At 40.0% G+C, this 57,671-nt stretch carries 58 protein-coding genes (2 of these 58 cut by a window edge); 10 read left to right on the top strand and 48 right to left on the bottom strand.

Going from position 1 to position 57,671, the window contains the following annotated elements; all coding sequences use genetic code 11:
- A protein-coding gene (gshA, locus tag ATS72_RS00595; RefSeq protein WP_058428567.1) for a glutamate--cysteine ligase crosses the window boundary here: on the bottom strand, window positions 1-382 show its 5' end (the start). It extends 1,196 nt beyond the left edge of the window; 382 of the gene's 1,578 nt are visible here — the first part of the coding sequence; the start codon lies at window positions 380-382; its stop codon lies beyond the left edge, outside the window.
- 441 nt (window positions 383-823) lie between these two features.
- On the opposite strand from gshA, the gene ATS72_RS00590 reads away from it, so the two are divergent.
- Window positions 824-2,371, top strand: coding sequence for a methyl-accepting chemotaxis protein (locus tag ATS72_RS00590; RefSeq protein WP_058429156.1), 1,548 nt, complete (start codon window positions 824-826; stop codon window positions 2,369-2,371).
- 62 nt (window positions 2,372-2,433) lie between these two features.
- Here ATS72_RS00590 and clpB read toward each other — a convergent pair whose 3' ends face one another.
- The 3 genes from clpB to rluD all read right to left on the bottom strand — a co-directional run bounded on the left by clpB (window position 2,434) and on the right by rluD (window position 6,816).
- Window positions 2,434-5,010 (bottom strand): ATP-dependent chaperone ClpB, encoded by a 2,577-nt coding sequence (clpB, locus tag ATS72_RS00585; RefSeq protein ID WP_006792794.1) that lies wholly within the window; start codon window positions 5,008-5,010, stop codon window positions 2,434-2,436.
- Window positions 5,011-5,107: 97 nt separating this feature from the next.
- Window positions 5,108-5,839: a peptidoglycan editing factor PgeF gene (gene pgeF, locus ATS72_RS00580; protein ID WP_058428566.1), complete on the bottom strand. Its 732-nt coding sequence runs from the start codon at window positions 5,837-5,839 to the stop codon at window positions 5,108-5,110.
- The gene (rluD, locus tag ATS72_RS00575) at window positions 5,839-6,816 is read right to left on the bottom strand and encodes a 23S rRNA pseudouridine(1911/1915/1917) synthase RluD (RefSeq protein ID WP_006792792.1); all 978 of its coding nucleotides are present in this window, start codon (window positions 6,814-6,816) and stop codon (window positions 5,839-5,841) included. Before rluD ends, pgeF begins: the two co-directional genes overlap by 1 nt.
- Before the next feature lie 141 nt (window positions 6,817-6,957).
- Here rluD and ATS72_RS00570 point away from each other — a divergent pair, with 141 nt between their 5' ends.
- Complete coding sequence (locus ATS72_RS00570) at window positions 6,958-7,722, top strand: outer membrane protein assembly factor BamD (protein ID WP_006792791.1); 765 nt, start codon at window positions 6,958-6,960, stop codon at window positions 7,720-7,722.
- A gap of 56 nt (window positions 7,723-7,778) precedes the next feature.
- Here the strand turns inward: ATS72_RS00570 and glnB are convergent, their stop codons facing one another.
- Window positions 7,779-8,117, bottom strand: coding sequence for a nitrogen regulatory protein P-II (gene glnB / locus ATS72_RS00565; protein ID WP_006792790.1), 339 nt, complete (start codon window positions 8,115-8,117; stop codon window positions 7,779-7,781).
- A 159-nt stretch (window positions 8,118-8,276) separates the two neighbouring features.
- Here glnB and ATS72_RS00560 point away from each other — a divergent pair, with 159 nt between their 5' ends.
- Both ATS72_RS00560 and ATS72_RS00555 read left to right on the top strand, forming a co-directional pair.
- Window positions 8,277-8,828 carry a GspH/FimT family pseudopilin gene (locus ATS72_RS00560; RefSeq protein ID WP_008132542.1) on the top strand — a complete coding sequence of 184 codons (552 nt, stop codon included), beginning with the start codon at window positions 8,277-8,279 and terminating at the stop codon, window positions 8,826-8,828.
- A 78-nt stretch (window positions 8,829-8,906) separates the two neighbouring features.
- Window positions 8,907-9,434, top strand: coding sequence for a GspH/FimT family pseudopilin (locus ATS72_RS00555; protein WP_008132543.1), 528 nt, complete (start codon window positions 8,907-8,909; stop codon window positions 9,432-9,434).
- A gap of 2 nt (window positions 9,435-9,436) precedes the next feature.
- On the opposite strand, the gene ATS72_RS00550 is transcribed toward ATS72_RS00555, so the two are convergent.
- From ATS72_RS00550 to murJ, 13 genes are all read right to left on the bottom strand, one after another.
- Window positions 9,437-9,853: a type IV pilin protein gene (locus ATS72_RS00550; protein ID WP_058428565.1), complete on the bottom strand. Its 417-nt coding sequence runs from the start codon at window positions 9,851-9,853 to the stop codon at window positions 9,437-9,439.
- Window positions 9,854-9,862: 9 nt separating this feature from the next.
- Window positions 9,863-13,048, bottom strand: coding sequence for a pilus assembly protein (locus ATS72_RS00545; protein ID WP_058428564.1), 3,186 nt, complete (start codon window positions 13,046-13,048; stop codon window positions 9,863-9,865).
- 1 nt (window position 13,049) lies between these two features.
- Window positions 13,050-13,553 carry a hypothetical protein gene (locus ATS72_RS00540; RefSeq protein WP_006792785.1) on the bottom strand — a complete coding sequence of 168 codons (504 nt, stop codon included), beginning with the start codon at window positions 13,551-13,553 and terminating at the stop codon, window positions 13,050-13,052.
- On the bottom strand, window positions 13,541-14,548 hold the full coding sequence (locus ATS72_RS00535; protein ID WP_082650909.1) for a PilW family protein: 1,008 nt from the start codon (window positions 14,546-14,548) through the stop codon (window positions 13,541-13,543). Before ATS72_RS00535 ends, ATS72_RS00540 begins: the two co-directional genes overlap by 13 nt.
- 2 nt (window positions 14,549-14,550) lie before the next feature.
- The gene (gene pilV / locus ATS72_RS00530; RefSeq protein WP_008132554.1) at window positions 14,551-15,111 is read right to left on the bottom strand and encodes a type IV pilus modification protein PilV; all 561 of its coding nucleotides are present in this window, start codon (window positions 15,109-15,111) and stop codon (window positions 14,551-14,553) included.
- 106 nt (window positions 15,112-15,217) lie between these two features.
- Window positions 15,218-15,925, bottom strand: coding sequence for a LytR/AlgR family response regulator transcription factor (locus ATS72_RS00525; RefSeq protein WP_010555933.1), 708 nt, complete (start codon window positions 15,923-15,925; stop codon window positions 15,218-15,220).
- Window positions 15,922-16,956, bottom strand: coding sequence for a sensor histidine kinase (locus ATS72_RS00520; RefSeq protein WP_058428563.1), 1,035 nt, complete (start codon window positions 16,954-16,956; stop codon window positions 15,922-15,924). The genes ATS72_RS00525 and ATS72_RS00520 overlap by 4 nt, the downstream gene beginning before the upstream one ends.
- A gap of 40 nt (window positions 16,957-16,996) precedes the next feature.
- Window positions 16,997-17,926 (bottom strand): 4-hydroxy-3-methylbut-2-enyl diphosphate reductase, encoded by a 930-nt coding sequence (gene ispH / locus ATS72_RS00515; protein ID WP_008132560.1) that lies wholly within the window; start codon window positions 17,924-17,926, stop codon window positions 16,997-16,999.
- On the bottom strand, window positions 17,926-18,366 hold the full coding sequence (gene fkpB, locus ATS72_RS00510; protein WP_008132561.1) for an FKBP-type peptidyl-prolyl cis-trans isomerase: 441 nt from the start codon (window positions 18,364-18,366) through the stop codon (window positions 17,926-17,928). The genes ispH and fkpB overlap by 1 nt, the downstream gene beginning before the upstream one ends.
- Window positions 18,363-18,863: a signal peptidase II gene (lspA, locus tag ATS72_RS00505; protein ID WP_010555931.1), complete on the bottom strand. Its 501-nt coding sequence runs from the start codon at window positions 18,861-18,863 to the stop codon at window positions 18,363-18,365. Before lspA ends, fkpB begins: the two co-directional genes overlap by 4 nt.
- A 12-nt stretch (window positions 18,864-18,875) precedes the next feature.
- Window positions 18,876-21,704, bottom strand: a complete 2,829-nt coding sequence (gene ileS, locus ATS72_RS00500; protein WP_058428562.1) for an isoleucine--tRNA ligase — start codon at window positions 21,702-21,704, stop codon at window positions 18,876-18,878.
- A gap of 5 nt (window positions 21,705-21,709) precedes the next feature.
- Entirely contained in the window at window positions 21,710-22,660 is a 951-nt protein-coding gene (ribF, locus tag ATS72_RS00495) for a bifunctional riboflavin kinase/FAD synthetase (protein WP_058428561.1), read from the bottom strand.
- Between the two features lie 83 nt (window positions 22,661-22,743).
- The gene (gene murJ, locus ATS72_RS00490; protein ID WP_058429154.1) at window positions 22,744-24,282 is read right to left on the bottom strand and encodes a murein biosynthesis integral membrane protein MurJ; all 1,539 of its coding nucleotides are present in this window, start codon (window positions 24,280-24,282) and stop codon (window positions 22,744-22,746) included.
- Window positions 24,283-24,576: 294 nt separating this feature from the next.
- Between murJ and rpsT the strand changes: the two genes are divergently transcribed.
- Entirely contained in the window at window positions 24,577-24,837 is a 261-nt protein-coding gene (gene rpsT / locus ATS72_RS00485) for a 30S ribosomal protein S20 (RefSeq protein ID WP_006792774.1), read from the top strand.
- A gap of 65 nt (window positions 24,838-24,902) precedes the next feature.
- On the opposite strand, the gene ATS72_RS00480 is transcribed toward rpsT, so the two are convergent.
- Window positions 24,903-25,286: a response regulator gene (locus ATS72_RS00480; RefSeq protein ID WP_006792773.1), complete on the bottom strand. Its 384-nt coding sequence runs from the start codon at window positions 25,284-25,286 to the stop codon at window positions 24,903-24,905.
- 113 nt (window positions 25,287-25,399) lie between these two features.
- Here ATS72_RS00480 and ATS72_RS00475 point away from each other — a divergent pair, with 113 nt between their 5' ends.
- The 3 genes from ATS72_RS00475 to smrA all read left to right on the top strand — a co-directional run bounded on the left by ATS72_RS00475 (window position 25,400) and on the right by smrA (window position 26,903).
- On the top strand, window positions 25,400-25,843 hold the full coding sequence (locus tag ATS72_RS00475; protein ID WP_006792772.1) for a hypothetical protein: 444 nt from the start codon (window positions 25,400-25,402) through the stop codon (window positions 25,841-25,843).
- A gap of 107 nt (window positions 25,844-25,950) precedes the next feature.
- Complete coding sequence (locus ATS72_RS00470) at window positions 25,951-26,196, top strand: hypothetical protein (protein ID WP_006792771.1); 246 nt, start codon at window positions 25,951-25,953, stop codon at window positions 26,194-26,196.
- 128 nt (window positions 26,197-26,324) lie between these two features.
- Window positions 26,325-26,903, top strand: coding sequence for a DNA endonuclease SmrA (gene smrA, locus ATS72_RS00465; RefSeq protein WP_058428560.1), 579 nt, complete (start codon window positions 26,325-26,327; stop codon window positions 26,901-26,903).
- A 203-nt stretch (window positions 26,904-27,106) separates the two neighbouring features.
- Here smrA and ATS72_RS00460 read toward each other — a convergent pair whose 3' ends face one another.
- Entirely contained in the window at window positions 27,107-28,027 is a 921-nt protein-coding gene (locus ATS72_RS00460; protein WP_058428559.1) for a 2-hydroxyacid dehydrogenase, read from the bottom strand.
- Between the two features lie 155 nt (window positions 28,028-28,182).
- Between ATS72_RS00460 and ATS72_RS00455 the strand changes: the two genes are divergently transcribed.
- Window positions 28,183-29,889 carry a lysophospholipid acyltransferase family protein gene (locus ATS72_RS00455; protein ID WP_058428558.1) on the top strand — a complete coding sequence of 569 codons (1,707 nt, stop codon included), beginning with the start codon at window positions 28,183-28,185 and terminating at the stop codon, window positions 29,887-29,889.
- Between the two features lie 51 nt (window positions 29,890-29,940).
- On the opposite strand, the gene dapE is transcribed toward ATS72_RS00455, so the two are convergent.
- Window positions 29,941-31,125 (bottom strand): succinyl-diaminopimelate desuccinylase, encoded by a 1,185-nt coding sequence (gene dapE, locus ATS72_RS00450; RefSeq protein ID WP_058428557.1) that lies wholly within the window; start codon window positions 31,123-31,125, stop codon window positions 29,941-29,943.
- Window positions 31,126-31,387: 262 nt separating this feature from the next.
- Here dapE and ATS72_RS00445 point away from each other — a divergent pair, with 262 nt between their 5' ends.
- The gene (locus tag ATS72_RS00445) at window positions 31,388-32,041 is read left to right on the top strand and encodes an OmpW/AlkL family protein (protein ID WP_006792765.1); all 654 of its coding nucleotides are present in this window, start codon (window positions 31,388-31,390) and stop codon (window positions 32,039-32,041) included.
- A gap of 35 nt (window positions 32,042-32,076) precedes the next feature.
- Here the strand turns inward: ATS72_RS00445 and ATS72_RS00440 are convergent, their stop codons facing one another.
- The 27 genes from ATS72_RS00440 to fliG form a co-directional block, all read right to left on the bottom strand.
- Window positions 32,077-32,478, bottom strand: coding sequence for a DUF2802 domain-containing protein (locus ATS72_RS00440; RefSeq protein ID WP_058428556.1), 402 nt, complete (start codon window positions 32,476-32,478; stop codon window positions 32,077-32,079).
- Window positions 32,479-32,495: 17 nt separating this feature from the next.
- A complete protein-coding gene (locus ATS72_RS00435; RefSeq protein ID WP_006792763.1) occupies window positions 32,496-32,993 on the bottom strand; it encodes a chemotaxis protein CheW in 498 nt (165 codons plus the stop codon).
- A 24-nt stretch (window positions 32,994-33,017) separates the two neighbouring features.
- On the bottom strand, window positions 33,018-33,818 hold the full coding sequence (locus ATS72_RS00430) for a chemotaxis protein CheW (protein WP_058428555.1): 801 nt from the start codon (window positions 33,816-33,818) through the stop codon (window positions 33,018-33,020).
- A gap of 3 nt (window positions 33,819-33,821) precedes the next feature.
- Window positions 33,822-34,592 carry a ParA family protein gene (locus tag ATS72_RS00425; protein ID WP_008132586.1) on the bottom strand — a complete coding sequence of 257 codons (771 nt, stop codon included), beginning with the start codon at window positions 34,590-34,592 and terminating at the stop codon, window positions 33,822-33,824.
- 12 nt (window positions 34,593-34,604) lie between these two features.
- Window positions 34,605-35,564, bottom strand: a complete 960-nt coding sequence (locus ATS72_RS00420) for a flagellar motor protein MotB (protein ID WP_058428554.1) — start codon at window positions 35,562-35,564, stop codon at window positions 34,605-34,607.
- 2 nt (window positions 35,565-35,566) lie between these two features.
- A complete protein-coding gene (locus tag ATS72_RS00415) occupies window positions 35,567-36,331 on the bottom strand; it encodes a flagellar motor protein (protein ID WP_006792759.1) in 765 nt (254 codons plus the stop codon).
- Window positions 36,324-37,478 carry a protein-glutamate methylesterase/protein-glutamine glutaminase gene (locus tag ATS72_RS00410; RefSeq protein WP_058428553.1) on the bottom strand — a complete coding sequence of 385 codons (1,155 nt, stop codon included), beginning with the start codon at window positions 37,476-37,478 and terminating at the stop codon, window positions 36,324-36,326. The genes ATS72_RS00415 and ATS72_RS00410 overlap by 8 nt, the downstream gene beginning before the upstream one ends.
- 59 nt (window positions 37,479-37,537) lie before the next feature.
- Entirely contained in the window at window positions 37,538-39,805 is a 2,268-nt protein-coding gene (locus tag ATS72_RS00405; protein WP_058428552.1) for a chemotaxis protein CheA, read from the bottom strand.
- A 15-nt stretch (window positions 39,806-39,820) separates the two neighbouring features.
- Window positions 39,821-40,588 carry a protein phosphatase CheZ gene (locus ATS72_RS00400; RefSeq protein ID WP_006792756.1) on the bottom strand — a complete coding sequence of 256 codons (768 nt, stop codon included), beginning with the start codon at window positions 40,586-40,588 and terminating at the stop codon, window positions 39,821-39,823.
- A gap of 18 nt (window positions 40,589-40,606) precedes the next feature.
- A complete protein-coding gene (cheY, locus tag ATS72_RS00395; RefSeq protein ID WP_008132609.1) occupies window positions 40,607-40,990 on the bottom strand; it encodes a chemotaxis response regulator CheY in 384 nt (127 codons plus the stop codon).
- A gap of 39 nt (window positions 40,991-41,029) precedes the next feature.
- Complete coding sequence (locus tag ATS72_RS00390) at window positions 41,030-41,740, bottom strand: RNA polymerase sigma factor FliA (RefSeq protein ID WP_008132612.1); 711 nt, start codon at window positions 41,738-41,740, stop codon at window positions 41,030-41,032.
- A 26-nt stretch (window positions 41,741-41,766) separates the two neighbouring features.
- Entirely contained in the window at window positions 41,767-42,627 is an 861-nt protein-coding gene (locus ATS72_RS00385) for a MinD/ParA family ATP-binding protein (protein WP_006792753.1), read from the bottom strand.
- Entirely contained in the window at window positions 42,620-44,095 is a 1,476-nt protein-coding gene (flhF, locus tag ATS72_RS00380) for a flagellar biosynthesis protein FlhF (RefSeq protein ID WP_058428551.1), read from the bottom strand. The genes ATS72_RS00385 and flhF overlap by 8 nt, the downstream gene beginning before the upstream one ends.
- 20 nt (window positions 44,096-44,115) lie before the next feature.
- Window positions 44,116-46,224, bottom strand: coding sequence for a flagellar biosynthesis protein FlhA (flhA, locus tag ATS72_RS00375; RefSeq protein ID WP_006792751.1), 2,109 nt, complete (start codon window positions 46,222-46,224; stop codon window positions 44,116-44,118).
- 73 nt (window positions 46,225-46,297) lie between these two features.
- Entirely contained in the window at window positions 46,298-47,428 is a 1,131-nt protein-coding gene (gene flhB, locus ATS72_RS00370; protein ID WP_010555918.1) for a flagellar biosynthesis protein FlhB, read from the bottom strand.
- Window positions 47,429-47,437: 9 nt separating this feature from the next.
- On the bottom strand, window positions 47,438-48,217 hold the full coding sequence (fliR, locus tag ATS72_RS00365; protein ID WP_006792749.1) for a flagellar biosynthetic protein FliR: 780 nt from the start codon (window positions 48,215-48,217) through the stop codon (window positions 47,438-47,440).
- A 3-nt stretch (window positions 48,218-48,220) separates the two neighbouring features.
- Complete coding sequence (locus ATS72_RS00360; protein ID WP_006792748.1) at window positions 48,221-48,490, bottom strand: flagellar biosynthetic protein FliQ; 270 nt, start codon at window positions 48,488-48,490, stop codon at window positions 48,221-48,223.
- Window positions 48,491-48,530: 40 nt separating this feature from the next.
- Window positions 48,531-49,271: a flagellar type III secretion system pore protein FliP gene (fliP, locus tag ATS72_RS00355; protein WP_010555917.1), complete on the bottom strand. Its 741-nt coding sequence runs from the start codon at window positions 49,269-49,271 to the stop codon at window positions 48,531-48,533.
- A 4-nt stretch (window positions 49,272-49,275) separates the two neighbouring features.
- Entirely contained in the window at window positions 49,276-49,659 is a 384-nt protein-coding gene (gene fliO / locus ATS72_RS00350; protein WP_006792746.1) for a flagellar biosynthetic protein FliO, read from the bottom strand.
- Window positions 49,656-50,054 carry a flagellar motor switch protein FliN gene (gene fliN / locus ATS72_RS00345; RefSeq protein WP_006792745.1) on the bottom strand — a complete coding sequence of 133 codons (399 nt, stop codon included), beginning with the start codon at window positions 50,052-50,054 and terminating at the stop codon, window positions 49,656-49,658. The genes fliO and fliN overlap by 4 nt, the downstream gene beginning before the upstream one ends.
- Before the next feature lie 20 nt (window positions 50,055-50,074).
- The gene (fliM, locus tag ATS72_RS00340; RefSeq protein ID WP_010555915.1) at window positions 50,075-51,166 is read right to left on the bottom strand and encodes a flagellar motor switch protein FliM; all 1,092 of its coding nucleotides are present in this window, start codon (window positions 51,164-51,166) and stop codon (window positions 50,075-50,077) included.
- A gap of 9 nt (window positions 51,167-51,175) precedes the next feature.
- Window positions 51,176-51,703, bottom strand: a complete 528-nt coding sequence (gene fliL, locus ATS72_RS00335) for a flagellar basal body-associated protein FliL (RefSeq protein ID WP_058428550.1) — start codon at window positions 51,701-51,703, stop codon at window positions 51,176-51,178.
- Window positions 51,704-51,760: 57 nt separating this feature from the next.
- Window positions 51,761-54,133, bottom strand: a complete 2,373-nt coding sequence (locus tag ATS72_RS00330) for a flagellar hook-length control protein FliK (protein WP_058429153.1) — start codon at window positions 54,131-54,133, stop codon at window positions 51,761-51,763.
- 95 nt (window positions 54,134-54,228) lie between these two features.
- Window positions 54,229-54,675, bottom strand: coding sequence for a flagellar export protein FliJ (fliJ, locus tag ATS72_RS00325; RefSeq protein WP_006792740.1), 447 nt, complete (start codon window positions 54,673-54,675; stop codon window positions 54,229-54,231).
- Complete coding sequence (gene fliI / locus ATS72_RS00320; RefSeq protein ID WP_006792739.1) at window positions 54,675-56,009, bottom strand: flagellar protein export ATPase FliI; 1,335 nt, start codon at window positions 56,007-56,009, stop codon at window positions 54,675-54,677. The genes fliJ and fliI overlap by 1 nt, the downstream gene beginning before the upstream one ends.
- 18 nt (window positions 56,010-56,027) lie before the next feature.
- A complete protein-coding gene (gene fliH, locus ATS72_RS00315; protein WP_058428549.1) occupies window positions 56,028-56,834 on the bottom strand; it encodes a flagellar assembly protein FliH in 807 nt (268 codons plus the stop codon).
- A 3-nt stretch (window positions 56,835-56,837) separates the two neighbouring features.
- Window positions 56,838-57,671 carry the 3' portion of a flagellar motor switch protein FliG gene (gene fliG / locus ATS72_RS00310; protein ID WP_006792737.1) on the bottom strand. It continues 213 nt past the right edge of the window, so only the last 834 of its 1,047 coding nucleotides appear in the window; the start codon falls outside the window, past its right edge; it ends in the stop codon at window positions 56,838-56,840.

Below are 57,671 nucleotides of genomic sequence, written 5' to 3'. Positions count from 1 at the left end.
CTATATTCGAGCTACCAAACTGAGCAAGTACGATATCGTCTTGGTGGTTGATGAAGCACGGCATACTGATAGGCCAAAGCAGTTCGTCACCCATATTTTCAAGCGTGAACTTTTGTAGGTCGCGCAGCTGCTTTAATGTTTGCGTTGATGACTCGCTAACCGGTGTAATAAATTCAAGTAAAGATTCAGAAAAGTCAGTCGTTATATGACCATTGGTTAGTGCACTCCCTACCCCTTTAGGATGACCTGTAGGAGATATAGCACCGTTGCTTTGTATTCTTAGCGACTCTCGTTCAATGCCACGTTTAATGCCTTTAATTGCGTTTTGGTGTTCACCAGTCGATAACGCGTTAAGCGCATTTGTTAGATCTTGTGTTGTCAAAAATATTTCCTCGGGCCACGTGGCTTAATCATACGGTTATGGGGGCTAATTACCGATTACTCAAGATTAAATTGTTAAGAACCATTTAGTTTTTTCAATTAGTCTTAAAATCCCTAATTTGAGCATACGCTTGATTTAACTATCTTCGTAAAATTATGTTGTAATCTTGCCATTGCTATTTACTTTATACAATTGCTTTACGAAGGTATTTACTAATAACACGGTATGCAATGAAGCATTAAACCAATGCGGATAGGAGACCTGTTATTTCGATTAAAGAATTCAATTTTATTTCGCTGACGTTATTAACCACAGAAATCTTGATATAGATCAATAAAGCATTCAATTCATCGTCAATATAAACATAATCGAGCTTTAATTTTGCTTTGTGTAAATAACTGAATATACTTCAGTTAATTAAAAAGGATGATAGTGAATGCAATGCACAGTAATAAAACATTAATTAATGAAGAAGTTCATTTTGATGAGTCACAAGAGCTTGTTTCAACAACCGATTTACGCGGTGTTATTACCTACGCTAATACAGAATTTTGTACAGTTGCTGGTTACTCAATACAAGAGCTTGTTGGCAAAAACCATAATATAGTTCGCCACCCAGATATGCCTAAAGCAGCGTTCAAAGAAATGTGGGAAACATTAAAACAAGGTCACTCTTGGCGCGGCATGGTAAAAAATCGCTGTAAAGATGGCCGTTACTATTGGGTTGACGCTTTTGTTACGCCAATTTTTGAACATGGCCAGCTGGTTGGCTACCAATCAGTAAGAACAAAACCGAGTCAAGCACTCAAAAATAAAGCGCAAAGCTTATACAACACCCTTAATGCTAATAAATCATTGTTCAGTATTCGCGAACAAACTGGAGTTAGGCAGAGTATCACCATAGCGTGTGTGTTACTTTGGTTAATAAGCTCTTTAGTATTTGCTCCAATAGCCATTGCTTTACTTAATGTTATTGTTTGTATATTAGTAATCGCCCTAAATTACGATGAGCTTGTTGCAACCCCTAAAATATTGCGCGAGCATAAAGCTAAATCGGACTCTGTTTCTCGCTATATATACAGCGGTACCACAGCCCACAGCGTTAGTGACTTCAAAGAACAACTGCTAAATGCCAAGTTGCGTACTGTACTTGGGCGAATGAAAGATTCAACTCTTAATTTTAATAGTATTGCGACTAATTTAGACAAACAATCAACACTTACAAAGCAAGGAATTGCTTCTCAGGGTGAGCGCTTGGAACAGATTGCATCTGCGATGACTCAAATGGGATCGACCATTGGCGAAATTTCAGTAAACACAGCTGAAACGGCAGATAAAGTAAACGCAACGCATAGCAGTTGCTCTGAAATCAAAATACACATTGCTGATAATAGTAATATGATTTCTGAACTAGCAGTGCAAGTTGAGCATGCAGCAACCACCGCAAGTAGCTTGGCCTCAGAGGCTGACAAGATTGGTCAAGTAATGAGTGAAATAGAAGGCATTGCAGATCAAACAAACTTACTTGCACTTAACGCAGCAATAGAAGCAGCTAGAGCCGGTGAACATGGCAGAGGGTTTGCTGTCGTTGCCGATGAAGTAAGAACTTTATCGTCTCGTACACAAAGTGCTACAACACAAATTCACAGCTCAATAAAAGAAATACAAGATACTTTATTTAGCTGGTCAAAAGTGATGCAAGACACAAAAGAGCAAGCCGATAATTGCGTAAGCACCACAGAAAAAACGCAAGTAGAGCTAGAAGGTATCTTTTCTCAAATTAGTGAAATATCGCATTTAGCCATTCAAATATCGTCTGCAGCAGAAGAGCAACAAATGGTGAGTAACGATATCAGCAACAATGTGACTGATATTAAAGCCTTTGGCGATAACAATTTGAGTTTAAGCTTTGAAGTAGCTAAAGGTGCAGCAGAACTGGTTGAAGGCTCACGAAAAGTAAATGACTTACTATTAACTTTTAAAGTATAAACATTATAGGTTAAAAAAACCGCTTAGCTTTAGGAGATAGACAACTAAGCGGTTTTTATTATTTACCGGCTAGTAAATACTAACCCATCGCTGCCTGCATCAATAACAATGACACATCCTGGAATGTAATCACCATTAAGTAACTTTTGTGCCAACGGGTTTTCAATTGTTTGTTGAATAGCCCGCTTTAATGGACGCGCGCCGTATACAGGATCAAACCCACTTGCAGCAATAGTATCGAGCGCCGCATCGCTAATTTCTAGTAAGTACCCCATCTCAGTTAAACGTTCACGTAACTTCATTAACTGAATATCAGCAATCTCTTTAATGTGCTGATTCGCTAGCGGATGAAATACCACGGTTTCGTCAATGCGGTTTATAAACTCAGGTCTGAATTCACTGATCAATACATCCATTACTTTTGATTTTAGTGTTGCGTAATCATTATTACCCGCCTGCTCTTGAATAATATCTGAACCTAAATTTGAGGTCATGATGATTACGGTATTTTTAAAATCAACAGTACGCCCTTGTCCGTCGGTTAACCTACCATCATCAAGTACTTGTAATAAAATATTAAACACGTCAGGGTGTGCTTTTTCTATTTCATCAAGCAATATGACCGAATATGGCTTACGGCGAACAGCTTCTGTTAAGTAGCCCCCTTCTTCATACCCTACGTACCCAGGAGGCGCACCTACTAAACGGGCAACAGAATGTTTTTCCATAAACTCAGACATATCAATGCGCACCATGGCATCTTCTGTGTCAAACATAAACCCAGCAAGGGCTTTAGTAAGCTCTGTTTTACCTACGCCTGTTGGCCCTAAAAACAAAAATGAGCCAATCGGTCGGTTTGGATCAGCAAGCCCAGCTCGGGAGCGACGAATAGCGTTAGACACCGCAACAACTGCCTCGTCTTGCCCTATTACTTTACTGTGCAATCTATCTTCCATTTGCAGTAGTTTTTCACGTTCACCTTGCAACATGCGTGACACTGGAATACCTGTCCAACGAGAGAGTATCTCTGCGATTTCATCTTCGCCTACTTGGTTTTTAAGCAGCGTCATGTCTTGCATTTCGGCTTGTGACGCTAAGTCTAATTTGCGTTCAAGTTCGGGTATACGACCATATTGCAACTCAGACATGCGCTGTAAATCACTTGCTCTGCGAGCAACGTCTAAGTCGAGCCGAGCTTGCTCAAGCTCAGCTTTAATAACTTGCGTACCTTGCAGTGATGCTTTTTCTGCATTCCAAATTTCATCGAGTTCGCGGTATTGGCCGTCAAGATCGGTTATAAGCTCTTGCATTTCACTGCGGCGCTTTTGACTTGCCTCATCTTTTTCTTTAGCGAGAGCATTATCTTCAAGTTTTAACTGAATAATGCGGCGTTCAAGCTTGTCCAATGACTCAGGCTTCGAATCAATTTGCAAACGAATAGAAGAACCTGCTTCATCAATTAAATCTATTGCTTTATCGGGAAGCTGGCGGTCGCTAATATAACGATGCGATAACTGCGCGGCAGCAACAATTGCAGGGTCGGTGATTTCAACTGAGTGGTGCAGTTCATAACGTTCTTTTAAACCACGCAATATTGCAATAGTGTCTTCAACTGAAGGCTCTTCGATTAATACTTTTTGAAAACGGCGCTCAAGGGCTGCATCTTTTTCTATGTATTTACGGTATTCGTCTAGTGTGGTTGCGCCTACACAATGCAGCTCGCCACGTGCGAGCGCTGGCTTAAGCATATTGCCTGCATCCATTGCGCCATCGCTTTTACCTGCACCTACAATGGTATGAATTTCATCAATAAATAAGATGACTTGGCCTTCTTCTTTAGCCAACTCGTTTAAAACCGATTTTAAACGCTCTTCAAATTCACCTCTAAATTTAGCACCAGCAACCAAGGCTCCTAAATCAAGTGACAATACACGTTTATTTTTTAATCCCTCTGGTACTTCACCATTAATAATACGCTGCGCTAAGCCTTCTGCTATGGCAGTTTTACCCACCCCAGGCTCGCCAATAAGTACCGGGTTGTTTTTAGTTCTGCGCTGTAATACCTGAATGGTACGGCGTATTTCGTCGTCTCGACCTATAACGGGGTCAAGCTTGCCTTGCTCTGCACGCTCGGTTAAATCAATTGTATACTTTTCTAAAGCTTGGCGCGTTTCTTCCGCATTCGGATCATCAACTTTTTGACCCCCACGGATTGCTTTTATGGCGCTTTCTATTTTTGTTGCAGTGATATTAAGCGATCTCAAAATATCCCCAAGCGGGCCTTTATCATCGCACGCAGCAAGAACAAATAACTCACTAGAAATAAATTTATCTTTGCGCTTTTGAGCGTACTTATCACATAAATTTATAAGCGTAGCCATATTATTAGATAACTGTACATCGCCCCCAACGCCTTCAACTTTGAATAGCTTTTCTATTTCTTGGGATAACTTTGTATTAAGCTCGTCTGCACTTACACCTGTTTGAGCAAACAAGGCACGAACGCTTGAACCACTCTGTTGAAGGAGTGCATACATTAGGTGAACGGGTTCAATAAATTGATGATCGCGGCCAAGGGCAAGTGATTGCGCATCAGAAAGCGCAGATTGAAATTTACTTGTAAATCTATCTAAACGCATGAGGGGTTACCTATTAAAAAATCTAATTGATTAATAAATGGGTATGTTGCACGATTTGTTCAAGGTACGAAAGAAAATATATTCGCTAAATGATTAATTACTTGCGCCAGATCAAACTAGCCATTCGCCCTGTTTGCCCATCTCTTCTATAAGAGAAAAATAAATGTGATTGAGAAACTGTGCAGTACTCACCACCAGCAATAGTTATTACCCCTAGCTGTGATAATAAAATACGCGCTATACCGTATATATCAGCATAATACTTGTTATTGAGGTGCGGCTTGAATGCATCTGAGAATAAAGGCGATTGACTATTAAATGCTTCAAAAACCTCTACACCAACCTCAAACTGATCAGGCCCTATTGCCGGACCAAGCCAAGCATATATATTTTCTGGTTTAGCGTTAAAGCATTTAAGTGTATTTTGAATAATGCCTTGCTTTAACCCTCGCCAGCCACCATGAATAGCCGCTACCTCAGTCCCATCATTACTCGTAAGTAATATAGGTAGGCAATCGGCAGTCATTATAGCCAAAGGTTGGTCAACTAGGCGCGTATAGAGTGCATCGGCATTATGTAATTTATTAAAATCAAACTGCTGATCAACTGTAATTACATCTGCGCTGTGAATTTGATTTAACCAGGTAGCTGGATTTGGAAGGAAGTTATTTAATACTGAGCGATTTTTTAAAACGTTAGCTTGGCTATCATTAACATGAAGCCCCAAATTTAAACTGTTATAGGGTGCCTTTGATACGCCGCCTTCACGTGTGGTACTGAGGGTACTCACATTATGAAGGCTTTGCCATGTTGCTGATAGCAACTGCATTATCTATCGATATCTGGGTTAGCCTGAGTATCTTCACGAAGTGCTAACGTCATTTCTACCATATCATCTGGAATAGGTGCTTGCCACGTCATCATTTCGCCCGTGATTGGATGCGCAATACTTAGTTTTACCGCATGTAACGCTTGGCGTTTAAAACTTCTAAGCAGTTCAAACAATTGCGGTGTTGCACCCTTTGGTGGACGAGGACGACCGTTGTATGACTGATCACCAATTAATGGGTGGTTCAAATAAGCCATGTGTACACGAATTTGGTGAGTACGGCCTGTTTCTAAACGCAAGCGCAAACGCGTATGCGCACGAAATTTTTCAGCAACACGGTAATGAGTAATAGCTGGCTTACCCATTTCATGCACTGCCATATGAGTACGCTGTGTTGCATGGCGACCAATTGGTTTTTCAACCATACCACCCGCTGTCATAGTGCCGTTACAAAGCGCTTCGTATTCACGAGTGAAATTTTCACGCTTTTGTAGTGCCTTAACAAGGTGTGTTTGCGCCTGAATTGTTTTAGCAACAACCATTAAACCTGTTGTATCTTTATCTAAGCGGTGCACAATACCTGCTCGTGGCACATTAATAATGTCAGGGTAATGGTGTAATAATGCATTAAGCACTGTGCCATCTGGGTTACCAGCACCAGGATGAACCACTAATCCCATAGGTTTATTAATAACTAAAATATGGTCATCTTCATAAACAATGTTTAAGTCGATATTTTGTGCAAGGTATTCACGCGGTGCTTCAATGGTTGTTTCAACATTTAACACTTCACCGCCTAACAGTTTTGTACGCGGTGTGTTTAATATTTCGCCATCAACGGTGATTTTATCATCCAAAATCCAAGTTTTTATACGTGAACGTGAATAATCAGGGAACAATTGCGCTAATACTTGGTCTAGACGTTTACCACCTAAGTCGGTTGGAACCTCGGCTTGAAGAGAAATTTGCTCTGTCATTCGTAACTTTACCCAATTTACCAGTGCAAGCTTTGCTCGACTGGGTTAGAATCGCTTTTAATAAAAGCATAATATAATACGTATAGTTTACTCGGTTTTACCGACTTGGCCTAGCCGAAGACATCGAAGGTAACAAATAAAATGATAAATAAAATAGGGAAACGTGCATTTGCCATCGTTTTTTCAGTTTCGGTACTTAGTTTAGGTGCCTGTTCGTCAGCACCTGACCAAGAAGACATTCAACGTGTACCAAATAGATCAGCACAAGCTTTATACGAAGATGCAAAAGAAACATTAGATTCAGGCTTATATGCACGTGCAATTGAGCTTTTATCAGCGATTGATTCGCGCTACCCATTTGGGCCATTCTCAAAACAAGTGCAAATGGATTTAGTGTATGCTCATTACCAGTCGGGTAACACTGAACAAGCATTAGCAACCATTGACCGTTTTATCCGTTTGAATCCAAATCATAAAGATCTAGATTACATGTATTACATGCGTGGTTTGGTAAATATTAAAGCAGACAAAAACGCGTTCCAAGAATATTTTGGTATTGATAGAGCAGACAGGGATGCGAACAGAACCCGCGTTGCTTTTACTGATTTATCAACGCTTGTAAAACGTTTTCCACAAAGCGGTTACGCACCAGAAGCAAAACGTCGCTTAGTATGGTTATTAAACCGTATGGCACGTTACGAGCTAAAAGTAGCTACATACTACTATGAGCGCGAAGCGTACTTAGCAGCTGCTAACCGTGGTAAATTTGTTGTTGAACACTACTCACAAAGTAGTTACTTAAACGCAGCCCTTGATATGATGCAAAAAAGCTATGAAAAATTAGGTTTAACCGAATTAAGTCAAAACGCTAAAAAAGCACAAGCGCTGAATAAAAGAACACAGTAAATACAAAAAAGGCGCTTTAAAGCGCCTTTTTACTGCCTAAGCTATTTAAGCTTAAATTAGATTGCGTCTTCATCTTCCTCAGCGGTACGAATACGAACTACACGCTCAACCTCAGTGACAAATATTTTACCGTCACCAATTTTTCCGGTTTGTGCAGTTTTAACAATAACTTCAATCGCGCGATCTACACTTTCGTCAGCAAGTACTATATCAAGTTTCACTTTTGGCAAAAAATCAACCATATATTCAGCACCACGATAAAGCTCAGTGTGCCCTTTTTGACGACCAAAGCCTTTTACTTCACTCACGGTCATGCCGTTAATGCCTACCTCTGACAGCGCCTCGCGTACATCATCAAGTTTAAACGGTTTTATAATTGCTTCTATTTTTTTCATATTAATTACTTTTTAAAGCCTTAGATGCCACGATTTTAGACAATCATAAGGTTCATAGCAAACAAAGCAATTGAATTACGGTGATAAATTAATCAGCCATGATATAATTTTGGCCATATAAGAATCGTAATATAAAAATTAGCTGTAAATGAGATCGTTATGAAGATTAAACAATCAGGATTCACACTTTTAGAATTAATGGTAACCGTCGCAATTGTTGGCATTATAGCATCTATCGCTTTTTGGAATAGTAGCGACATGTTAGAAGAAAACCGTGCTGAAAACTTTTTACTTGAGCTGAAAAGAAACATTAGCTACGCGCGTTCTCAAGCTGCAAGCACCGATGAAATAGTTGTAATATGTGCAGCGCAACATGGTGAAGTAAAAAACCAAAACGATAATATGCAATGCCGAAACCGATGGGATAGGAATAAAATTATTATTGTTTTTATCGACTCTGATAACAGTGGCCACTACAACAAATCCACCGACTCATTATTACGCGTTATGGAAAAAATTAGCCTAGAAGATAAAGTTAAATTTACAGGTAACTCAAGGCGGCTACGGTTTAATACCAGTGGCCGAATTACAACAAACCCAGGAGAGTTTGTTTTTTGTCCTAACAACGGCACAGATAACAATAAAGCCCTCAGTGTTTCTCAATCTGGTACGGCGTTTTATTTAGGTGATAGTGCAAAAACTTGCGGTTAAAAAACAACCAATTCAGCTTGTCATATTTTATTCATTTACTAAACTAAATTAAAAGATAATTAATTTAGGACTTCAGGGATGAGGTTATCAATATCGAAATGTAAAGGGATCACGCTTCTTGAACTAATGCTTACACTCGCTGTTGTAAGCATTATCAGTCAAATATCTATGTGGTACTACCCAGATTTTCTAGCAAAAAACCGGCTAGAGAACCACGTTAACCTTCTGCATCGAACTATCAATTATGGTCGACTTTACGCAATTGAAAATAGTACTTACGTTACTCTTTGCTCGTTAAACGAAGGCGAATGTTCAAAAGATGAATGGGATGGTCAAATGTCTTTGTTTATCGATCTAGATAAATCAACAACATTAGATGACGATGAATTGTTACTTAGTACCTTTGAAAGAATAAATGAGGCTGATGCGCTTGAATACCCTCGCACTGCAATCACGTTTCGCCCTGATGGCTCATTAAACGGCTTTCAAAATGGGACGTTTATTTACTGCCCAAATGAAAAAGCCAACCTCGAAGGGTTGGCTTTGTCGGTGAGCCAAACTGGCAGAATAAGAATTAAATCAACCGATAAGTGTCAAAAAAATTAAACTCAACGGCCCCAGCAATAGTCAATATCTGAGTTACCTTTAGCGCCTTTAGCACCCTTTAGACCTGTATCGGTAATAGATAACTCCTTGCAGTCGTTATCACCTTTTACAGCACCTGCTATTGGCTTTGCTTTTATTGTAAATGCATTGCCATCAACGACATCAATGGATAATTCAAAATGTCCATTTTCGGTTTTATCTTGAAGTCCTAAGTCTGCAAATGTTTCTGTATATTCACGGTTATCAACAAAAAACTGCTCTTGCTTATTAGCTGTATCTAAAAGTGCTGCAGCAGCTTCTGCTCTTGATGCCCGCTTTACATATTCAGTGTAATTGGGCACTGCCACAGCCGCTATAATGCCAACAATAGCCACCGCTATCATCAGCTCACTCAAGGTAAATCCAAGTTGCTTATTCATTTTTAGTCCTTAGTTTCCAACTTCATCGTTTTCTTCACGCTTATAGATATACGTCTGTTGCGTTCTAAATCCAAAGCCTAATGCGTTATCAGGGTTCACAAGCTGTACTTTACCATCAACCACATTTAAACCAGGACCTGTGATCTCCACCGGCTTCATTGGGTTTTGTGCATTTTCCCCTTTTATACCCGGTCCAATAAGATAAAATTGGCTTTCTTGTGTTACAGATAATGTTGGGTTGTCATCACACTTACCATCGCCATTACCATCTGCACACGAAGGACCTTCTCCAAAGTAAAGTTGCGGTGTATCTGGTACATCGTAACTGGTTGAAAATTTCAGGTCGTCATACACTTTTGTCCCGTAATGCAGGTGGAAAGCATACAATGAGCCCCCCCCGCCACTAAGCGAACATTGGTTTTCTGTTGATGTTTCTGACGCTGGAGTAAAGCTAGTAAAGTACGCAACACCACCCACTACCGTCGAAGCGGCAAGCGACTTCTCTCCGGTGCCTAACTCATAGCGCCAACCATTGAATTTTGCTAAATCTATTTCTAGGTCTACAAAATCGTCCACATCATCAAGTGCATTACCAAACGGGTCTGAATTCATCAGCATCAAATCATCTGGTTTAATGGTGTCTGGTGCGTTAGTTTTAAACGTTTGTGTAACTGTGTTTTCATCTCTTATCATGAACAGTTGGTCTTGCTCATTTGTACCCGTTGGTTTAGAACGGTTACCACTACCAATAACTATTGCATCATACGGTGTATCTAAACGTGTAATCACCTTTTTACCGTTAACCGTCGTTTCTGATACTTTGCTATAAATAGTACGCGCAACAAGCGGCTTGTAAAAAAAGCGTCTATCCTCTGTTGCTTTGTTACTGCCAAGTTCTGCCAGTTTAAAATGGCTAAAATCATTGGTATTTGTGCCTGGCATATCTATACGCCACACATCACCGCCTGTATCGGCTGCGTATATTCTGTCTATATAACCATCATAGTCAGAATCTAACGTGGTAATATTTGCAGCAATACTGTGCTTGCCCTTAAAACCATTAATGCTAGGCGTTAATGCCCACACTCGTTTACCTGTTTCAGCCTCAACAATATATATACCTCGGCCAATACTATCATTACTTCGAATAGCTTCATCTTTATTTGTATCGTAGCCAGCTCCAAATACAAGTAATGGTTTATCACCAAATGCTTTGATATAAGCTATCTGTGGCTTAGACCATGTTTGCCCCAGCTCTTGAAATTGACCTTTACCGCCTTCAATTGGGTTATCCCACAATTTTTTAGGCTCATCTGGGTTAGTAATATCCAGTGCATAGTAATTTTCACCACCGCGACGCATACCCGCAAACGCCCACACTTTGTCGTCCCCACTGGCATCAATAATGCCATCATTTAATCCATCGCTGTTTAGGTTTTTATTACTAAAATAAACACTAATGGGTCCATCCATACCGTAAACTTTTGTATCGGCTTGGTTATTCCTAAGCGGCTCAATAATGTCGTATAAGGCTGAAGGAATAAATGCCCAGCTTTCACTCACACTGGTATCAGAATCTTTAAACATATGTAAAAAGCCTGCATTAGTGCCAATTAAAACCCTAATATCATCGTTACCATAATCGATAGCAACGGGCTTAGAATGTAAAGGGTCGCCAAATATATCATTTCGCTGATCAACGCGAGATCCATCGCCATCTTCATCGTCTACGTCAATACCCATTGCCCATTTAATATCATTACTCGATAAACTAATTGGGTTATCGTCAACCAAATCAAGAATGTCTGTTACAGTACTTGTATTAAACGTAATAACTTGTCCTTGATTCTCTGTGTATAAGTTACGGCTGTCTGAATCAAGATTAGTTAAATGAAGATTTACTCCACCTTGGGCCACCAAATTACCATCAGCAGCTTCACCGCTAGGTAACCAAAACGTTTTGGCACTTTCGTCAATAAGTCCATTTTCATCAAGAGCTTGGTTACCTGTTGAGTCAACAATTTGACTGCCTGATACTTTTAACTTTTTTAGGTTACCGCGCCAACGGGCACCGGTTTCAGGGTAAAACATAGCAAAATATATTGCGTCGCGGCTTCGGGTTTGATCCACGTTATTACTTGCCACAGAAGGCGATGAAAAGCTGTCGTTTACCTCTCTAATACGAGAAATTGTATTTTTGAGTGCTTCAGATAACGCCTCAGATGTCCGAGCTTCTAAGTACTGGCCGCCACCAACAGAAGCCGCTCCCTCTAGTAATTTAATACCGTCTTCACTCATACCTGTACCAAAACCAATGGTATATACCCTGCCAGTGTCTAATACATCACTTGTGTCTGTATATAGATCTACTTTTGTGTCATTGGTACCATGAATAATTTTAGATAAAGCCACTAAATAGCTATTTGAATAGTCACCATCAACAAAAGGGATTGAGTCGTCAAATATATCATTGTGCACATTTTTTATTTGATTATCACGGCCACTATCATTCGTAGGGTCGCCATCTGTCATTAATATTAAATTTATTGAATTGTCACATCTCAAAGGGTCGCCTGAATTTTTTTTAAAAGGCGACTTATAGTTCCCGCTTGCATCTGCGCTTTTATCCCGATTGTTTATACCATTTGCAAAATCGAGGCTTGAACCTGTTATATAACGGTAGGCTTCCCAGAGAGTCTCTGTTATTGGCGTTGAACCGCTAGCTGGTAAGTCATCGATTTCGTTTAATATATTTGATTTACTAGCGCCAGATCTTGCAAGTACATAACCTCCAGAGTTTCCGTTAAAACGCATTAAACCAAAATCAATATCATCGTTATCATTGACTAGTTGTTTAATAGCATTTTTAGCCACTAAAAGTCTGCTATCTTCACAAATAGCTTGGGCGTACCCGTTAACTGATTTATAACACTGCTGCGTATAGTTAAAATAAGTCTGACTTTTAAAACAATCTGATTGATAAAATTGCCCATTTTGATAGCGACGATAGCACTGCCCACCATCAGTAACATCCCAAGCCATACTACCGGACGTATCAAATATCATTAATACTCTTGGGTTTTCATCTGTTTCAACATTATGGTTTACATATAACTCAATGTCTTCTGCACTTGCTGTTGCACTGACTGCTAAGCCAAGTAATGCCGCTAGCACTTTGTTTAATTTAAAATTCATCTTAAATTCCCTTACTCATACTAGCCATTTCTTGTGCTACACCTGTCACAATTGTGAGTGAATGCTTTGCTTTAGATCCATATTCAACGGTAGTAGCAACTTGTACCATGTTGCACGATATACCCGCTGTGAAGTTAAAGCGCCTGGGGCATTCTAAATCAAGTGCACCTTGATTTAAGTTAATCATTTTACTTTGCATATCGCCGTGCGTTGCAATTGTCATACCTTCACCGTTGTCTCCAGAATGGTGTGAGACTTCATCGGGTGTTAAAAAAAACTGGTTTGCAGCCCCTTTGTTAGCCTCATCAGAAATCATTCTTTGAACTTCACCAATAAGTTCGTTTTCAGCGACTTCTCGTTCTTGCGCTGCATTTGTAATTTTAACGTCAATACTGCTGCTACTCATCAGTGTTACAGCAATACCAGTGACGGCTATTACCATAATTAATGCAGTAATAAGCACAACACCTTGTTGTTTTGTAGGTGAGTTTTTTAAATACGCCATAAGTTTGATCCAACGTTGTTTAATCGAATTGTGGTAGTGAACACGGTGCGTCTGTAACTGTCATTAAATGTTAACTGGCGCTTATTATCGTCTTCGCCCAAGGTATATGTTTGGTTCTTTAATTTAAGCCCGGGGTCTTCTTGTAAAGCTCTTATCAATAAGAATACTTGAACGGTTAAAATACCCTTTCGGTCTTCCCAGTCTGAATGTTCCATATCGCCGATACTTTTATAGGTATCAATTCGGCTGTCGTTATTTGTATCGAGGCCAAAAACAAAGCGCATATTTTCTACGCCTTCCATTATTGTCTCTGTAGAAATATTAGCCCCCACCAAGCGTTTTCTCATCAATGCGGGAACAGTAATATTTTTATTATTAACTTTGTACATTTGCTCTGAAATGTAATAAACGTGGTGGCTATAAGGCCAAACCGTTGCATTAATATTTAGGGCACCAGCATTGACTACGCCGCGAACAAATTGCGCCTTTTCTTGCTCTGCAACAAAGTAGTTTTGACCTGCTTGGGTTTCGTTTCCTGCGGCTCCTACTGTTAAGCGGTTACCTTGTAAAAATTTAAGCTGTAAAATATCTGTACTTTTAACAGGGTTACTCACGCAATTTAGTTCTTTGGACTCTTCTGCAACCTTTGCATAAATGGTTCTAAAGTTAGTGGCAGACGCTAAATCAGGAAAACTCCCGTTATTAGCCCCTTCAAAACAATCTGGTGCAGGAGTTGTTGCCGTCGCCCTTGTTGTATTCCCTGCGACAAAAGAGTCATCGTAGTATGTGCCCCAAAATCCAATTTGTTCTATATCACGCTGCATAATGTTAATAGCAAGGCGCGCAGACTCTTGGATCTCACCTATGGTCATGGTGTCTTTTGTGGTTACTTTCATGCCAATGTAGGTGAACATAACGCCGCCAAGTACTAAGCCCCCTATAAAAAGCGAGATCATCATTTCTACAAGGGTAAAACCTTTTTGCTTAATGCTCATGCTTAACTCCTAAGGTAAATGTAACTAGTTAAAACCACTAAACGGCGCTTTTTGTCTGATTCGCCACACTCAATTGCGGCTGTTGCATCATTGGCTGTAAATTCTTGTCTCCCTTGCCATGAAATAATCACTTCTAAATTAAATGCTTTACCACCTGAGCCACCAACTGCTGTTGGCCTAATACACACAGTTGCGTCATCTAAGGCGCCTGTATTTTCTCGCGCTCTAATCGCGCGTTTCCATTGTTCTAAATCTAAAGCTGCAACTTGCGCTGCACTGCAGCTTGCTGTGAAGCAAGTTTGAGACGTTGTTGTAGAGGTTTCACTATTAAATGTTTTAGCGTAAAGCCCAACTAATTGCGGTGTATCATTTGCACGAATACGTTGAATAATATCGTTTCCTAGCGCAACAGCGGCAGCTCGCTGCATAGAATCAAAGCTTGCCTGCTTAGCTTTAGCTTGCAAAGCCACGGCCCCTAATAAGCCAAAACTTAAAATAATAAATGCAATAAGTACTTCAATTAGTGTGAAGCCTTTTTGAAATTTTGTTTGAGACGATTGCATACCAAAACCAAATAAAAAATTGTCTGATTGTAAGTTTATGGCATTAAAATTTAGATTCAATACTTACTAGGATAAGCGGTAGGATTTGTTGATAAACGGTTAACAGCTAGGCATTTAATATATCTTTAACTGCTTTTAGTTCCCGTCGGCTTACAGCTAAGTGCTCTTTGCAACCAACAAGTTCTATTGTATGTACCCCTGTATTTTGTGTTTTCAAACATAGCAGCTTACTTTTGTTTACTAAGGTATTTCTATGAATTCGTAACAACTGGGCGGGGTAAAGTAGCTCTAACTGTTTTAAACTCTGTTCTATAAAGGCTTCTCCACCTTCAAAAACCATGTTTGTGTATTTTTGCTGCGCGATAAAATAAATAATGCTGTCAAGCTCTACACTTTTTATAACCCCTGCCACCTGGTAACTAATTTTAGCTGATTGCTGTTTTTGCACATGCGCTTTATTTAAACGCCCTAGCTGATCTAGCACTTTACTTAAAGATTGGTCGGTAATAGGTTTAACTAGATATCCCGCAGCACTTAATTGCAGGGCATCTAATGCATGCTCTGGGTGAGCCGTAACAAACACAATAGCGGGTGGTAAAGGCATTCTGTTTAGCTTATGCGCTACCTCTAAGCCATTCATTCCTGGCATATCGACATCTAAAAAAATTAAATCAGGGTTATACTTTTTAGCAAGCTCTAACGCTTCATTCCCATTCGCTGCCTCTGCTTTTATCACTATGCTTTTGTCAACTGCTAAAAGCCGTTTTAATCGCGTCCTAGCTAATGGTTCATCATCAACAATCAGTACATTCATACGCTATTCTCAATATGTTTAGGAATAACGACTTTCACCCTGTATACGCCATCCCTATTAGTAATAGTAAGCTGCGCTTTATTTTTGTAATAAATATTTAAACGCTGGCGAATATTATCAAGTGCCATTCCATTATTAGGCCTAGTCTGCTCCTTTGAAGCTGTAATTGGGTTTGAAACAATCATTGTTATATAGCCGGTGGTGATATGCAGCTCTACATTTATTGTCGCGCCGTCTTCACTTGTTTCAACACCGTGGCATACTGCGTTTTCAATTAATGGCTGAAGTGTTAAACACGGTATATTTAATGCTGGTAAATCTGAGGGAATGTGCCAATTAACTTTTAATCGCTCACCAAAGCGCCAAGTTTCTAAGGCAATATATTGCTTACTCAGTGTTACCTCATCGTTTAACTGCACGCTTTGCCCTGAACGCATTGCCGCTTGTGACAATGCAGCTAATGCTAAAATAGCTTGCTCTGCAGCCGCGGCATCGTGATGCGTTAATTCTGCGGCTGTATTTAAGCTGTTGTATAAAAAATGTGGACGAATTCGTGCTTGCAAAGCGTCTAACTCAGCACGGGAAAGTGCCTTAGTTTGTAGCTCTTTTTCAGCATAGATAAGCAAAAACTGTACAAATAAAGCAACCAAAAATGCAACAATAATAGTATTTTGAATAACAAAATAAATAAGGTGTTCAGTTGTATTTATATCAAACGCAAAGCGCGAAAATAAAACACTGAATAGGCTGGTAAATAATAAAAAGGAAACAAAAAAAAGTGAAAGCTGTAGAGTACGTGTACGCTTTTGTAAAAAGTGCCGAGCTATATATAACGAGGAAGTACTTGATAAAACAATTAAATGTAAAAATAGGCTAATTATTCCGAGCCTAAGCCATATATCACCCTGAGCGTGCGGAGCAAATGCTAAAACAACCGCAATAACTTGAGTAACAACAAGCGAAGCAAGTACACCTCGCTCATTAAAAAGAGCTGAAAAAAGCAATACATCCGATTGAGGCGTTTTGCTCATCACAGCTCTCCTTGTAATCTAAATAATTAATTTATATAGATTAACGCAGCTCCACAGGAACAGCAAATACGATATTCTCTTCTTCACCTGGGTTTTCTACAACTTGTGTGCCACCCAACTCTTTTAAACGACTTATTACCTGCTGAACAAGCACTTCAGGTGCTGACGCACCAGCCGTAACCCCTACTGAATTAGCGCTTGAAACCCACTGCTCCTGTACATCAGTAGCATCGTCAATTAAGTAAGCGGTTGTACCCATTTTATCTGCAAGTTCGCGCAAGCGATTTGAGTTTGAGCTATTTTTCGCACCAACAACTAATAATACATCAACCTTATCAGCTAGGTCGCGAACAGCATCTTGGCGATTTTGAGTCGCGTAACAAATATCATCTTTACGCGGGCCGTCAATTGCAGGAAATTTTTCTCGTAATGCATCTATTACATCAGCAGTGTCATCAACAGAGAGCGTTGTTTGACTACAATAAAATAAGTTTTTTGCATCTTTAACATTAAGCGCAATAACATCGTCTACGGTTTCTACTAAATAAATACCGCCAGCATCATTGTCGTATTGCCCCATGGTGCCTTCAACCTCTGGGTGACCATGATGGCCAATTAAAATACATTCTATACCCTTACGGCTTGCGCGGGTTACTTCCATATGTACTTTAGTTACAAGTGGACAAGTCGCATCAAATACTTTTAACTCTCTGCGCTTGGCTTCAGAGCGTACCGCTTGAGATACACCATGCGCACTAAAAATAACAATGCTGTCGTCTGGTACTTGGTGTAATTCTTCTACAAACACTGCGCCTCGGTTCTTTAAGCCGTCAACAACATATTTGTTATGAACAACTTCATGACGTACGTAAATTGGCTTTTCAAAAATATCTAAAGCGCGCTCTACTATGCTAATTGCTCTATCAACGCCTGCGCAGAAGCCACGTGGATTAGCTAATAAAATATCCATTAGCCTTTTACCTCAATAATATCAACTTCAAATGTTAAACGCTGGCCAGATAGCGGATGGTTAAAATCAATAGTAACCGACTCACCCTGCACTTCACGCACTAAGCCCGGAAGCTCTGTACCATCAGGTTGAGTAAACGCAATAATAGCACCTACTTTCGCAGGTGTTTCTGCGCCAAATTTACTACGATCAACATAATAAATGTTATCTGGATTTGGCTGACCAAATGCATCTTCAGGTTCTAATTCAAAGGTTTTACTTTCGCCTGCGCTTAAACCTAATAGGCACTTCTCAAAATTTGCCGTTAAGCTGCCATCGCCCATTGTTAACTTTGCAGGTTTGTTGTGCACTTTAGTTGAATCAGCGGCAGAGCCATCTTCAAGTTTTATAGAAAAATGAAAAATAACTTGCGAGTTTTCACCAATTACAGCTTGGCTCATGCTTTATGCTCCTTCGGACTCTCACCTGTAAAGGCGTCAAATAATAACAATGCCGCGCCTACACAAATAGCACAGTCAGCAAAGTTAAATACTGGAAAATGTGAGTCTTCATAAAATACGTGAATAAAGTCAATTACATAACCGTAAGCAATACGGTCGTATAAATTACCAATAGCGCCAGCAAGCACTAACGAGTAAGCACCACATAACACTTTATTAGTTGCGGGTAATCTTTTTAGCCACCACACCAATAAGGCACTTATAGCAATTGCAATTGCGCTTAAAAACCAACGTTGCCAACCACCAGCATCACTTAAAAAACTATAAGCAGCACCATAGTTATGCACATAGGTAATACTAAAAACAGGTAGTAAATTAATAGACTCGCTATAAGCCATAGTATTTACAACAAGTGTTTTACTGGCAAAGTCTATTGCTAAAAGCAATAGACTCAACCATAACCACACTAAACCACTTTTTTGGGCTAGTTTGCTCACTAAAAACATCCCCTAAGCGAATTGACGCTTTTCGCCTTCGCCATCAACATTACTAACACAACGACCGCAAATTTCTGGGTGAGCAGGCTCAATGCCTACATCGTCGCTGTAATGCCAACAACGTTCACATTTGGCGGCATCTGTTGCTGCAACACTAATGTACAAACCTTCAATTTCTGTTTCTTGCGTATCTGCAGGCTGGCTATCAACATGCGCTACATTAACAGCTGACGTTAGCAGTACAAAACGCAACTCATCACCCAATGCTGTTAATTTGTTTGCCAGCTCTTCGCCCGCAAATAAATTAACTGTAGCTTGAAGAGCCGCACCAATAACTTCTTCTTTACGTGCCGCTTCTAATAAACGGTTCACTTCGTCACGTACGTTTAAAATTGCTTGCCAGTCATCATTACTAAACTGGGTATTTGTTGGTGCTTGTAAACCTTCATACCATACTGATGTAAATACGTAATCGCTACGTTCTCCAGGTAAAGCTTCCCAAATTTCTTGTGCTGTAAAGCTCATAATTGGTGCCATCCAACGCGTCATTGCTTCAGCAATGTGGTAAAGCGCAGTTTGACAAGAACGTCGTGCATGGCTGTCGCTCTTAGCTGTGTACTGACGGTCTTTAATTACATCTAAGTAGAACGAACCAAGCTCACCCGTACAGAAGTTCATTAGCTTTTGCGTAACTAATAGCATTTGGTAGCTATCGTAAGCGGCTAAAATTTCGTCCTGAAGCTGTGCAGCACGGCCAACAATCCACTTATCAAGCTCAACCATATCGTCAACAGCAACCTGATCTGTTTTAGGATCAAAACCATTTAAGTTAGCTAATAAGTAACGGCTCGTATTACGAATACGGCGGTAGCGATCTGCAGAGCGTTTAAATATTTCATCCGATACAGTCATTTCAGCCGTGTAGTCGGTAGACGCGACCCATAAACGTAAAATGTCAGCACCCAACTTATTCATAACGTTTTGCGGAGAAATAACGTTACCCAATGACTTAGACATTTTTCTGCCGTTTTCATCAACGGTAAAGCCATGCGTAAGCACTTGTTTATAAGGGGCATGACCATTAATCGCAACCGATGTCATCATCGACGACATAAACCAACCACGGTGTTGATCCGACCCTTCCAGATATAAATCTGCTGGACCTACTAATTCTTCACGAGCATCAACAACACACGCATGCGACACGCCTGAGTCAAACCATACATCGAGTGTATCTTGCACTTTCATGTATTGTTTAGCGTCTTCTTCGCCGAGTAGGGTTTCAGGCTCTAAGTCATACCATGCTTGAATACCTGATTTTTCTACTAATGCGGCAGCTTGCTCAATAAGCGCTTGGGTATTTGGGTGTAATGCACCGGTGTCTTTGTCAACAAATAAAGCAATGGGTACACCCCAAGTACGTTGGCGAGAAATACACCAATCTGGGCGACCTTCGACCATGTTTGCAATACGGCTTTCACCCCACTCTGGTAACCACTGCGTATTTTTAATTTCAGCAAGTGAATCTTTACGTAAGTTAGCCTGATCCATGCTAACAAACCATTGTGGCGTAGCACGGAAAATAATAGGGGTTTTATGACGCCAGCAATGTGGGTAACTATGAGTAAGCGCATGGTGATGCACTAAAGCGCCACGCTCTTTTAATACTTCAATTACGCTCGCGTTTGCTTTAAATACGTGCTGGCCTGCAAATAATTCTGTATCAGGCAAGTACACACCGTTAGCGCCAACTGGGTTAGCAACTTCAAGGTTATAGTTTAAGCCTGCCACGAAATCTTCTTGACCATGACCCGGTGCTGTATGCACCACGCCAGTACCTGAGTCCGTAGTTACATGCTCTGCAACAATTACCGGTACATTAAAGTCATAAAAAGGATGCGCTACTTGCAAGTTTTCAAGTGCAGCACCTTTGACGTAACCTAAAACATGGTAATGATTAAAACCAAAACGATCCATAGCATCTTTTACAAGCTCTGAACCTAAAATTAAACGCTGCTCAGCGCCTTCATCTTCAACTTGTACTAATGCATATTCTAACTCAGCATGCACGGCTACTGCACGGTTTGCTGGAAGCGTCCATGGTGTTGTAGTCCATATTACAGTACCTACACTACCTTTACCTTTATGCCCTTGTGCCATATCAAATGCATTAACTACGGCGTCTTGATCATCAAAAATAAAACGCACATCAATGGCTGGCGACTGTTTATCTTGATACTCAACTTCAGCTTCAGCTAATGCAGAGCCACAATCAGTACACCAGTGCACAGGCTTTGCACCTTTGTGTAGGTGACCATTTTTAATAATACGACCAAGTACACGAATTGCATTCGCTTCAAAATCAAAATTCATTGTTAGGTATGGCTTGTCCCAATCGGCAAACACACCTAAACGTTTAAAGTCTACTTTTTGACCTTCAACTTGCTTTTTAGCATAAGCGCGGCATTTTTCGCGAAACTCGCTCGCAGTTACTTTAACGCCAGGCTTACCTACTTTTTTCTCAACCATTAGCTCGATTGGTAAACCGTGACAGTCCCAACCTGGAATATATGGTGAGTCGAAATCTGATAACGTTTTAGACTTTACAATAATGTCTTTTAAAATTTTATTTACTGAGTGACCTAAGTGAATGTCGCCATTCGCATATGGAGGACCGTCATGCAAAATAAAGGTTTTTTTGCCCTTTTTAGCGCTGCGGATTTGACCGTATAGGTCGTCTTCATACCATGCTTTTAGCATTTTTGGTTCACGTTGTGCCAAATTGCCACGCATTGGAAACGGTGTTTCCGGTAAGTTCAAAGTATGTTTATAGTCGCTCATTTATCCTACATTCCGTCTCTATCGGCTACCTGATTTAAACCAAAACACTGTTTAGCGGCGGCAACGTCTGTTGCTATTTGCGCCGTTAATTGTGTTAATGTCTCGAATTTTTTTTCATCGCGGAGTTTTTGTATCAACTCAACGTGCATAAATTGTCCGTAAATGTCTTGTGCAAAGTCAAAAAGATGAACTTCCAGAAGTGCACGTGTCCCATTAAATGTGGGTTTATTGCCTATATTAGCAACCCCAAAAATCTGTTTCCCTGCAATAGTCGCTTGCACAGCAAATACCCCATTCACGGGGCAAACTTGGCGCTTTAGCGCTATATTTGCAGTTCTAAAGCCAAGTTCACGGCCTCGTTTCCAACCGTGTATAACACGCCCAGAAATCGCATAATTATGACCAAGCATCACTTTTGCATCGGCTAAGTTGCCACATGCCAATGCCTCACGTATTAACGTGCTACTTACTCTAGCATTTAACTGATGAAAACTCGCAGTGCTTTGTACATCCATGCCTGCTTGTTTGCCCATATTTACAAGTAAATTAAAATTACCTTTACGTTGTTGGCCAAATCTAAAGTCGTCACCCACCGTTAACGCTTTAACACCGAGTTTTTTTATTAGTATCTCGTTTACAAACTGTTCTGCATGCATATTTGCAAACCGCTGGTTAAAGCTAATACAAATTACACGTTCAATGCCTAAATCACTTAATAAACGTAACTTGTCGCGTAAGCGAGTTAACCTTGCTGGGGCATTATTTTTTGCAAAAAACTCTTGAGGTTGAGGCTCAAACAACAACACCGTACTGGGTAAATTGTGTGCTTTTGCGTCAGCTAACAAGCCTTTTAATACTTGCGCATGACCTAAGTGAACGCCGTCAAAATTACCAATAGTTAACACACACCCAAAATGGTGTGGGCGAATATTGTGTATACCTCTAATTAACTCCATGCCACCTAAAGCCTTTTTTCAGCAAGTATTATCACGACTTATATCAAGGAAAAGCCACAAGGCTGCCGATTATAATCTTTTTTTTAGTTTGATTCAGTAATTGCTACACTTTTTATCGTATTTAGTCTTACACCCATTAAAAAGAGCATTGAAAAATAGCTAACTCCTGCTAATACAACAAGGGCAATTAATAATATAACTTGTTGTGCGAAAGCCCACGAGGCCCAGAAATAGTAACTACTTACATACCATGTAACACAGCCCATGACTAAACTTGCAACGATGCACTTTATAGTGAAACGCAAACTCATAGAAGAAAACTGATAAACATTTTCTTTTTTTAGCTGCCTATAAAGTAAAAATGCATTACAACTGGCTGACATTGATGTAGCGAGTGCTAACCCTAAGTAACCTATAAAAGGGGCTAACATAATATTAAATACCATATTTAGCACAAGGGTTATAATACCAATGCGTACGGGCGTTTTAGTATCTTGACGTGAATAAAACCCAGGCGCGAGCACTTTAATCAACATAAAACTAACTAACCCAACAGAGTAAGCTACAACACCTAAACTTACCGCTTTTACATGATCAACACTGTCCTCTTTAAAGGCACCATGATCGAATAGGACCGTAATTATAAGTGGGCTTATTATCATTAAGCCAACCATTGCTGGTATACCTAAAAATATTACAAAGCGAACTCCCCAATCTAACGTATGCTGAAAATCGCTCAATTTTTTACTGCTGTGCAATTTAGAAAGCGCTGGTAAAATGACAGTGGCTATACCAATCCCAAATAAACCAAGCGGAAACTCTATTAGCCTGTCTGAGTAATAAAGCCATGCTATAGAACCTGTCATCAGTAACGAGGCAATCATAGTATCTAGTAATAAATTAATTTGGCTTATCGATACGCCAAACAATGCGGGCAGCATAAGCTTACGCACTTTTTTTACGTTTTCGTCATGCCAAGCCCAGCGCGGGCGAGCCAACATTTTAGCGCGTAATAAAAAAGGTAATTGAAATAACAACTGAACAATGCCACCGACAAATACACCTATAGCGAGGGCATATGCACCAACACTAAACTTATCATGTAAAAAAATTGCACAGGTAATAATTGATATATTTAGTAACACAGGGGTAAATGCCGCAACGGCAAAACGGTTGTAAACATTCATTACCGCACCGCTCAGCGCGACTAAACTTACAAACAACAAATACGGGAAGGTAAATTTTAATAACGAACTGGCCAGCTCAAACTTTTCTGCATTGGGGCCGCCTTGCCACCAATCAATAAACCAGCCGGTACCAAATAAAGCGGCGATAACCGGCGAAGCCACTACACCAAAAATAGTCACTAACAATAAAATAGTGCCCAGCGTACCTGCAGCTTGGGCAACAAAGAGCCTAACTTTATCATCACCTTGTTGCTCTTTTATTTCACTTAAAACGGGTACGAATGCCTGTGCGAAAGCGCCTTCTGCAAATAAGCGACGTAAAAAGTTAGGAATTCGGTTAGCAAATAAAAATACATCAGCCGCAGCACTTGCGCCAAGTAAATTGGCAACAACTGCATCTCTTACGAGCCCTAAAATACGCGAGATCATAGTCATACAACTAACAATCATACCGGAGCGAAATAAACCTTTTGACACCTTAAACCTACTTAAAAATCCCTAAGATACGCGATTATGCCACAGTCTTTTTTATAAATCGCTTTAAAGCACTAGGCTGGGGGTCTGTGCTTTGTTACAATAGCGTCATTAACTGCTAAAGCGGCAAATTAATGTTCGTTATAAGGAGCAGTTTTTCTTGAATAGTTAAATTTAATTGACATTCATGATAGAAACAGGCATATTCCACGGCCTTTAATTTAAGCTTTATTTTAAGATTGTTAGGAGCAAACCTTGGCTAACATCAAGTCTGCAAAAAAACGCGCTATCACTAGCGAAAAGAACCGTCAGCACAACGCAAGCCGTCGCTCAATGATGCGCACTTACTTCAAAAAAGTAGTTGTTGCTATTGAAGCTGGCGATAAAGAAGCTGCACAGCAAGCTTTTTCTGTTGCTACACCTATCCTAGACCGTTACGCAACTAAGGGTCTAATCCACAAAAACAAAGCAGCTCGTCATAAGAGCCGTTTAGCAGCTAAGATCAAAGCGCTATAATTTGTTTTTGTTAGAATATAAAAAACCGGCTTTTGCCGGTTTTTTTTTACTTAAAAGTTTTTGGACTACATAATTTCTAAATCTGGATAAAACTTTTTAAGCATGGCTGCTATTTTTTTAGGTGTAAACGGTTTTACGATAAACCCTTTAGCGCCTTTATCTATGGCATCTTTTACATTTTCAACAGCTGAATGCGCAGACACCATAATTACATTCGTTTCTGGACTCATCTCGTTGATTTGTGCAATTAATTCTTTTCCGTCTCCATCCGGTAACTCAATATCCAAAAAAATCATACTGTATTTTGCTGCTTGGCATTCACTAATACACTGTGAGGCAGTAGATGCTTCCTTTACATTGTCTATCCCTAGATGCATGAGCGTTTGGCTCAAAAAACTACGCACCGTGCTAACGTCATCCACTATTAAAATTGATAGCTGCGTGTCCATCTTCATTCCTCATAGGCTATAAGCTAACTTTACGTTATTATAATAATTAGCTTAGTATATAAATTTACTATTTGAATTATAAAGACCTATGTAAAAAAGGCCAGATCTGCTTTATGTCAAAAACACCAAAAAAACAATCCTTGCTAGGTAAAACACCGGCAAGAAAAAATACAACACAAAAAAATAAAACTCGGGCAACTTCTCAAAGGCAGGCACAAACTAAACAACACACTATTGATACAGAGTTAAATAGCCAAAACCCTAAACCTAAAAAAGGGCTGTTAATAACGCTCGCTATTATTGCAGTTATCATTATAGCTTTTCCAAAACCAACTTTACTCACCTATAAAAAATTAGGGATGGTTAGCAAAAGTATTTATTGGCCTGGTGTATTTGGATACGGTGCTACGCTTGTTGACTCACATTTACACCCTAAGTTTGACGATAAGCGTAAATCTCTCTATTTATGTAGTGATTTACAGAATCCTCAGAGCTGCCAAAAGTATCAAGTTATTGCTGACGACGGTCTCATTTCAGCGATTAAAAGTTACTTTTAGCATTAATAAAACTAATCTGAAAAATGTAAAATTACTTGGTTGAAAGGTGCGCAAAAGATCACCATAATGGCGCTCCTTTTTTCAACAACTGAACTATTGAAACGACCATGCTAAATGAGCTAGATTGGCTTTTAAACACGATACTACTTGCACTAGGTTTAGGTGCATTCTTTATTAACCACATAACATTACTGCGCGTAGCCGCCATAAGTGCATGTGGCCTGTTATTTTTATCATTTAGCTTAGATCTTATGTCGTCGAGTGTTATTTCAAATATGAGTTTAGTATTGATCAATACATTTTATCTGTTTAAGGTTTATACATTTGGGCAACTTAATGTAACTCAGAGCTAACAATTTCCCCTAGAATATTTTATAGCCCAGCATTGCTGGGCTTTTTTATTGTATAAATCAAAATGGTTGGGTAATTAGGTGAACTAAGATAATATTGACCTCGTACTACATTATTTTGAGATTTCGGTATGTCCTTATCTGATTTTGATTTGTTTTTATCTTCTATGGAAGATGTGACCCCTATTAGCAGTGATACTATTAAACCGTTATCAAGCAGCCCTCATTCTTCACTTGCGCAACAACAAAAGCGACAAGCGGCTGAAAATACTCTATCAACAGATGAAAACTACTTAAGTACAGAGTCTGTAGAGCTTGTTGAGCCATTTGCTATATTAAGTTTTAAAAAAGACGGAGTACAAGGCCCTGTATTTAAAAACTTACGTTTAGCAAAGTATCAAGTTGATGCGACCTTAGACCTTCATGGCCAGCTACTTAAAAACGCACGCAATACGCTCTTTAATTTTATTAATGACTGTCAGCAGCAAAATGTACGCGTGGTGCTTATTAGGCATGGCGTAGGAATTAAAAATAAAACTAAACCAGGAATACTAAAAAGTTTTGTAAATAAATGGCTACCTGAATTACCGGCGGTTTTGGCATATCATACTGCACAGAGGCATCATGGAGGGAGTGGTGCGACTTATGTTTTACTTAAAAAAAGTGCCGATAAAAAACACGAAAATAGAGAAATCCACAGCAAGCGCTAAACTTGCTGTGGTGCCATTCTATAAAATAGTTGGCTGATTAAACCAAGCAGATACGCCTAATATTATTATAGAAATTATAATTAAGCTTAATCTAGCACCACCCTGATTTGTTTTCATTTCACCCTCTTTATATTTTTATTGTTGAGAACATATACAACATTAATAAAAATTACATATGTTAACAAGCTGTTTCTTTAAATTTATCAATATCCTTTCGTTCTATCTATTCGATTATTTAAAGTAATACCTTGCTGTAAGCGTTCAACATTTTCTGCTATTTGTGCTGAAACACTGTTTATATCTGATAATGCAGCACAATGCGGTGTAAGGGTTATTTTATCATGCTGCCAATAAGGGTGCTCTTCACTAAGAGGTTCGTGTTCAAACACGTCAATGACTGCAGCCCGAAGCGAATTATCCTCTAAAGCGTTAAGTAAATCAGTCTCTATAACATGCTCTCCTCGTGCAACATTAATAATAACAGCATGATTAGGAAGCATACTAATTGTAATTTTATTGATAATACCTTTCGTTTTTTTGGTTAATGGCAACAAACAGACTAGATAATCAATGTTGCTAAGCATATTTTGAAGCCCTTGTTCGCCATAAAATAAATTAACTGTATTACTGGTTTTATGTGTATGAGCCCAAGCATTTACAGTAAAGTTATTGGCAATAAGTCGTTTCGCACATGCTTTGCCTAGCTCCCCAAATCCCAAAATACCTACATTGTTTTGTTGATAAGCCCTTTTGGGCTTCCATTGGTGCTGCGTTTGCTTAATAAAGTATTCTTTTAATCGTAATTTTTGCGCTAAAACATGGGTAAGTACATATTCAGCCATGTCTTGTGCCAATTTTTCATCAACTATACGCACTACATCTACGTCATCACCAAGCAGATTTAAATCAATACTGTCTACACCCGCACCAAATGACGATACCGCTTTAAGATTTGGCAACTTTGCCCACATATCGTGCGGTGCCTTCCATGCTAATACAAAATCAATAGTTTCTAGGTTATTGCAATCTGGCCACTGCTGTATTTTTGTAGAGGGTAATCGGGCTTGTAATTGCGCTATTAACTTTGTGTTATCTCGCCCTGTAATTGCTACTAATACCGACATAGTTACTTCCATAATAAATTTTTATAAAATCCACGCTGACTAATCAACACTTCCCCCCTTCACACTTTAAAAGGTCACACAACTGCAAAATAATTGTCACACCCTTTTTTTACTCTACAGACATGGCAATCATGCTAAATTAAAAAGAGGTTTGTATGATCAGTGTTGATAAAGTAATTGCAGCAAACTTACCACAATTAGAAAGCTCACCAAAAGTAAAAAGCCTAGTAAAAAAGGGATTAGGCTATTTACTACATGAACAAGAGTTTGTGGCCTTTGCCGACACCTACCCTCATTTACAAGGGCTAGAATTTGTTGAACAAGTTCTCGATGAGCTCAATTTTGATACACGTTATAAGCCAAAGCAAATAGAGCATATTCCTAGCGAAGGTAAATTAATTATTGTTGCTAACCACCCTATAGGCTCTTTAGATGCGCTTGCATTAATTAAAGTACTCTCAAGCGTAAGAAAAGATTTAAAGGTTGTTGCAAACCGTATGCTCATGTCGGTGACTCCAATGCACGACTTACTTTTACCTGTAAATAACTTATCTGGCACAAGTAAAAAACAAGAGCTTTATAATATTCACCTGCATTTGAAAAATGAGGGGATATTATTAATATTTCCCGCTGGTGAAGTATCACGGCTGAGCCCTACAGGTATCAAAGATTGTAAATGGAACAGCGGTTTTTTGCGCATGGCAAAAAAAGCCAATTGCCCTATATTACCTATTTATATAAAAGCTAAAAACAGCCCATTATTTTATGGAACTTCAATAATTTACAAACCCTTAGCAAGCTTATTACTAGTAAAAGAAATGTTTAAACAACGCCAGAAATCGTTAGAGTTTGAAATTGGTGCGTCTATTCCTCCAGCGTCATACCTCATAGAAAATTTAAAAGATAAAGAGATTGTTAATTTAATACGAAAGCAACTGTATCGCCTAACAACTAAAAAAACCTTACCACTTAAAACACAAACTCCTATTGCTGTTCCTGAGTGTAGAAAAGAGCTTAAAAAAGCAATAGATGCGTGTCAGCTTCTGGGAGAAACACAAGATGGTATGCATATTCATTTATATCAATATACGGGTAGCTCACCTATTTTTAGAGAGCTAGGTAGGTTGAGAGAAATAGCTTTTAGAGCTGTAGGTGAAGGCAGTGGAAAACGCCGTGATATTGATAAGTACGATATGGACTATCAACACTTAGTTCTTTGGGACCCAACACAATTAGAGCTGGTAGGCGCATATAGGCTAGCTTGCGCTAAAGAAATAATTGATAAACATGGCCGTAAAGGGCTGTATACCGACAGTTTATTTACTTATAGCACTGAAATGGGCCCCTACCTAGAGCAAGGAATTGAACTTGGTCGTAGCTTTGTTCAGCCAAAATATTGGGGGCGTAAAAGCCTAGATTACCTGTGGTACGGCATTGGGGCTTTTGTTAAAAACTACCCACTATATCGTTATTTATTTGGCGCTGTTAGCGTGTCTAATACGTTACCTGACCCGGCAAAGGCCATGCTAGTGTATTACTATCAGCATTATTATAAAACCAATGAAGTACTTGCGACTCCAAACAATGAATTCAAACTAAGCGAACATGAACTTGCGCAGTGTGACATGATTTTTTGCAAAAACGACGTTAAAGAAGACTTTGTAGAACTAAAGCATGTGCTTGCTAATATGGGTGCGCAAGTTCCCACTTTATTTAAACAATATACAGAGCTATGTAAGCCTGGTGGAGTAAAATTTTTAAGTTTTAGCGTAGATCCCGACTTTAACAATTGCATTGATGGTTTAGTATTGGTGGACTTGCAAAATGTTAAAGATAACAAAGCAAAGCGATACTTAAGCTAATTGAAGCGAGGTTACCCTCGCCACTATCTGGGTTTTATTTGAAAACTAACATTACCGTTCTATATAAATACGTGAAAGTAAGTCATAATAAATTGCTTCAACTTTTATTAAGTCATCAATAGAGACGTGCTCATTAACCTGATGAATTGTATGGTTTCTTAGCCCACATTCAATTACTTGAGTATGGCTGTTAGCAAAAAAACGACCGTCAGATGTGCCACCACTGGTACTTAGAACTGGGTAGTTTCCAGTTTGACTATGTATGGCTTGTTCAACACAAGTAATTAAACTCCACTTGCTCTTAGGTTGGGTATAGTATGGTTCACATGGACGCTCCCAATTAATCGTTATGTAACGTGAAAATGCATCCAACGAATTGTTCAATATTGATTTAATTTTTTCACTGCTGTACCGATGGCTATAGCGAATATTAAATGTTATTTCGCAGTGACTAGGGACCAAATTATCGACCACATTGTCAATATTTATGCCTGTTACTTGCAGTGTTGTTTTTGAGCCTGCGTCATCTAAGTGCCACGCTTGTTCACTCAGTTTATTGACTATTTTGGCACTAATATGTGCGGCGTTAATGGTATTTTGAGGATAAGCTACATGACCTGCCCTGCCCTTTACCAGAATACGTGCTGAAAGCGCACCACGGCGACCGTTTTTAATTGTATCGCCAACATGTGTCGAACTAGTTGGCTCGCCGACAATACATCCGTCTAAAACGATCCCATTTGAAGAAAGCTTATTAGCTATTTGCGCAGAGCCAAACTCAGCCTCGCCTTCTTCATCAGAGGTAATGAGCCAATAAAAAGTCCCCACTTTTGATGATGTGTTATTTATTAATTTTTTTGTGGCAGTTAGCATAGCTGCCACACCCCCTTTCATATCAGCGGCACCTCTTCCGTAAATTACCCCATCAATTATTCTTCCATCAAACGGAGGGGTTAGCCAGTCACCATTATCTGCAGGAACCACATCAATGTGCCCTGAAAAAGCGACACACGGTCCCTCATTGAATTTAATATGCGCAATTAAGTTAGTGACACCATTACTCGTAAACTTTTCACAGCAAAAACCTTGCTCACATAACTGCTCAACCAGCCAATCTATTGCGCCGGCTTGATTCGGCGTTACTGATTTAAATTGGATAAGCGTTTGTAATTTATTTATTAATTCGGCGTTTAACCTTTGAGAAGTGGCTGCTTGTTGTGAAACAACTAAAGACATTTTTTAACACCTTTATTACTAAGTAAGGCATTATTAAATAGTGAGAGTATGACTAAGAGATGTCAGCTTTTATACATTCTGATGATTATTACTTATATAGATTGTCAATCATTGCTGTTACGAAACAGCGTCAAAATTAATCTAAATCAATAAAATACTTTTCAATGTTCAATCATTTTTGAAACTTTGATCTAGAACAGGTTTTTCATATTTGTTAAGCGTAATAATGGCGTCAATCAAAAAGTAGTTCTTGGAGAACAACATGAAAACCAAAATTAGCATTGCATTATTAACCTCTTTATTAGCACTCTCTCCAGCTGCACACGCTAACTTCAGCGTAAATCTGGGCGCTATTAACGTAAACCCAGATAACAGTGGCTCTGCAATTAACGAAGCCCCCTCATTAGGTCTAAAAGGTGATTCTAATACTCAGCTAGGTATTACGGTAGACTATGCATTTAATGACAACTGGGTATTAGAATTGATTGCTGCTACGCCATTCTCTCATGATGTAAATGGAACAGGCGGCTTGGCTGGTAATAAAATTGCTAACATTAAACACTTGCCACCCTCGTTAGTGGCACAGTATCACTTTTTAGATACAAGCTACCAGCTCAGACCATTCATAGGTGTTGGTGTTAATTATACAACCTTTTTTGATGAACAGCCTTCGCAAGCTCTTAAAGCAACCCTTGGTACAGACGATGTTAAAGTTGAGCTTGATGACTCTGTAGGGTTTTTAGTACAAGTAGGGGCTAATTATAAAATGGATGATCACTGGGGACTACACGCAATGGTTTCTATTATGGATATTGATACAGATGCAACTGTGTACGCTAACAATGCAAAAGCATTAACATCAACAGTTGAGCTTGACCCTGTAGTGGCAATGTTTGGTGTGAAGTATAGTTTTTAAAGTCTAAGTACGATGTTATGTGTGTAAAAAAGGCGCTAAGCGCCTTTTTTTTTGTGCAACGAAAACAATAACTCGGCCTCAGCCCTTGGTAACTCACACTCGCGAATAACTTCGTCTAAATCTGCACCTAACTCAACCATTTTCACAGCACGGGAATAAATCTTAGCATCAGGATCATCGTATTTTTGAGCCGATTGCTGCTGCAGTAAATCTTGGTTTTGTTGCTCAACCTCTAGAACTCGCTTGCCGATACTGAGTAAACCGGTTCTTAATTCAGCGGCTTCGCTTCTTAAAATATGAACTTGTTCTGCACATTCTTTAAGTTTTTGATGTACATCAGCAACATCGCTGGTGTGTTTATTTTTAAATGCAATAATAAGCGTTAACGATATAAGACCTACCGCTAACGCGCTTATAGCAATACTAAGTAACAGCATAGTTTATCTGGTAAAGCTTATAAATCGCTTAACTCATCCCATTCGTCATCACTAAGTAGCTTATTTAAATCAACTAAAATAAGAAGCTCATTATCTCGATTACAGACACCTTGGATAAACTTAGCGCTTTCTTCAGTACCCACATTTGGCGCACTGTCAATCTCAGAGCTACGCAGGTATACAACTTCAGAAACGCTATCAGCTAAAATGCCTATAACTTGTTCTTCAGCTTCAATAATTAATATACGTGAGTTATCAGTTGCATCAGCTGCTGACAAACCGAATCGAGCACGTGTATCAATAACGGTTACTACATTACCACGTAAGTTAATAATGCCTATTACATAAGAAGGCGCACCAGGGACTGGTGCAATCTCGGTGTAACGCAGTATTTCTTGAACTTGCATTACATTAACACCGTAGGTTTCCTCTTCTAGTTTAAAAGTAACCCACTGTAATATTTCATCATTATTATCTGCATTTTTATTTTCTGACAGTAATTTCTCTTGGTTCATGCTGTTACCCCATAATGGTCATTACTACTGACGGCTATCTAAGCCCTCTTCTAATAACGTATTTAAATTGTCTACATCTATTAAAGCACACATTTTTTCTTTAATAACCCCGGCAAGCCATGGGCGCTTACTTTGATCTGTACGCCATTTTACATCTTCTTTTGTCAATGTAATGTTATTTATAAGCTTCTCAGCTAATAATCCCCATTGGCTATCTCCTAAAGTTATTAAATACTGATAATCAAGTGATGCCTCAAGTTTTTCATCGTACTTCTCTGGCATAACCCAGCGTGCTGTATCTACAACATTGAGCTTTTCATCACGATTAAGCATAACGCCTTTAAACCACTTTGGTTTACCAAACAGGTGATTCACTTCACCTAATTGATGTATACCGCCAAGAGCTTTAAGCGGGACTGCTAGCGTAAGTCCTGCAACTTCAAAGAACAATGCCTGAAATTCGCCGTCAAAGTAATCTGACTCACTGTTATTTGAAAGATTTAATTGTTTCTGTTTTGCTATTTTAAGGTCTGTACTCGTTGTCTCTTTTGGCGTTTCAATGACGTTAACTTTCGGTGTTGTAGCTTCTGCTTCTTTAACTTCATGCGTATCATCTAACGAAGATGATTCATGCTCAGCCACTACTTTAACTTTAGTAACTGACTTCTGACTTTCATGAGTGGCTTCTTCGCTTGGCAAGTCACCCGGTATATTTTCTAAAAGTTTTGCTACGGGCTCTAAGTCACTGGCAAGCTCTTCTTCGCAAAGTAAGGCACCTAAGTACTGAGTCATTACTTTTTCATTAGCAAATAATTGCTTACTCATTCATTAACCTTGTTCAATTAAATAATCTAATAATGCTTTATAAGCAAATACACCGCGAGAGCGAGGGCAAAACTCTATGGGTACTTTTTGTGCTAAGCTTGCATCTCTTAGTTTTGTGTCTACGGGAATAACACCTGGCCAAACTTTGTTACCGTAAGTTTTTTGTAACGTTTTGTAGGCTTCGAGTGATGCCTTCGTTCTTTTATCGTACATTGTAGGTATTATAGTATATTCGTAACTTTTCGCCTGTGAGCTCTGCATTAATTCCATTGTACGCATCATTCTATCTAAGCCTTTAAGCGCTAAAAACTCAGTTTGAACAGGGACTAAAATGCGCTCACTCGCAGCCAATGCATTAACCATTAAAACCCCTAAAACAGGGGGGCAATCTAAAATAGCATAATCGTAATGTTCGCTTATTTTGGCAAGCGTCTTTTTTAAAATTAACCCCATGCCTGTTTTATTGCCCATGCTTCTATCTAATGTAGCAATAGCCATAGTAGCAGGTAATATATCTAAATTTTCGAGAGTGGATGGGCACAATGCTTGAAGTATTTCCTCACTTTGCATACTAGTTCCACGAGCAAAAATATCGTAAACGCTGACTTCTAAATCTTCAGAATCAATACCAAAGTAATACGTTAAAGACGCATGAGGATCGGTATCTATTAGTAATACACGTTTACCCTGCAGTGCTAAAGTACCAGCAAGACTGACCGCAGTCGTTGTTTTACCAACGCCACCTTTTTGGTTGGCTACAGTCCAAATCTTCACATCATATCCTAGTTACTGTTCATTGCGAGTTGTAATACGAATTCCACCATGTGGTAAACGAATAATTTTTATTGTGTCATCGTCTGACGGTAATTCTACTTCTGGCTCAGGCGCTACTGCCTCAACTATTGGCTCTTCTGCTGAATTATTTTTCTCTTCTGGCAACCCATATTTAGATAACGCTATTACTACTTTTCTATTTTCAGCTCGGCCCTCATCTGTGTCGTTAGGTGCAAAGGGTGAATACTGTCCATACCCTTCAATAGCCATTCGGGCCGAATTTATGCCAAGTGCTTCAAGCTCAACAAGTATTGAAGTTGCGCGAGCGACAGAAAGCTCCCAGTTAGAGCGAAATATTTCATTTTTAATTGTTTCATCATCTGTATATCCACGCACACGTATATAGTTATCCACTGGCGCGATAATATCTTTTACAATTTTAACAACTTGTTTTGCTCTAGAATGAGCAACTGCGCTACCACTTGAAAATAACATACCTGAACTCAGTTCTATTATGAGCCAATCTTGATGCAATTCTAGATTGGCTTCACCATCACGTATTTCATCAATAAGCGCTGACTGAAGTTTAGTTAATAAGCTATCAAGTGGTTTTCCTAAATATTTTTGCTGTATATTACTTGTCTCACTTTGGCCGTCTAACAACTCTGGGCCTTGCTCTTCCTTGTTGATACTTTCGCCATACAGCAATTCATCTTCAGGAGTAACCCTATCAGTAAGTATTCCAGTACCATCTACCCCCGTACCTTTCTGAGAATAAACACGAGCCGACTTGTCGAATACTTGCTCTAGGGAATCGGATAAAATTTGGAAGTTTTCTTCTTTGTTAATCGCAATCGCATACATTACAACAAAGAAGGCAAACATAATGGTCATATAATCCGCATAAGATACTAACCAGCGCTCTGTATGCTGGTTTTTATGGGCCGAGCGACCAAATCGTCGACGCATCATTTTTATGCGTCCACTAGGCTTGGCCGTTCAACACGATAAGCTTCTAACTTTAGCTCAATGTTCATTGGGCTTTGGCCATCGCTGATTGCAATTATCCCTTCTGCAAGCATTTCGTGGTAAAGCATCTTTTCTTCTACACGTTGCTTGAGCTTATGTGCCATTGGCAAAAATAATAAATTAGCTAACCCCACACCATAAATCGTTGCAATAAAGGCTGTTGCAACTCCAGCGCCAAGCAATTGTGGATCGGTAATGAAAGACATAGCCTGAATAAGTCCAAGAACAGCTCCTAAAATACCGATGGTAGGGCTATAACCGCCCATTGCTTCGTATACACGTGCAGCTTCAAGCAAACGCTCACGCTCCAACATTAAATCTATTTCAAGCGTATCACGTAGCCTCTGCTCTGAACCGCCATCAACAAGTAAACTCAGCCCTTTTGCTGCATATACATCTGAGTGAGTTAGGGCCTCATCCTCTAATGCCAAATATCCTTCTTGTCTCGCTTTATGAGACCAACGTTTAACTTGCTCAATTGCATCATCAATATTGTAACTGGGAGTCACAAATACCCAGTGACTCATTCTAAGCATTTTTTTAAAGGTACTAGTAGACGTTTGCAGCATTACAGCGCCTACTGTCCCACCTAGTACTATAATGAGCGCAGGGCCATTAAAAAGGGCGGCAATAACACCACCTTCTAGATGATAGCCAATTGCTATAGCACTTAGTGCAACAATTAAACCAAGTACAGAAAGCTTATCCACAACCGGTTTCGCTTTTTATCCGCGTTGCAATATCGTCAAGCGCTAAACTCTCACTTGAAAGCCCCGCATTAGCAACAGCTTGTGGCATACCATAAACAACACAGCTTTTTTCATCTTGTGCCCAAATAGTGGCGCCAGTTTGTTTTAACATTCTTGCGCCATCTCTACCATCAGCCCCCATGCCGGTTAAAATAATAGCTAAAACATCTCCCTGATAAGCTTTTGCAATACTTGCAAATGTAACGTCAACACTGGGCTTATAAGTGATTCGCTCGCTATTGTCTTCAAAAACGCGCAATGTTTTAGAACCACCTCGACCTTCAACCATCATTTGTTGCCCGCCAGGAGCCAAATAGGCAGTTCCAGGGTCAAGACGATCACCTTGCTGTGCTTCTTTTACTTTTATTTTGCACAATCCATTTAAACGAGCTGCAAATGCCGGTGTAAAAGCAGCAGGCATATGCTGGATAAGTAAAATAGGATGCGGAAAATTAGCGGGTAATTGCGTAAGCACATTTTGTAAAGCAACAGGACCACCAGTAGATGTACCGATAGCCACAAGCTTGTATTGCTTGCCACTTGCACGAGTTGGTACGTTGTTTTGTGTTTTTGTTAATGTCGATGCGGTTGTTGAACGCTGAAAACTTCTATCTGGTTGCCTGATTGAAGACGCAGTATTACCGATTTTATCAGGCACAGAGCGTGCCGCTGGTTTCTGGTGTGTTATTGGCTTAAAGGCTCTAGGAATACGCTTATTACCAATTTCTTTGACTTTAGCTTGAAGGAGCTTTATCGCATCTTCATTATTACGTGCAATATCTTCAAACTTTTTAGGTAAAAAATCCATCGCTCCAGCATCAAGCGCATCAAGTGTTGCTGTTGCGCCAGCACGGGTTAAAGAGGAAAACATTAATATTGGCGTGGGGTTACTTGCCATTATCTCTTTAACAGCACTGATACCATCAAGCACAGGCATTTCTACATCCATCGTGATCATATCAGGACGAAGCTGAGCCGTTTTTTCTACAGCCTCTCTGCCATTAATGGCAAAACCTATAACTTGTATATCGCTGTCTTGTTCAAGGATTTCGCTTACTCTACGACGAAAAAAGCTTGAATCATCAACAACTAAAACTTTTACGGCCATTTAGCTCTCTTATTAAGTTTATACGTAGGCACACATCTTATGTGTACCTACTTTATGATTTAGCCAGCGTAGTGTTTTAACATATTTGGAACATCTAAAATTAGTGCAATTCCACCATCTGATGTAATAGTTGCGCCTGCCATACCTGGGGTACCCTGCAAAAGAGCATCAAGAGGTTTAATTACAACTTCTTCTTGACCTATTAAAGAATCAACTACAAAACCAACCTGCTGAGTACCTATTTGAACAATAACAACATGACCTTGCGCTTTGCGCTGAGTGCGATCTGCTCCTTTAACTAACCAATGCTCAAGATAAAATAGCGGTATCGCTTTCTTACGTACAATAATTGTTAATTGACCATCAACAACATTTGTTTTGGTTAGATCTAAATGGAATATTTCGCTTACACCAGCTAATGGTAATGCAAATGTTTGTTCGCCAACTACAACCATCAAGGTTGGTAATATCGCAAGTGTTAACGGTACTTTTATTTCTAAAATTGTACCAACACCTAGCTCTGACTGAATACTCACTGAGCCATTAAGTTGAGTGATTTTAGTTTTTACAACATCCATTCCCACACCACGGCCTGAGATGTCAGAGATCTCTTCTTTGGTAGAAAATCCTGGTGCAAATATTAAGTTGTAAGCTTCAGTATCCGATAAACGACTTGCTTGATCGTGATCTATTACCCCTTTACCAATCGCTATCTTTTTGAGCTTTTCTGCGTCCATACCCGCACCATCATCTTTGATGGTAAGCAAAATATGGTCTCCCTCTTGAGACGCTGAAAGTGTAACATTACCCGTCCGAGGTTTGCCTGCTGCTTCACGGTCAGCTGGCATTTCTATACCGTGATCCACTGAATTTCTAACTAAGTGAACTAGTGGGTCTGCAAGTGCCTCAACTAAGTTTTTGTCTAAATCGGTTTCTTCACCGACAAGCTGTAAGCTAATATCTTTATTGAGGCTTCGTGCTAAGTCACGAACAACGCGAGGGAAGCGGCCAAATACCTTTTTAATTGGCTGCATTCGCGTTTGCATTACTGCACCTTGAATATCTGCAGTCACTACATCTAGGTTAGAAATGGCTTTACCCATTGCTTCACTTTCTGAGTTAGTGGCTAAACTTACCAACCTATTACGAACAAGTACTAACTCACCCACCATATTCATTATTTGGTCTAGGCGTTTTGTGTCAACTCGCACTGTTGTTTCTGCTTGCGGAGGAGCTGGCTTTTTCACAGCTGCTGGCGCTGGAGCCGCTTTTGCTACCGGTTTTGCTGCCGGTTTGTCTGCTGGCTTTTGAACAGGTTTTGGGGCTGCTGCTTTTACAGGTTCAGGCTTTTTGACAGGCTCACTTACTTTAGCTACGGGTTTTGCCGCCGGCTTTGGCTCTGGAGCTGCAGGGCTCTCTATTGATTTAGGAGCACCTGAACCGTGAAGCTCGTCAAGCAATGCTTCAAATTCATCATCGCTAATTTCATCATCGCTAGAATCACTTGCAGGTGAACTTATTGAAGGCGTTGAAGAATTTTCTGCAGAATTATTACTTGCTGATTGCTCTTTTACTGGCTCACTGGCCGCAACAGCACCAAAGCTTCCAACGCCATGAAGTTCATCAAGTAAGTTGTCAAACTCATCATCTGTAATGTCTCCACTGACATCATTACTACTGGACGCACTTTCAGCTACTGGGCTTTGACCTTTTCCATGTAATTCGTCTAGTAAGTTTTCAAATTCATCTTCTGTTATTTCGTCAATCTGAGTTTCATCATCGCTTTGTTCAACTGTTCCACCGCTAAATAGCTCGTCAAATGCAAACGGATCTTCTTCATCAGTTCCTGAGGCTTCCTCGGCAACTGGGGCATCATTAACCTCGGCTTGAGGTTCTTCAGTTGAATCAACTGGTGAGTCACCAGCAAGCTCTTCTTCTGTTGGAGGTAAACCTAGTTTATGAAGGGTTTCAAGAAGTTCAGGATCAGCAGGTTCTGGTTTATCACGATTTTGAATGGTGGCAAACATCTCGTTAATCGTATCGAGAGCTTGTAAAATTACATCCATCAACTCTGAATTAACCGTTCGTACGCCTTGCCTAAGCAGATCGAACACATTCTCTGCGCCATGACATGCATCAACGAGCTCGGTCATAGCTAAAAATCCAGCACCACCTTTTACAGTGTGGAACCCTCTAAATATGGCATTGAGTAATTCGGTGTCCTCTGGATTGTTTTCCAGCTCAACTAACTGTTCAGATAAAAGCTCTAGGATTTCTCCTGCCTCTACAAGAAAGTCTTGTAAAATATCTTCATCGACTTCAAACATGCAGTTACTCTCCTCTTAGAAGCCCAAACTTGATAAAAGATCATCGACTTCATCTTGATCAGATACAACATCATTACGTGATTCTTTATCAATAATAGGGCCTTCTGGACCTGCTAAAGTTTGTTCGTCTAATGGTTCATTTGTTTTTTGTTGTTCTATTTTTTCGGCTTTACTTTCGCTTTGATCAGCGAAGGCTGTCAAAAGATGAATTAAGCTTTCTTCAACTTCTCTAACAAGCTCAATAACTCGGCGAATAACTTGTCCGGTTAAATCTTGATAGTCTTGTGCCATAAGTACATTAGTCATCAAACTTTGCAGCTCATCGGTTTTATGATGAGAATTGTTCATAAACTTATCAATGCTGTGGCATAACGATTTAAACTCCCCTAACTCAATCTCTCGATTCATTAGGCGATCCCATGTCGGTTTGATATGAGATATTTCGTCTGCCAACTGTTGAGCAATTGGTAGGCTAGCCTCAACTGCATCCATTGTTTTATTCGCGGCATTTTCTGTCATTTCTATAACATAATTGAGCCGTTTCTTTGCATCTGGAATAGCATCGGTAGTTAAGTCAGATAAGCGAGTGTCTAGCTCAAAGCTTTTTAAAGCTTCATGCAATTGACGGGTTAACTTTCCAACCTCAGCAAATATTTCAGATTGCTCCTTAGAAGCGGTATCTAAAATTAACTGATTGGCTTTGTCTTGCTCACCGTTTTCTAGAAAAACAACGAGCTGACGAGCTTGTTCTAAAGTTATTTGAGGCGCAGCAAGTGCTGACATAAGCCTCTCCCCCTATCATTAGCCTAAACGTTCAAATACTTTTTCTAATTTAGTTTTGAGTGTTCCAGCAGTAAATGGCTTAACGATATAACCATTAACACCTGCCTGTGCTGCCGCTATAATTTGTTCTTTTTTAGCTTCAGCCGTTACCATCAATACTGGAATGTGTTTAAGCTTATCATCCGCACGTATTGCTCTTAGTAGGTCTATACCCTGCATTCCTGGCATATTCCAATCGGTAACAACAAAATCAAATACTTGATTTTGTAGCATTGGCAAAGCGGTTGACCCATCGTCTGCTTCTTGAACATTAGTGAAACCTAAGTCACGCAACAGATTTTTAATAATACGTCTCATTGTTGAAAAATCGTCAACAACCAGAATTTTCATGTTTTTATCCAAAACATCCCCCAGTGAGGTCTTAACCTTGTTTACTTACTACTAATTTATCCAGTCATTGATTTTAGCTTTAAGCTTAATCATCGCCTGACCATGTATTTGACTTACACGCGATTCACTTACATCGAGTATATGCCCTATTTCTTTTAAATTCATTTCATCGTTATAGTACAAAGACAGCACCATTGCATCACGTTCTGGTAAAGATTTTATTGCACCTAATAAAGACTCGTTAAACCGCTCATTTTTAACATTATTAAACGGTTTGTCTAGCGCTAAATCTTGGCCCACTGGACTGATGGCATCTTCATCAACACCAAGGTCTTCAATACCGAGTACTTTACTTGCATTTACATCGTTTAAGATATGATGGTACTCATTTAACGAAATTTCAAGTTTTTCAGCAACTTCTATATCTGTCGGCTCACGGTTTAAGCTTTTTTCTAAAAAAGCAATTGTTTCGGCCACCAAACGGCTTTTACGATGCACTGAACGGGGTGCCCAATCGCCACGTCGCATCTCGTCAAGCATTGCCCCACGAATACGAATCCCCGCAAAAGTTTCAAAGCTAGCCCCTTTGGTTGCATCAAAACTTTTAGATGCTTCAATCAGACCTATCATTCCTGATTGTATTAAATCGTCCAGCTGCACGCTGGCTGGTAAACGCGCTATAAGATGACATGCCACTTTTTTGACAAGTGATGCATGTTTTTCAACAATCACATTTAAATTTTGTGCTGATTGATATCCCATAACTTTATTCACCAATGTTGTCATAATTAGCCGTTTACTAGTTTCTCTATGAAAAACTCCAGATGACCTGATGGTTGATTAGGTATTGGCCATTTAACTGCTTTTGTTGCTAACGCTTGAAACGCAAGTGCCGCCGGCGAATTAGGAAAAAGCTCTACAATAACTTTTTGGCGACGCGTTGCTTTGCGCATATTTTCGTCGTAGGGAACCGTTGCGACCAGGTCCATTGATACATCTAAAAAACGATCGGTCACTTTGGAAAGTTTAGCAAATAACTCTTGCCCTTCACGCATACTACGGACCATATTTGCAACAATTTTAAATTTGTATACACCATGCTCGCGACTCAACACTTTAATGAGCGCGTAAGCATCTGTAATCGATGTGGGCTCGTCGCATACAACAACCATGACGTCTTGTGCCGCGCGAGAAAAGCTCAGCACCATGTCTGAAATACCTGCGGCTGTATCGACAATTAAAATATCAAACTCTGTATTTAATTCACTAAAAGCCCGTATAAGTCCTGCGTGCTCTGAAGGCGACAATTCAACCATACTTTGAGAGCCTGACGTTGCGGGTACAATTTTTATACCTGCGGGGCCTTCAACTAAAATTTCATCAAGTTCACATTCACCAGATAAAACATGTGATAAGTTACGTTCAACACGTAGTCCTAGCATAACGTCACAGTTTGCTAAGCCTAAATCGGCATCAAGAACCAACACTCTGTTACCTTGCTGGCCTAATGCAATTGCAGTATTCAGAGAAACATTTGTTTTTCCTACTCCACCTTTACCGCCAGTGACAGCGATAACTTTTACGCCGTTGTTATTGTTTTGACTCATTTTGCGCAGGCCACTTGCTTGATCTAATACTGTGTTAATCATACATCCCTACTGTGCTTGGCGCCACTGCTTGGTGCCTTGAATGTTGTGCTTTTGCTCTTTTTAAATAGAGTTGCTCAGCCTTTTTAACTAGTTTTTCAGCATTTGCAACTCGAATATCTTCTGGTACTCGTTGACCGTTAGTAAGATACCCTATTGGAAGGCGATTTTGAATCGCTATACTAATAATCTCACCTAAACTTAAAGATTCGTCTAATTTGGTGAATATACAACCACTTAACTGCACTTTTTTAAAATGCCTAACGGTTTCTTGCAACACATGTATTTGCGATGTTGCGCTGAGCACTAAATAACTGCGAATATCAACACGCTGATTACGCATTAGCGTATTAAGTTGCTCAGTTAAGCGCAAGTCGCGTTGGCTCATACCCGCAGTATCAATTAATACTAGTCGTTTATTTCGTAAATGATATAAAACTTCAGCTAATTCATTAGCATCTTTAACTTGCTTTACACCACAACCTATAATTCGGCCATAAGTGGCGAGTTGCTCATAAGCACCAATTCTGTATGTGTCTGTTGTGATTAAAGCGACTTTGTCTGCACCGTATTTTTGTGCGCCAAGCGCAGCTAATTTAGCAACGGTTGTTGTTTTGCCAACACCCGTTGGGCCGACTAAGGCGTATACACCGCCTTGACGTAAAATCTCGTTGTTGGTTGTCTGCATCTGATCTTCAACCATTGTTAAAAGTGCTTTCCAACCTTGCTGGCGAGATACATCGTCAGGTACAAAGCACGCCATTTGCTCAGCAACATCTTTATCTATTCCCATACCGACTAAACGATCAATCATGCATGCACGAGTAGGATCGCGTCTTGCCATGTCTTGTTGCATAAGCCCTGACACTTGATGTTCTAACAATTGACGAATGGCATTCATTTCGTCACGCATTGACGAAATTTGCTCACTTTCAGTATGCTTAGTTTCTTGGCGAGGTGTCACTGGACTGTCAAGATCATCAAAACCACTTTCTAAATCATCAAATCCAAGGCTGTCTGCTTGTGTTTGCGGACGCGCTGAAGCTTGACGTTCATTAGTGAATATAGGACGAGGACGCTGCTCTTGAACTGGCTCTTGGTAGTTGTCTGTAGTATCAATACCTGATTGAGAAAACATAGAAGCCAATTCTGCAGAACGAGGGCGTGGGGCTTGACGCTCTAATAATGCCTGAAGACTATCGGCTACTTTCGCTTGTGGCTCTGGTTTAGCGCGAAGAGGCTCTGGTTTTACAAAATTATGCACTGGCTGTGTTTTTGTTGAGCTTTGTGCTGGAGCGCTAAGTGCTTGCTCTTTTTTAGGGGCTGCTTTGTCATAATCTACTGCTGCTACAATTTCTACACCGTTAGCTAGTTTTTTATTTGACATAATAACCGCATCAACACCTAATTCGTCTTTAACTTCTTTAAGTACTGTGCGCATATCTTTAGCAAAAAAACGTTTTATTTTCATGATTCAACCCCTTTAAAATCTTATTGTTGGCCAACAGAGCTGACTATCTTGATCTGTCTTTCATCTGGTACCTCTTGATAAGACATCACCCTTAAACCCGGGATGGTGTACTTAACAAAACGAGATAACACAGTGCGTAACATTCCCGACGTTAGCAATATTGAAGGTTCACCGGACATTTCTTGATTTTGATGCGCTTCATTTAGTGACACTTGAAGTCGCTCTGCAAGTCCTGGTTCTATACCGGCACCTTCGTCGCCTGCATTTTGTAGTGACTGATGCAACATCTGTTCCAACTCAGGCGCCAAGGTTATGACAGGGATTTCTGAAGACATGCCTACAGCGTCTTGAACGATTAATCGACGTAATGAAATACGTACTGCAGCCGTTAGCACATCAGGGTCTTGACTACGTGGCCCATACTCAACAAGGGTTTGTACAATTGAGCGCATATCACGAATTGCAACGCCTTCATTAAGTAGATTTTGTAGTACTTTTACAATCACAGTTAACGGTAATACGTCAGGGACTAGACCTTCAACTAAGCGAGGGTGGCTTTTACCTAACATATCTAATAAGTTCTGTACTTCCTCGTGACCTAACAGCAGTGCTGCGCTGTTAGTGAGTAACTGGCTAATGTGCGTAGCCACAACCGTCGCTGAATCTACCACGGTATAGCCAAGCGATTGCGCTTCGTCTTTTTGATCTGGTTTTATCCATACCGCATCAAGCCCAAAAGCAGGGTCTTTAGTTTCAACCCCTTTAATTGGCCCAAATACTTGACCTGGGTTTATTGCCAACTCATCACCATGCTTGAGTTCACCTTCACCGGTAGATACCCCCATAAGCGTAATTCTGTATGCATTAGGGTCAAGCTCTAAGTTATCGCGAATATGTACGGGTGGAACTAAAAAACCAAGCTCTTGAGAAAGCTTTTTACGTACTCCCTTAATACGATTTAGTAGCTCTCCGCCTTGAGACTGGTCAACTAAAGGGATTAGTCTGTAACCCACTTCCAGGCCGATTACATCAACCTGCTGAACGTCATCCCAGCCTAGTTCTTTTTGCTCTTGCTTGTTGGCAACGCCCGTACCAGCAGTTCCATTTGCAGCAGCCTCAGCTTCTGCTGCAGCCACTTTTAATTTACTTTGTTGAGTGTAATAAGCTAAATAACCTAATAATGCACCTAGGCTTAAAAATGCTAAATGAGGCATGCCTGGCACTAAGCCCATGGTAATTAAGATGCCAGAGGCTATAAATAATGATTTTTCGTTGCCAAGTTGTTTCTTAAACTGGTCGCCCATATTGAGAGACTCGTTTTGGCGTGTTACTACAATTGCGGTACCAATTGATAGTAGTAATGAGGGGAGCTGAGCCACCAAGCCATCACCAATCGTAAGGAGTGTGTAAACTTCCATAGCTTGGCCAAAGCTTAAGTCATGCTGGATCATGCCAACAAATAGGCCACCAACAATGTTAATAATTAAAATGACGATACCCGCAATAGCATCACCTTTTACAAACTTACTTGCACCATCCATTGAACCATAAAAATCGGCCTCGCGGGTTACTTCTTCTCGGCGATCCCGCGCTTGCTCGGCACTAATAAACCCAGCGTTTAAATCAGCATCAATTGCCATTTGTTTACCAGGCATTGCATCAAGTGTAAAACGTGCAGATACCTCAGAAATACGCCCTGCACCTTTTGTGATTACTACAAAGTTAATAATAATCAGAATTAAAAACACCACTAAACCAACAGCATAATTACCGCCAATCACAACAGAGCCAAAGGCTTCAATTACTTTCCCCGCAGCATCTCCACCATTATGTCCCTCTAACAATACAACACGTGTACTGGCTACGTTAAGTGCTAAACGCATAATTGTGGCGATAAGCAACACGGCCGGAAACATACCAAACTCAACGGGTTTCATGGTGTAAACCGTGACGAGTAGTACCACCAACGCTAACGCAATATTGAATGAAAAAAGGATATCAAGTAAAAATGGCGGTAACGGTAAAATGACCATTCCCAAAGCTGCAAGCACAAGCAAAGGCGTCCCTACGCCTTTTGCATATTCTTTTTTATCTGCATTAAGTTGTTGTAATACCGCTTTAAAACTCATAATTCTACAATTTCAAAAAATTGACACTACGTAGAATTAGCAATAACTATTCCAAGTTAATAAAGGGGAAATATTAATACCTGTAGGCATCAGGAATGGGGAGCTTTTTATTAAGCTTAGTCGGGCGTTTTCCGCGACCTTTATTGAAGCGTTTTAGCTGAAAAACATAAGCTAGCACCTGTGCAACGGCAGTAAACAGTTGATCAGGAATTTGTTCTCCTACTTCTGCGGTATGATAAAGCGCTCGAGTAAGCATTGGCGACTCAACAATGGGTACATCATTACCGTTTGCCACTTTTCGAATTTGCATAGCCAGTTCATCCACGCCTTTAGCAAGCACTATAGGTGCTCCTGCTCGCTCAGTGTCGTATTTAAGAGCAACAGAATAATGCGTTGGGTTGGTAACAACTACATCGGCATCGGGCACGTCTTGCATCATTCTTTTTTGAGACATTTGTCTCTGAGTTTGCCTAATACGCGCTTTTATTTGAGGGTCACCTTCAGAGTTTTTGTACTCATCTTTTACTTCTTGCAGTGTCATTTTTAACTGCTTATGGTGAGTATGACTTTGATACGGAGCATCAATTGCTGCAATAATCACCAATGTGCACGACAATGCCAAAAACATCCACGAGAGGATTTCGAGCGCATGGATAATATTATTAGGTGCAGACTCAATGCTTAAGTGTAATATTTCGTCAAAAAAGGTATTAATTAAAAAAAAGGCAAAACTTGCGACCACTAAAAACTTTAAAATAGCTTTAGTAAGCTCTACCGCAGCTTGTGGGCCAAACATGCGTTTAAAGCCTTTAAATGGAGACATTTTACTTGCTTTAGGAGCGGCTGCTTGCCAACTAAAATTAAAGCCACCTAGTAAAGTATTACCTATAATGCCCGCAAATAAAATAATGAATACAAACATAGCCATAGGAAAAATAAGCGCGTCGGCAACACTGGACCAAACCGCAAACATTTTAGTGGTATCGTAGGTTTCATTTCGATTAAGGCTGAGCATTCTGCCCATAATATTGTATAACCCCTTACCAATTTCAGGGCCGTACATTAACAATGAAATAGCTGAAAATATAAGAACAAACATAGTGCCTAATTCTTTTGAACGAGCAACCTGCCCTTTCTTTTTAGACTCTTCTATTTTTTTCCCTGTGGGTTCTTCTGTTTTTTCTTGACCTGAATCTTCAGCCATAACACACTCCTAAGGTGAACAACCAACTAAGGTACACATTAGTTCGATCATTTTAAGCCACTGAAATTCAAATTGCAGGATGAAGTTGCCCAGTGTTGCCCAAATAATGACAAGCCCTGCTACAAGAGTGAATGGAAAACCAATAGCAAAAATATTTAACTGAGGCGCCGCACGGGTCATAATACCAAATGAAATATTAATCACTAGCATTGCCGTCAATGGTGCAAGTGAGAGCACTAAAGCCGTTGTAAACATCCAACCGCCCCACGTTACAATATCCCAGTAATGATCTACTGACCACCAATTACCATCAATTGGCAGTACCTCAAAGCTATGTACAACCATCTGTATCATCATTAAGTGGCCGTTGAATACAAAAAATAATAGTGTTGCTAAAATAAGAAAAAACTGACCAACAGCCGGAACGCTGGCTCCATTTGAGGGGTCAATGACAGAAGCAAAACCTAAACCGGTTTGCATAGCAAGTATCTGACCTGCCAATACGAAGGTATTGAGTAACAAGGTAGAAGCAAAGCCAATCGCTATTCCAATAAGCATTTGCTGTATGACCACTAAAATCATTTCAAACGAAAACAAGTTAGTAAATGTAGCTGGAGGAAGAACAGGCACAACCAACAGAGTCACGACCACTGATAAACCCAGCTTTATACGTGTTGGCACATTTTTAGCGCCTAACCCCGCCATTATCATAATCATGGAACTAATACGTACCAAAGGTAGTAAAAAGTCGCTCAACCATTGAATGACAACTGAAAACGGGTACTCCACTTGCTAACCTGCAATTTCGGGAATGAGCAACACCAACCGGGTAAAAAAGTCCATAAGTTCTTGTGTAAACCAGTGACCACCAACAATTAATGCACTTATAGTAATTAGCAAACGCGGTAAAAAACTCAACGTTTGTTCATTGATAGACGTAGCGGCTTGAAACACCGCCACCACTAGGCCAATAATTAAACCTGGAACAACAATAGCCGATACTAACTTAATAACTAAAAACAGTGCATCGCTAAGAATATCAACAAAAATTTCTGGTTCCATGCTCTAATCCTATCTTTTAGTTACATTCAAAAAATACATACTATGTGCCTAAACCAAAGCTTTTGGCGAGGGTTCCCATCACTAAGCTCCAGCCATCAACAAGTACAAACAGCATTATTTTAAAGGGTAAGGAAACAATCATGGGGGAGAGCATCATCATACCCATAGCCATGAGTACAGACGCAACAACTAAGTCGACGATTAAAAAAGGTATAAAAAACATGAATCCTATGATGAACGCGGTTTGCAGTTCGCTTGTTACAAATGCGGGTATAAGAACTATGAGCGGAGTTTCTTCAGGTGACTCTAGCTTGTCGTAGCCTGCTATTTTGGCAAATGTTTCTAAGTCTTTTAAACGAACCTGCGAGAGCATAAATGCTTTCATTGGCTCTTTTGCAAGCTCCAATGCTTGTACCGACGTAACTTGCTCACTCAAATAAGGCTCTATGGCTACGTCATTAACCTTTTGGTAAATAGGCGCCATGATAAAAATACTTAAAAATAAAGACATGCCCAACAGTACTTGATTAGAGGGCGTTTGCTGCAAACCAATTGCTTGGCGTAAAATTGCGAGTACAACAATGATACGTGTAAAAGACGTCATCATGATTATGGCTGCCGGTATAAAACTCAGCGCCGTCATAATGGCTAAAACTTGCAATGTCACCGAGTAATCTTGTGTGCCATCTGCGTTTGTTGTGATAGTAAGCGCATCAATACCTTCGGCGCTTACGCTTGGAACAAACACAATGGCAAAAATAATTAGCAGCCACTTAGTCATAGGTTTAGTTCTTTTTATTTTGTTTCGATTTGGGGTTTAACAGTTTACTAAATTGCTTAGCAAGTTCTGGGATTTCTTTTTCACTCAGTGGTGATTCTAATTTATGAAGGTAATTAATACTATGCGGCGTGACGCCTAATAAATGCTGCGCATTATCAATTTCTACCACCATTAAGCGTTCGCGTGAGCCTAAGGGAAGACTTCGAACCACTTTAAATTCATCACTGTTTGCCAAATTAGGATTAAGTTTCTTTACAAAAATAGCCAAAACAACAATGAGCACTAGCACCACAATAAGCGAAAGCACCATAGAAATTAAATCGCCCGTAGGCGTAACTGACTCTGTTTTTGTAAATACAGACGCTGTTAGCGCAAAAAAGGCACTCATCGTAACTTTTTGATCCGCTCTACTTGGCTGATAACATCCGTTAAACGAATACCAAACTTGTCATTTACCACGACCACTTCACCGTGAGCAATTAAGGTACCATTAACCAATACATCTAATGGCTCACCAGCAACACGATCAAGCTCAACTACAGAGCCTTGGTTAAGTTGCAGTAAATTACGAATATTAATTTTTGAGCGTCCAACTTCCATCGATATGGTCACTGGGATATCTAAAATAGTATCGAGCTTGCGCTTTTCTTCGCCTGTTATTTCGCTTTTTTCATCACTTAATTCATCAAGTTCGGCAACTTGCGCTTCGCCAGCATCATCACCACCTTCAGCCTCAGCAAGTGCGGCTGCCCATTCGTCCATTGTGTCTTGATCATCGCTCATACGTTTAACCTTTTAATCAATTACCAGTCTAAGTCTACACCGTCTGAAAGGTGTAAATCTTCTTCTAATTCTGCTAACTCTGCATCTGAGTCAATTTTCTTGCCGCCTTTGGTAAATACATGCAGCTCAGATTTAACTGAATCAGGACGTTTAATTTTTTCGCTAATTTGCAACGCAACATTATCACGAGAGCGGCCCATTTTAGCTCTAAACGTGGGTAGCTCTTCTACAAATACAGTTATATGCTCTGGCATTTCAACAGGAATAATATCACCTGCTTTAAGCTCCATTATTTGTTGAAGTGTTAAGTCAACTTCTAAAAGCTGAGTTGACATGTCAACCTCAACATCCATTATTTCATCTCGTAATGCCTTACTCCAACGCAAGTCGGTATCTTCAGTATCTGATTGAACACCCGCATCCAAAAGTTCTCTTATTGGTTCGAGCATTGAATATGGCAAGGCAATATGAAAATCACCGCCGCCACCATCGAGTTCAATATGAAAAGAGCTAATAACCACAACTTCAGTCGGGCTCACAATATTAGCCATTGCGGGGTTTACCTCTGAATCGAGGTACTCAAACGACACGTCCATTACCGGTGCCCATGCCTCTTTATAATCTTCAAAGATTATTTTTAGCAACATTTGTACAATTCGGCGCTCTGTTGGGGTAAATTCACGGCCTTCAATTTTTGCGTGGTAACGGCCATCACCGCCAAAAAAGTTATCCACCAAAATGAATACTAACCGTGCTTCCATGGTGATCAGGCCGGTACCCTTTAAAGGTCTGAAACGCACCATATTTAAGCTTGTTGGTACAAATAAAGTGTGAACATACTCACCAAACTTTATCATTTGAACGCCATTAATAGACACTTCCGCTGTGCGGCGCATCATATTAAATAGGCTAATTCGCATATGGCGAGCAAAACGCTCGTTAACAATTTCCAGCGTCGGCATGCGACCACGTACGATTCGATCTTGCGAAGAAAAATCGTACTGAAGCGTACTTCCCCCGCCATCTTCACCATCGTTTATATCTTCCTCTTCAACGTCATCAACACCATGTAATAGCGCATCAATTTCGTCTTGGGATAATAAGTCGCTCACGCTAACCCCTTATTGCATTACAAAGCCGGTAAATAATACCCGCTCAATTACTTTGCTGCCTTCAACGTCATTTAAGGCAGTTTGCACTGTCTCTAGCGCAGTAAAACGCAGTGTTTCTTTACCTGCACTGGTACTAAGCTCGTCAGCAGTAGTGGTTGAAAATACACTGAGTAACTTACCTTCAATCAGCGGAATATGCTTTTTAGCTGTTTCTTCATTTACCTCACCACGTACCAAAAGTTGCACTTTAATTTGTACAATTCTATCTCGGCTCGAGCCCGGAACGTTAAAAACAAAAGGTCTTGGCATCGCAACATAAAGCGCACTGCCTATTTCTGCAGATGACCCAGAAGCTTCTGGCGCTTCCTCTGAAAGGGTCGTTTCTTCATCTAATGTTTCAACAGGCTCATCCGAGCCCGACATTAAAAAGAACCCCGCAGCACCACCTACAACGAGCAGTACTGCTACAATAATAATTATCAGCTTTTTTTTACTTTTTGGCGCTTCTTCTATTTCTAAACTTGTTTCTTCAGCCATCATGATTCCTTATATCGCAAAGGTATTTGCTTGTTTTAGTTATTATAATAGCAGTAGTTAGGCATAGTAATCTATTGATGATGATGTTTGTTGCTCAGAAGTTTGTTCTGGGCTATTTGATGGCTCATCACTTTCACTATTTGCTGCTCCATTTTTGGCTAATTGCTCACCCGCCCCCGATTCATTTTGCTCAGCATTTTCACCACCTGATTGGCCATATGAAATAGTACTTTCACCAAGTTCCAATCCCTGTTGCGCTAACATTTCGCGTAAGCGAGGCATAGATTGTTCGAGTGCTTCTTTGGCCTGCTGGTTTTGTACCACAAAGTTAATTTGTGCTTGTTCTGCATCGCTACGAACTCGTATTTGCATGCTGCCCATCTCAGGTGGATCAAGACGAATTTCAGCCTCTTTGTTATTAATGCTTAGCATTGAACTAACGCGCTCTTGTAGTAACTTGGCCGCGTCACTTTTAACTATATTAATCGCCTGCATCACACCAGGATCAATACTTACCTGCTTTGTCTGTGCTGTACTTTGTAACTGCTGATTTTGAATAGCTTGTTGATCCAACAAGCCCATTTCATAATCAACCGAATCATAATAGCTTTGGGCACTGGTTTGGGTTGTATTTAAAGCATTAGTTATATGGTTAAACACCTGCATAACTTTAGCGGGTGACTGCTCAGCCGTGGTATTTTTTAGCCCCTCTTTTTGCAATTGCTCAAGCGCTTTTGTAAGCTCTTCATCACTAGTAGGCTGTGCTGCTAATTTAGTTGGATCAGCGCTATTTTCAGAGCCTGATTTCACACTCACTTTTTGTGGTCTGTTTACCGTATTTGGTGTTTGTGAAGCTACAAAAGTAACTGGTTTTGTTATCTCTTCACCTTTTACCGGTAAGGTAACCACTTTGTCTATTTGAGATTCATTTGTTGGCGGCAATTTTTGTGAGTCATTTACAGCTTTTTGCGATATCGTAAATTTAGTGTCTGATGATTGATTCGCATCTTTCACAACCAACACTTTTAGCTCATCAATCGCTTGCTTAATAGTCGCTAACTGTTCACCTTTTGGCTGCTCGGCTTTAACAAAGGCATTTAATTGAGTCAGTAATGCCTGCTTTTCGGTCCCTGAAAGCGTATTAAACTGCTCGCTGGGTGACGACTTAACTTCAGTGCTTTGTGTCTGTTTATTATCCGTTATAAATTGGGTAAGCATTTGCTTTAAAACCGTCAATTTTTCAGCTTTGCTAGGTGCGTCGAGCATCACTGGTTTAATTTCAGTCTGTAATTTTGTTAGCTGTTCAGGCGTTAGGCTTGCTAATACTTTATCTGTTTTAAATGCAATTACATCTTTAGCAATGAGTGCATTTATCGCGTCTGCTTTTTCAGTTTCAGTTATGTTTGAGTTGGGTAACATTAATGCATTTTCATCTTTAGCAATGAGTGTATTTATCGCGTCTGCTTTCTCAGTTTCAGTTATGTTTGAGTTGGGTAACGTTGCTGTGAGCGTATTTTCTGTTAGTTCCGCAACTGTATTTTTAGCTGTGGTATTTTGAGCTAAAGTGTTGACGTTAACTTTACCGCTATTCTCTAATGTGCTTTGAGTAGTATCTATTTTATCAACATCCGTTTTTAAAATAGTCTGATCAGAATTGACACTCACGTCAGAGAGTACTGAACTTTGTGAAGCTATTATTTTACCCGTAAAAATGCCTTTGTTAGTATCTGCTCCATTATCTTTTGTATCAAAGCCCTGAGTTATACTTTGCGCTTGTGCAGGGTGTTTAACTTTATCCGATTTTATATTTAGTTCTGCTTCAACAGCCTGAGCAAGAGATGTTTTATTTTGTTTTTGTGAATGTGACGAGTCATTAATATCTACATTATCGACTAAACTTGCCGCACCGCTTGTGTTGTTATCAGTAAGTGTTGCATGTGGTCTTATTATTTTACCTACTTCATCTTTAACAGGTAAATCTTTTGCTGGCACAGCAACATAACCTTTAACCGGCAGTTTCTCTTTTAAATCAGCAATAACAAGCGGTGTTTTATTTGTTGATGTATCTGCAAGGTTTATATCTTTTGCTTTTTCACTTGGCTTTGTAACCTCAGTGTTCATTAGTTGAGATGAATTGATCTGCTCCAGAATATCGCTTCCAGACAAATTTATTTGGGCAATGTCTTCATCATCAGAATCACTTTTTAATTTTTCATTAGTAACTGATGAGGAATCTGCTGAGGCGGCAGATAAAGTATCTGTTTCAGGCTTGTTAATCTCTTTTTTTGTTGGCTCAAATGTAGTGTGGGCGTCTTGCAACTGAGTAAAAAACTCAGTACCTGATTCATCAGCAGAATCGGCTAAGCTACTGTCTTTAAATGCTAAAAAAGACTCTTTATCAGCCGAAATTGAAACAGAAATATCATTCATCGCCATAAGTCACCTAATACGGTTACGGCAACATGTCACCGCACATTGCCCAAAATTAAATACCACCCATTAACAAAGCAATAAACGTGCCTAACTTAAGAAAGTTTGCGACGCTGAAAAAATTGATTAGATGTGAACTCATCCAGCATTTTTTGCTCGTTTTTAGCTACCACAGCTGCTGCTTTTATTTTTTGATTTTCAATCAATTTAGCCACCGCTTTAGCCTTTATTTGCTGTTTTAACCACAACGTTTTTCGCTGTGAAACAACTTGCTTTGCCGTATTTACAGTACTTGCTTGTTGCCGAATGGCCTCTTCAATTTTTGCTATAAACGCATGATACTGCCCAAAACCAGCGCTTGATAAACCTGATTGACCTTTTAAATGTAACTGTTGAGAGTATTCAAGCCTAAAGTCATTTAAGCCTTGAAGTTTTTGCTGGTTTGCTTGCAGGTTTTGATTAGCTTGCAAATAACTCATACGTAAACTTTCTTCTTTGTCGCTTTCAAGTTTTAGCAGCAAGTCAAATTTGTTTTTAGCCATTACCCTTGACCTAATAATTGGGCTAGCCCTTGCAGCCCATCGTCATAACTTATCACATCACGCATACCTTGCTGTAAAAACCCGTTTACTCTTGGCATCATATTTATTGCTTGGTCGAGCATGGGATCAGTGCCCTTTTGATAGGCGCCTAATGTGATCATGTCTTTATTTTGTTGGTACATTGAATACACTTGTTTAAGTACTCGCGCTTGTTGCATATGAGGCTCTGAAACCACTTGGGGCATAACACGTGAAATAGATTTTTCGATATCTATTGCTGGGTAATGGCCGCTGTCGGCTAACTCACGAGAAAGTACAATATGGCCGTCTAGTATGGCGCGTGCAGCGTCTGCAATTGGGTCTTGCATATCATCGCCCTCACTTAAGACGGTGAAAAAGGCTGTTATAGCACCTTGCCCTTCCCCCCCATTACCAGCTCGTTCAACTAAGGCTGGTAGTTTTGCAAAAACCGATGGTGGGTATCCTTTTGTTGCCGGTGGTTCTCCAACTGCTAAAGCAATTTCTCGCTGAGCCATTGCGTAGCGAGTTACTGAATCGAGTAGCAGTAACACATTTAAACCTTGGTCTCTAAAATATTCGGCAATGGTCACTGCACTTTCACAACCTTTTAAACGCATTAATGGCGATGAATCGGCGGGTGCTGCAACAACAACAGAACGTTTACGCCCTTCTTCTCCAAGAATTTCTTCAATAAACTCTTTGACCTCACGACCACGTTCACCAACCAAACCAACTACAATGACATCGGCTTCGCTGCCCCTAGTCATCATTCCTAGCAGCACAGACTTACCTACACCAGAGCCTGCAAATAAGCCCATACGCTGACCTTGCCCTACGGTGATCACTGAATTAATAGCCCGCACCCCAACGTCCATTGGCTGGCTGATCGGACGTCTGGCTAAAGGGTTAATCGTATTTTGAGCAAACTTTAAATAATGTTCTGCGTTTATTTTACCAAGTCCGTCGAGTGGACGCCCTAAGCCATCAACTACACGCCCTAGTAGGCTCATTCCTACAGGTAACCCCAAATTATTTACTTGGGGTATTACTCGGGCACCTGGCAGTACGCCGGAAATATGATCATTAGGCATTAAATATAAGGTTTGGTCGTTAAAACCAACAATTTCTGCGTCAACAAAACCGTTCATGGTTTCGATTTTACATTGACTACCAACAGGTGCCCTCAGACCTTTTGCCTCTAAGGTAAGGCCAACAACACGCGTTAATATACCCGCTACTGCAGGTGTGTAGGGCTTAATGTTTTGTTGATATTGCGACAAGCGTTCGCTCAAAGAAGCAATTTGCACAGACATAGTACGCCTAAAAAATATTTAGATATTACTATTATGCAAAAAACTATCCAACGTTTCTTTGACGCGTGTTTTTAAAGTCATATCGAGAGAAGATTGCGCGGTTTTCACCTCACATCCACCTCTTTCAAGCGTGGGTTCGGGAACTAATTGCCAGTTATTGTCTGCTATAGTTTGCTCGCCATAGCTATCTTTTATAACCTCTAGATCGGTTGGGTTTAGATGCACTTTTACTTTTTCTTGTTGCGCACTTAACGAATCAATACTGTGTTTTAATGTATGTAAAATAACATCTGGCGATGTTTGTACTTCTTGGTATATAACTGCTTCAGCCAACATGCTAGCTAATTGTATTAGTTGCAACTCGGCTTGTTCATCCACTTTTTTTAGCGGTGAATTAAGTGCTTCTAAAATACCTTTAAGACTAATTAGTTGCTCTTCAATAATAGGTTTTATATCTTCTTGGCCTTGAGTTTTACCGAGCTCTAGCCCCTCTTTATAACCAGCTTCTTTTCCCTCACTAACGCCTTTTTCAAAGCCGTCAATGTAGCCTTGTTCATGACCTTGTTTAAGGCCTTCTTCATAAGCATCTTGTCTAATGCGTTCAAGCTCAACCATAGTAAGCTTTGGCAGTTCTGGCTCTTCGGGCTCATCGGTCGGCATCTCTTCGGCCAATTCTTTTTTATAAAGCTCGCCCAATGGGGTGCCATACGCTGTAGAACGATTACCAAAGCTTTTTTCATTCGGTGCTACATCGGGAATAGCCCAATGTTTTAATAATTCATCAGCTTCTTCAGCTCGAAGTGGACGCCCTTTGAGTTTACTCATGGTTTACAAGAACTCCTCACCACCACCACCGCCTAACTGAATCTCACCCGAATCAGATAAACGACGTGCCGTTGATAGAATTTCTTTTTGGGCAGCTTCAACTTCGCTAATACGTACAGGCGCCATTGCTTCTAAATCATCAGCCAGCATATCGGCAGCACGCTTAGACATATTGCCCAGTATTTTGTCTTTCAGACCGTCGTCTGCACCTTTGATTGCTTTCATTAATACATCTTGTTGTACTTCTCGTAGAATGGCTTGAATACCCCGGTCATCCACATCCATTAAGTTTTCAAATACAAACATAAGATCCTGAATTTGCTGAGACATCTCTTCGTCATGTTCACGAATAGAATCCATTAACTGCCCTTCTACGTTTGTATCTAGGTAGTTCATAATGTCTGCCGCGGCTTTTAAGCCACCCATTTTCGCAGCTTGTGCCCCTGCTTGTCCGGCAAATTGTTTTTCCATAATTTCGTTAAGTTCTTGCAGTGCAGCTGGTTGCACTTCTTCAAGGTTAGCGATTCGCATGGTTAAATCAAGACGAACTTTCTCTGGGAACTGCGCAATAATTTCTGCGGACTGCTCAGGCTCTAAGTAAGACAATACAATCGTTTGTATTTGGGGGTGTTCATTACGAATAATATTCGCCACCTGCTTAGAATCCATCCATTTGAGGGAATCAAGGCCTTTAGCCCCAGACCCCATAACAATTTGGTCAATAAGGCTGGCCGCTTTATCTTCACCCAATGCAGCAGTAAGCGCCTTTTTAATAAAGTCTTCCGACTGAAACCCTATAGTACTGAAGCTTTGAATTTGCTCAATAAACAAGTTGTG

The organism is Pseudoalteromonas sp. 13-15 (assembly GCF_001468205.2).
GTDB lineage: Bacteria > Pseudomonadota > Gammaproteobacteria > Enterobacterales > Alteromonadaceae > Pseudoalteromonas > Pseudoalteromonas marina.
This window is presented reverse-complemented; position numbering and strand designations above follow the sequence as displayed.

Excerpts from the sequence above, each read along its gene's own strand:
- ATS72_RS00535 (WP_082650909.1), bottom strand. The coding sequence starts at position 14,548 with ATGAGCATTAAGCAAAAAGGTTTTACCCTTGTAGAAATGATGATCTCG.
- ATS72_RS00390 (WP_008132612.1), bottom strand. The coding sequence starts at position 41,740 with ATGGGATATCAATCAGCACAAAATTTAAATGTGATTGTTGAAAAACAT.
- fkpB (WP_008132561.1), bottom strand. The coding sequence starts at position 18,366 with ATGAGCCAAGCTGTAATTGGTGAAAACTCGCAAGTTATTTTTCATTTT.
- pgeF (WP_058428566.1), bottom strand. The coding sequence starts at position 5,839 with ATGCAGTTGCTATCAGCAACATGGCAAAGCCTTCATAATGTGAGTACC.
- fliJ (WP_006792740.1), bottom strand. The coding sequence starts at position 54,675 with ATGGCTAAAAACAAATTTGACTTGCTGCTAAAACTTGAAAGCGACAAA.
- ATS72_RS00590 (WP_058429156.1), top strand. The coding sequence starts at position 824 with ATGCACAGTAATAAAACATTAATTAATGAAGAAGTTCATTTTGATGAG.
- ATS72_RS00545 (WP_058428564.1), bottom strand. The coding sequence starts at position 13,048 with ATGAATTTTAAATTAAACAAAGTGCTAGCGGCATTACTTGGCTTAGCA.
- ATS72_RS00410 (WP_058428553.1), bottom strand. The coding sequence starts at position 37,478 with ATGGCCGTAAAAGTTTTAGTTGTTGATGATTCAAGCTTTTTTCGTCGT.
- ileS (WP_058428562.1), bottom strand. The coding sequence starts at position 21,704 with ATGAGCGACTATAAACATACTTTGAACTTACCGGAAACACCGTTTCCA.
- ATS72_RS00385 (WP_006792753.1), bottom strand. The coding sequence starts at position 42,627 with ATGATTAACACAGTATTAGATCAAGCAAGTGGCCTGCGCAAAATGAGT.
- ispH (WP_008132560.1), bottom strand. The coding sequence starts at position 17,926 with ATGGATATTTTATTAGCTAATCCACGTGGCTTCTGCGCAGGCGTTGAT.
- ATS72_RS00560 (WP_008132542.1), top strand. The coding sequence starts at position 8,277 with ATGAAGATTAAACAATCAGGATTCACACTTTTAGAATTAATGGTAACC.
- fliI (WP_006792739.1), bottom strand. The coding sequence starts at position 56,009 with ATGTCTGTGCAAATTGCTTCTTTGAGCGAACGCTTGTCGCAATATCAA.
- ATS72_RS00570 (WP_006792791.1), top strand. The coding sequence starts at position 6,958 with ATGATAAATAAAATAGGGAAACGTGCATTTGCCATCGTTTTTTCAGTT.
- ATS72_RS00330 (WP_058429153.1), bottom strand. The coding sequence starts at position 54,133 with ATGAATGATATTTCTGTTTCAATTTCGGCTGATAAAGAGTCTTTTTTA.
- glnB (WP_006792790.1), bottom strand. The coding sequence starts at position 8,117 with ATGAAAAAAATAGAAGCAATTATAAAACCGTTTAAACTTGATGATGTA.
- fliN (WP_006792745.1), bottom strand. The coding sequence starts at position 50,054 with ATGAGCGATGATCAAGACACAATGGACGAATGGGCAGCCGCACTTGCT.
- ATS72_RS00555 (WP_008132543.1), top strand. The coding sequence starts at position 8,907 with ATGAGGTTATCAATATCGAAATGTAAAGGGATCACGCTTCTTGAACTA.
- ATS72_RS00520 (WP_058428563.1), bottom strand. The coding sequence starts at position 16,956 with ATGAGCAAAACGCCTCAATCGGATGTATTGCTTTTTTCAGCTCTTTTT.
- ATS72_RS00525 (WP_010555933.1), bottom strand. The coding sequence starts at position 15,925 with ATGAATGTACTGATTGTTGATGATGAACCATTAGCTAGGACGCGATTA.
- ATS72_RS00480 (WP_006792773.1), bottom strand. The coding sequence starts at position 25,286 with ATGGACACGCAGCTATCAATTTTAATAGTGGATGACGTTAGCACGGTG.
- ATS72_RS00430 (WP_058428555.1), bottom strand. The coding sequence starts at position 33,818 with ATGAGTAAGCAATTATTTGCTAATGAAAAAGTAATGACTCAGTACTTA.
- pilV (WP_008132554.1), bottom strand. The coding sequence starts at position 15,111 with ATGCAATCGTCTCAAACAAAATTTCAAAAAGGCTTCACACTAATTGAA.
- ATS72_RS00405 (WP_058428552.1), bottom strand. The coding sequence starts at position 39,805 with ATGTTTGAAGTCGATGAAGATATTTTACAAGACTTTCTTGTAGAGGCA.
- flhA (WP_006792751.1), bottom strand. The coding sequence starts at position 46,224 with ATGAGTTTTAAAGCGGTATTACAACAACTTAATGCAGATAAAAAAGAA.
- ATS72_RS00440 (WP_058428556.1), bottom strand. The coding sequence starts at position 32,478 with ATGCTGTTACTTAGTATTGCTATAAGCGCGTTAGCGGTAGGTCTTATA.
- ATS72_RS00360 (WP_006792748.1), bottom strand. The coding sequence starts at position 48,490 with ATGGAACCAGAAATTTTTGTTGATATTCTTAGCGATGCACTGTTTTTA.
- ATS72_RS00400 (WP_006792756.1), bottom strand. The coding sequence starts at position 40,588 with ATGTCAGCACTTGCTGCGCCTCAAATAACTTTAGAACAAGCTCGTCAG.
- dapE (WP_058428557.1), bottom strand. The coding sequence starts at position 31,125 with ATGTCTTTAGTTGTTTCACAACAAGCAGCCACTTCTCAAAGGTTAAAC.
- ATS72_RS00550 (WP_058428565.1), bottom strand. The coding sequence starts at position 9,853 with ATGAATAAGCAACTTGGATTTACCTTGAGTGAGCTGATGATAGCGGTG.
- ATS72_RS00460 (WP_058428559.1), bottom strand. The coding sequence starts at position 28,027 with ATGTCGGTATTAGTAGCAATTACAGGGCGAGATAACACAAAGTTAATA.
- ATS72_RS00420 (WP_058428554.1), bottom strand. The coding sequence starts at position 35,564 with ATGATGCGTCGACGATTTGGTCGCTCGGCCCATAAAAACCAGCATACA.
- fliO (WP_006792746.1), bottom strand. The coding sequence starts at position 49,659 with ATGAGTGCCTTTTTTGCGCTAACAGCGTCTGTATTTACAAAAACAGAG.
- ATS72_RS00540 (WP_006792785.1), bottom strand. The coding sequence starts at position 13,553 with ATGGCGTATTTAAAAAACTCACCTACAAAACAACAAGGTGTTGTGCTT.
- fliL (WP_058428550.1), bottom strand. The coding sequence starts at position 51,703 with ATGGCTGAAGAAACAAGTTTAGAAATAGAAGAAGCGCCAAAAAGTAAA.
- ribF (WP_058428561.1), bottom strand. The coding sequence starts at position 22,660 with ATGGAGTTAATTAGAGGTATACACAATATTCGCCCACACCATTTTGGG.
- smrA (WP_058428560.1), top strand. The coding sequence starts at position 26,325 with ATGTCCTTATCTGATTTTGATTTGTTTTTATCTTCTATGGAAGATGTG.
- rluD (WP_006792792.1), bottom strand. The coding sequence starts at position 6,816 with ATGACAGAGCAAATTTCTCTTCAAGCCGAGGTTCCAACCGACTTAGGT.
- ATS72_RS00435 (WP_006792763.1), bottom strand. The coding sequence starts at position 32,993 with ATGAACCAAGAGAAATTACTGTCAGAAAATAAAAATGCAGATAATAAT.
- flhB (WP_010555918.1), bottom strand. The coding sequence starts at position 47,428 with ATGGCTGAAGATTCAGGTCAAGAAAAAACAGAAGAACCCACAGGGAAA.
- flhF (WP_058428551.1), bottom strand. The coding sequence starts at position 44,095 with ATGAAAATAAAACGTTTTTTTGCTAAAGATATGCGCACAGTACTTAAA.
- fliP (WP_010555917.1), bottom strand. The coding sequence starts at position 49,271 with ATGACTAAGTGGCTGCTAATTATTTTTGCCATTGTGTTTGTTCCAAGC.
- ATS72_RS00445 (WP_006792765.1), top strand. The coding sequence starts at position 31,388 with ATGAAAACCAAAATTAGCATTGCATTATTAACCTCTTTATTAGCACTC.
- ATS72_RS00470 (WP_006792771.1), top strand. The coding sequence starts at position 25,951 with ATGCTAAATGAGCTAGATTGGCTTTTAAACACGATACTACTTGCACTA.
- ATS72_RS00455 (WP_058428558.1), top strand. The coding sequence starts at position 28,183 with ATGATCAGTGTTGATAAAGTAATTGCAGCAAACTTACCACAATTAGAA.
- murJ (WP_058429154.1), bottom strand. The coding sequence starts at position 24,282 with ATGACTATGATCTCGCGTATTTTAGGGCTCGTAAGAGATGCAGTTGTT.
- clpB (WP_006792794.1), bottom strand. The coding sequence starts at position 5,010 with ATGCGTTTAGATAGATTTACAAGTAAATTTCAATCTGCGCTTTCTGAT.
- ATS72_RS00475 (WP_006792772.1), top strand. The coding sequence starts at position 25,400 with ATGTCAAAAACACCAAAAAAACAATCCTTGCTAGGTAAAACACCGGCA.
- fliH (WP_058428549.1), bottom strand. The coding sequence starts at position 56,834 with ATGAGTAAACTCAAAGGGCGTCCACTTCGAGCTGAAGAAGCTGATGAA.